Annotated in this window: 51 protein-coding genes (1 of these 51 cut by a window edge); 31 read left to right on the forward strand and 20 right to left on the reverse strand. The window is 73.2% G+C overall.

The features are described 5' to 3' along the window. Window positions 1–266: 266 nt before the first annotated feature. Window positions 267–689, reverse strand: coding sequence for a hypothetical protein (locus IF23_RS35065; RefSeq protein ID WP_245655043.1), 423 nt, complete (start codon window positions 687–689; stop codon window positions 267–269). A 186-nt stretch (window positions 690–875) separates the two neighbouring features. Continuing rightward, window positions 876–1,742, reverse strand: a complete 867-nt coding sequence (locus IF23_RS0120570; protein ID WP_030285740.1) for an isocitrate lyase/PEP mutase family protein — start codon at window positions 1,740–1,742, stop codon at window positions 876–878. Window positions 1,743–2,162: 420 nt separating this feature from the next. On the opposite strand from IF23_RS0120570, the gene serC reads away from it, so the two are divergent. Together serC and IF23_RS0120580 are read left to right on the forward strand one after the other, a co-directional pair. Continuing rightward, on the forward strand, window positions 2,163–3,281 hold the full coding sequence (gene serC / locus IF23_RS0120575; protein ID WP_030285742.1) for a phosphoserine transaminase: 1,119 nt from the start codon (window positions 2,163–2,165) through the stop codon (window positions 3,279–3,281). Window positions 3,282–3,444: 163 nt separating this feature from the next. Then, entirely contained in the window at window positions 3,445–3,918 is a 474-nt protein-coding gene (locus IF23_RS0120580) for a PPOX class F420-dependent oxidoreductase (protein WP_078654125.1), read from the forward strand. Window positions 3,919–4,224: 306 nt separating this feature from the next. Here IF23_RS0120580 and IF23_RS0120585 read toward each other — a convergent pair whose 3' ends face one another. Further along, window positions 4,225–4,977, reverse strand: a complete 753-nt coding sequence (locus IF23_RS0120585; RefSeq protein WP_030285746.1) for a DUF4232 domain-containing protein — start codon at window positions 4,975–4,977, stop codon at window positions 4,225–4,227. 310 nt (window positions 4,978–5,287) lie between these two features. Here IF23_RS0120585 and IF23_RS0120590 point away from each other — a divergent pair, with 310 nt between their 5' ends. After that, window positions 5,288–6,028 carry a VOC family protein gene (locus IF23_RS0120590; RefSeq protein WP_030285749.1) on the forward strand — a complete coding sequence of 247 codons (741 nt, stop codon included), beginning with the start codon at window positions 5,288–5,290 and terminating at the stop codon, window positions 6,026–6,028. A gap of 54 nt (window positions 6,029–6,082) precedes the next feature. Here the strand turns inward: IF23_RS0120590 and IF23_RS0120595 are convergent, their stop codons facing one another. Next, window positions 6,083–7,078, reverse strand: a complete 996-nt coding sequence (locus IF23_RS0120595) for a TolB-like translocation protein (RefSeq protein ID WP_030285751.1) — start codon at window positions 7,076–7,078, stop codon at window positions 6,083–6,085. 197 nt (window positions 7,079–7,275) lie between these two features. Between IF23_RS0120595 and IF23_RS0120600 the strand changes: the two genes are divergently transcribed. Then, window positions 7,276–7,983 (forward strand): GDSL-type esterase/lipase family protein, encoded by a 708-nt coding sequence (locus IF23_RS0120600; RefSeq protein ID WP_030285753.1) that lies wholly within the window; start codon window positions 7,276–7,278, stop codon window positions 7,981–7,983. 58 nt (window positions 7,984–8,041) lie between these two features. Further along, window positions 8,042–9,040, forward strand: coding sequence for an aldo/keto reductase (locus IF23_RS0120605; protein ID WP_030285755.1), 999 nt, complete (start codon window positions 8,042–8,044; stop codon window positions 9,038–9,040). A 187-nt stretch (window positions 9,041–9,227) separates the two neighbouring features. Here IF23_RS0120605 and thpR read toward each other — a convergent pair whose 3' ends face one another. The 3 genes from thpR to IF23_RS0120625 form a co-directional block, all read right to left on the reverse strand. After that, window positions 9,228–9,812: an RNA 2',3'-cyclic phosphodiesterase gene (thpR, locus tag IF23_RS0120615; protein WP_030285757.1), complete on the reverse strand. Its 585-nt coding sequence runs from the start codon at window positions 9,810–9,812 to the stop codon at window positions 9,228–9,230. 86 nt (window positions 9,813–9,898) lie between these two features. Next, on the reverse strand, window positions 9,899–11,335 hold the full coding sequence (locus IF23_RS0120620) for an MFS transporter (RefSeq protein ID WP_037678900.1): 1,437 nt from the start codon (window positions 11,333–11,335) through the stop codon (window positions 9,899–9,901). Window positions 11,336–11,364: 29 nt separating this feature from the next. Next, a complete protein-coding gene (locus IF23_RS0120625) occupies window positions 11,365–11,802 on the reverse strand; it encodes a MarR family winged helix-turn-helix transcriptional regulator (RefSeq protein WP_030285761.1) in 438 nt (145 codons plus the stop codon). A gap of 130 nt (window positions 11,803–11,932) precedes the next feature. Here IF23_RS0120625 and IF23_RS0120630 point away from each other — a divergent pair, with 130 nt between their 5' ends. Beyond that, the gene (locus IF23_RS0120630; RefSeq protein WP_078654126.1) at window positions 11,933–12,160 is read left to right on the forward strand and encodes a ribbon-helix-helix protein, CopG family; all 228 of its coding nucleotides are present in this window, start codon (window positions 11,933–11,935) and stop codon (window positions 12,158–12,160) included. Window positions 12,161–12,298: 138 nt separating this feature from the next. Further along, window positions 12,299–13,666 (forward strand): MFS transporter, encoded by a 1,368-nt coding sequence (locus IF23_RS0120635; protein WP_030285764.1) that lies wholly within the window; start codon window positions 12,299–12,301, stop codon window positions 13,664–13,666. Between the two features lie 35 nt (window positions 13,667–13,701). On the opposite strand, the gene IF23_RS0120640 is transcribed toward IF23_RS0120635, so the two are convergent. Then, a complete protein-coding gene (locus tag IF23_RS0120640) occupies window positions 13,702–15,168 on the reverse strand; it encodes an NCS2 family permease (protein ID WP_030285766.1) in 1,467 nt (488 codons plus the stop codon). A 271-nt stretch (window positions 15,169–15,439) separates the two neighbouring features. Here IF23_RS0120640 and IF23_RS0120645 point away from each other — a divergent pair, with 271 nt between their 5' ends. Together IF23_RS0120645 and IF23_RS0120650 are read left to right on the forward strand one after the other, a co-directional pair. Continuing rightward, complete coding sequence (locus IF23_RS0120645; RefSeq protein ID WP_030285768.1) at window positions 15,440–15,715, forward strand: DUF2530 domain-containing protein; 276 nt, start codon at window positions 15,440–15,442, stop codon at window positions 15,713–15,715. 58 nt (window positions 15,716–15,773) lie between these two features. Next, entirely contained in the window at window positions 15,774–18,221 is a 2,448-nt protein-coding gene (locus IF23_RS0120650) for an HAD-IC family P-type ATPase (RefSeq protein ID WP_030285770.1), read from the forward strand. Window positions 18,222–18,286: 65 nt separating this feature from the next. Here IF23_RS0120650 and IF23_RS35070 read toward each other — a convergent pair whose 3' ends face one another. Further along, window positions 18,287–18,613: a calcium-binding protein gene (locus IF23_RS35070; RefSeq protein WP_107126977.1), complete on the reverse strand. Its 327-nt coding sequence runs from the start codon at window positions 18,611–18,613 to the stop codon at window positions 18,287–18,289. Further along, complete coding sequence (locus IF23_RS31465) at window positions 18,558–19,109, reverse strand: hypothetical protein (RefSeq protein ID WP_107126978.1); 552 nt, start codon at window positions 19,107–19,109, stop codon at window positions 18,558–18,560. The genes IF23_RS35070 and IF23_RS31465 overlap by 56 nt, the downstream gene beginning before the upstream one ends. Window positions 19,110–19,338: 229 nt before the next feature. Between IF23_RS31465 and IF23_RS34500 the strand changes: the two genes are divergently transcribed. Beyond that, entirely contained in the window at window positions 19,339–19,515 is a 177-nt protein-coding gene (locus IF23_RS34500; RefSeq protein ID WP_169750017.1) for a hypothetical protein, read from the forward strand. An 80-nt stretch (window positions 19,516–19,595) separates the two neighbouring features. On the opposite strand, the gene IF23_RS0120665 is transcribed toward IF23_RS34500, so the two are convergent. Continuing rightward, window positions 19,596–22,877: a sacsin N-terminal ATP-binding-like domain-containing protein gene (locus tag IF23_RS0120665; RefSeq protein ID WP_030285771.1), complete on the reverse strand. Its 3,282-nt coding sequence runs from the start codon at window positions 22,875–22,877 to the stop codon at window positions 19,596–19,598. A gap of 155 nt (window positions 22,878–23,032) precedes the next feature. Further along, window positions 23,033–23,956: a DUF3027 domain-containing protein gene (locus IF23_RS0120670; protein ID WP_030285773.1), complete on the reverse strand. Its 924-nt coding sequence runs from the start codon at window positions 23,954–23,956 to the stop codon at window positions 23,033–23,035. A gap of 389 nt (window positions 23,957–24,345) precedes the next feature. On the opposite strand from IF23_RS0120670, the gene IF23_RS0120675 reads away from it, so the two are divergent. The 4 genes from IF23_RS0120675 to IF23_RS0120690 all read left to right on the forward strand — a co-directional run bounded on the left by IF23_RS0120675 (window position 24,346) and on the right by IF23_RS0120690 (window position 28,038). Beyond that, window positions 24,346–25,755 carry an MFS transporter gene (locus IF23_RS0120675; protein WP_030285775.1) on the forward strand — a complete coding sequence of 470 codons (1,410 nt, stop codon included), beginning with the start codon at window positions 24,346–24,348 and terminating at the stop codon, window positions 25,753–25,755. A 139-nt stretch (window positions 25,756–25,894) separates the two neighbouring features. Then, window positions 25,895–26,398, forward strand: coding sequence for a hypothetical protein (locus IF23_RS0120680; RefSeq protein WP_030285777.1), 504 nt, complete (start codon window positions 25,895–25,897; stop codon window positions 26,396–26,398). Between the two features lie 37 nt (window positions 26,399–26,435). Next, window positions 26,436–27,140 carry a futalosine hydrolase gene (locus IF23_RS0120685; protein ID WP_037678908.1) on the forward strand — a complete coding sequence of 235 codons (705 nt, stop codon included), beginning with the start codon at window positions 26,436–26,438 and terminating at the stop codon, window positions 27,138–27,140. Between the two features lie 46 nt (window positions 27,141–27,186). Beyond that, entirely contained in the window at window positions 27,187–28,038 is an 852-nt protein-coding gene (locus tag IF23_RS0120690; RefSeq protein WP_030285780.1) for a 1,4-dihydroxy-6-naphtoate synthase, read from the forward strand. A gap of 54 nt (window positions 28,039–28,092) precedes the next feature. On the opposite strand, the gene IF23_RS35435 is transcribed toward IF23_RS0120690, so the two are convergent. Continuing rightward, a complete protein-coding gene (locus IF23_RS35435; RefSeq protein WP_030285782.1) occupies window positions 28,093–28,476 on the reverse strand; it encodes a cold-shock protein in 384 nt (127 codons plus the stop codon). Between the two features lie 222 nt (window positions 28,477–28,698). Here IF23_RS35435 and IF23_RS0120700 point away from each other — a divergent pair, with 222 nt between their 5' ends. Continuing rightward, window positions 28,699–28,950 carry a hypothetical protein gene (locus tag IF23_RS0120700; RefSeq protein ID WP_037678930.1) on the forward strand — a complete coding sequence of 84 codons (252 nt, stop codon included), beginning with the start codon at window positions 28,699–28,701 and terminating at the stop codon, window positions 28,948–28,950. Here IF23_RS0120700 and IF23_RS0120705 read toward each other — a convergent pair. Further along, window positions 28,920–29,570 carry an HAD family hydrolase gene (locus tag IF23_RS0120705; protein ID WP_030285785.1) on the reverse strand — a complete coding sequence of 217 codons (651 nt, stop codon included), beginning with the start codon at window positions 29,568–29,570 and terminating at the stop codon, window positions 28,920–28,922. The two genes, IF23_RS0120700 and IF23_RS0120705, sit on opposite strands and share 31 nt — an antisense overlap. A gap of 250 nt (window positions 29,571–29,820) precedes the next feature. On the opposite strand from IF23_RS0120705, the gene IF23_RS0120710 reads away from it, so the two are divergent. The 4 genes from IF23_RS0120710 to IF23_RS0120725 are packed head-to-tail and all read left to right on the forward strand — an operon-like array spanning window position 29,821 to window position 33,644. Further along, the gene (locus IF23_RS0120710; protein WP_030285788.1) at window positions 29,821–30,822 is read left to right on the forward strand and encodes a FecCD family ABC transporter permease; all 1,002 of its coding nucleotides are present in this window, start codon (window positions 29,821–29,823) and stop codon (window positions 30,820–30,822) included. After that, on the forward strand, window positions 30,819–31,982 hold the full coding sequence (locus IF23_RS0120715; RefSeq protein WP_051739744.1) for a FecCD family ABC transporter permease: 1,164 nt from the start codon (window positions 30,819–30,821) through the stop codon (window positions 31,980–31,982). Before IF23_RS0120710 ends, IF23_RS0120715 begins: the two co-directional genes overlap by 4 nt. Continuing rightward, on the forward strand, window positions 31,979–32,824 hold the full coding sequence (locus IF23_RS0120720) for an ABC transporter ATP-binding protein (protein ID WP_051739745.1): 846 nt from the start codon (window positions 31,979–31,981) through the stop codon (window positions 32,822–32,824). Before IF23_RS0120715 ends, IF23_RS0120720 begins: the two co-directional genes overlap by 4 nt. Window positions 32,825–32,873: 49 nt before the next feature. Further along, a complete protein-coding gene (locus tag IF23_RS0120725) occupies window positions 32,874–33,644 on the forward strand; it encodes an HAD hydrolase family protein (RefSeq protein WP_037678912.1) in 771 nt (256 codons plus the stop codon). Between the two features lie 118 nt (window positions 33,645–33,762). Here IF23_RS0120725 and IF23_RS0120730 read toward each other — a convergent pair whose 3' ends face one another. Beyond that, window positions 33,763–34,506, reverse strand: coding sequence for a hypothetical protein (locus IF23_RS0120730; protein WP_030285796.1), 744 nt, complete (start codon window positions 34,504–34,506; stop codon window positions 33,763–33,765). A gap of 117 nt (window positions 34,507–34,623) precedes the next feature. Then, entirely contained in the window at window positions 34,624–35,433 is an 810-nt protein-coding gene (locus IF23_RS0120735) for a hypothetical protein (RefSeq protein ID WP_030285798.1), read from the reverse strand. 345 nt (window positions 35,434–35,778) lie between these two features. On the opposite strand from IF23_RS0120735, the gene IF23_RS0120740 reads away from it, so the two are divergent. Beyond that, window positions 35,779–36,858: an ABC transporter substrate-binding protein gene (locus tag IF23_RS0120740; RefSeq protein WP_051739746.1), complete on the forward strand. Its 1,080-nt coding sequence runs from the start codon at window positions 35,779–35,781 to the stop codon at window positions 36,856–36,858. A gap of 244 nt (window positions 36,859–37,102) precedes the next feature. Here the strand turns inward: IF23_RS0120740 and IF23_RS32190 are convergent, their stop codons facing one another. After that, a complete protein-coding gene (locus IF23_RS32190; protein ID WP_157848046.1) occupies window positions 37,103–37,816 on the reverse strand; it encodes a hypothetical protein in 714 nt (237 codons plus the stop codon). A 376-nt stretch (window positions 37,817–38,192) separates the two neighbouring features. On the opposite strand from IF23_RS32190, the gene IF23_RS31475 reads away from it, so the two are divergent. The 5 genes from IF23_RS31475 (at window position 38,193) to IF23_RS0120775 (ending at window position 47,592) form a co-directional block, all read left to right on the forward strand. Further along, complete coding sequence (locus IF23_RS31475; RefSeq protein WP_030285804.1) at window positions 38,193–38,621, forward strand: hypothetical protein; 429 nt, start codon at window positions 38,193–38,195, stop codon at window positions 38,619–38,621. A gap of 498 nt (window positions 38,622–39,119) precedes the next feature. Continuing rightward, a complete protein-coding gene (locus IF23_RS0120760) occupies window positions 39,120–41,681 on the forward strand; it encodes a helicase-associated domain-containing protein (RefSeq protein WP_030285806.1) in 2,562 nt (853 codons plus the stop codon). Between the two features lie 102 nt (window positions 41,682–41,783). Then, window positions 41,784–43,439: a hypothetical protein gene (locus IF23_RS34110; RefSeq protein WP_157848047.1), complete on the forward strand. Its 1,656-nt coding sequence runs from the start codon at window positions 41,784–41,786 to the stop codon at window positions 43,437–43,439. Beyond that, window positions 43,436–45,823 (forward strand): ATP-binding protein, encoded by a 2,388-nt coding sequence (locus IF23_RS32885; protein WP_078654127.1) that lies wholly within the window; start codon window positions 43,436–43,438, stop codon window positions 45,821–45,823. The genes IF23_RS34110 and IF23_RS32885 overlap by 4 nt, the downstream gene beginning before the upstream one ends. Window positions 45,824–45,939: 116 nt before the next feature. Next, window positions 45,940–47,592 (forward strand): DNA repair helicase XPB, encoded by a 1,653-nt coding sequence (locus tag IF23_RS0120775; RefSeq protein WP_030285810.1) that lies wholly within the window; start codon window positions 45,940–45,942, stop codon window positions 47,590–47,592. A 10-nt stretch (window positions 47,593–47,602) separates the two neighbouring features. Here IF23_RS0120775 and IF23_RS0120780 read toward each other — a convergent pair whose 3' ends face one another. Next, window positions 47,603–48,937, reverse strand: coding sequence for a glycosyltransferase 87 family protein (locus tag IF23_RS0120780; protein WP_245655044.1), 1,335 nt, complete (start codon window positions 48,935–48,937; stop codon window positions 47,603–47,605). A gap of 182 nt (window positions 48,938–49,119) precedes the next feature. Next, complete coding sequence (locus IF23_RS0120785; protein ID WP_051739750.1) at window positions 49,120–49,356, reverse strand: hypothetical protein; 237 nt, start codon at window positions 49,354–49,356, stop codon at window positions 49,120–49,122. Between the two features lie 508 nt (window positions 49,357–49,864). Between IF23_RS0120785 and IF23_RS0120790 the strand changes: the two genes are divergently transcribed. Continuing rightward, window positions 49,865–51,991 carry a HelD family protein gene (locus IF23_RS0120790; RefSeq protein ID WP_030285816.1) on the forward strand — a complete coding sequence of 709 codons (2,127 nt, stop codon included), beginning with the start codon at window positions 49,865–49,867 and terminating at the stop codon, window positions 51,989–51,991. A gap of 58 nt (window positions 51,992–52,049) precedes the next feature. On the opposite strand, the gene IF23_RS0120795 is transcribed toward IF23_RS0120790, so the two are convergent. After that, window positions 52,050–52,757, reverse strand: coding sequence for a copper homeostasis protein CutC (locus IF23_RS0120795; RefSeq protein WP_030285818.1), 708 nt, complete (start codon window positions 52,755–52,757; stop codon window positions 52,050–52,052). 403 nt (window positions 52,758–53,160) lie between these two features. On the opposite strand from IF23_RS0120795, the gene IF23_RS0120800 reads away from it, so the two are divergent. From IF23_RS0120800 to IF23_RS32205, 5 genes are all read left to right on the forward strand, one after another. Continuing rightward, window positions 53,161–53,622: a hypothetical protein gene (locus tag IF23_RS0120800; RefSeq protein WP_030285820.1), complete on the forward strand. Its 462-nt coding sequence runs from the start codon at window positions 53,161–53,163 to the stop codon at window positions 53,620–53,622. Further along, a complete protein-coding gene (locus IF23_RS0120805; protein ID WP_030285822.1) occupies window positions 53,619–54,632 on the forward strand; it encodes a hypothetical protein in 1,014 nt (337 codons plus the stop codon). Before IF23_RS0120800 ends, IF23_RS0120805 begins: the two co-directional genes overlap by 4 nt. A 96-nt stretch (window positions 54,633–54,728) precedes the next feature. After that, window positions 54,729–55,604 (forward strand): transporter substrate-binding domain-containing protein, encoded by an 876-nt coding sequence (locus IF23_RS0120810; RefSeq protein ID WP_030285824.1) that lies wholly within the window; start codon window positions 54,729–54,731, stop codon window positions 55,602–55,604. 56 nt (window positions 55,605–55,660) lie between these two features. Then, entirely contained in the window at window positions 55,661–56,329 is a 669-nt protein-coding gene (locus IF23_RS0120815; RefSeq protein ID WP_030285826.1) for an HD domain-containing protein, read from the forward strand. Window positions 56,330–56,513: 184 nt separating this feature from the next. Next, window positions 56,514–57,037 carry the 5' portion of an eCIS core domain-containing protein gene (locus tag IF23_RS32205; RefSeq protein WP_051739751.1) on the forward strand. The gene runs 1,063 nt beyond the window's last position, so the window shows 524 of its 1,587 coding nt (coding positions 1–524); the start codon lies at window positions 56,514–56,516; its stop codon lies off the right edge, out of view.

Here is a 57,037-nt window from a genome sequence, read left to right on the forward strand (position 1 = left end):
GGTGGGGGCCGGTGGGTGGGCCGGAGCGGCGGGAGAAGGCGCGGAAGAGCAGGACGGCGGCGACGACGATCACCACCCAGATCAGGAAGTGGGCCAGCAGCATCCACGGCCACAGCCACCCGCCGCCGTTCCCGTACCAGAACATCATCACGGTTCACTTCCCCACGTCAGCGGCTGCTCGAAGCGGGCGCCCGCAGGTGTCCTCCCCTCCATGGTCCCTCCCGGGGGCGGGGGCGGAAAGCGGCGGCGGACGGGCCGGTTCCGGGTCACCGCCGGGGCTTCGCCGTCCGCCGCCCCACCCGGTCGTCGTGGTCCGCGTCCCCCTCCGGATCGTCCCCTCCGGTGGCCGCGCCCGTCCGCTGCCGCGGTCCGGCCCCGTCCTCCTCGCCGTCCGCCGCCGACCGGGGATCGTCGTGCGGCACCGTCTTCTGTGTGACGCCCCGCCCGCTCTCCACCCGCTGGTCGATCGCGCCGCCGCCCCCGTCGTGGTCGCTGCCCGCGGTGCCCTTGCTCAGGGGGGCGAGGACGTTGAGGGTGCGGTCGACCTCCAGCCAGGAGTCGGCGTGGGAGTTGTCGATCGTGAGGAGGGCGAGGCCACGGTGGGTCTCCACGCCACCGGCGGGGGCGTCGGCGGCTGCCGGGGCGGTCGCCCACGGCGCCCCGCAGCAGGCGCCGACCGCGACGGCCACGACCGCCGCCGTCCTCGCCCCCGCCCTCCGGAACGGCCCTGCCCCCGGCGGCTTCCGCCGCGTGCGGGGCGTCGCTCTCGCCCCTCCACGGGGCGTTGCTCTCGTCACGTCCGTGCTCCGTCCGTCCACTGCCGTCCCCTTCCTCCGTCGGCCACCCGCGGGCCCGGGCCCGCCGCCCCGGGGCCGTCAAACACGTACGGCCGTCCGTCGCGGAGCGTGATGGCGGCTGATGTTCTTCTCCAGCAATTCCGTGGAACCCCGTACGCCGATCGCGCCGGAACCGGCGAATTCCGGCAGCCGCCCGTCGGCATTCTGGATGGATTCGAGGGCGGCATCGATGGCGGTGTGCGCGGCGAAAAGGCAGGGCGTGCTGTAGATGGCGACCTGGCAGTCGAGATCGGCGAGTTCGGAGAGGGAGAGGCGCGGGGATTTTCCCCCGGCGATCTGATTGAAGAGCAGCGGTTTGTCGCCGATGACCCGCCGGATACGGCGGAGCCAGTCGACGCTGCGGACGCCGTCGACGAGGACCACGTCCGCGTCGGTCTCGGCGAGCGCCGCGGCACGGCGCAGGATGTCGGACTCCTCCGTCGCGTCGGTGCGGGCGACAACCAGCATGTCCTGCCTGCTCTCCAGCACCAGGTTCAGCTTCTCCAGATACGTGTCGAGCGGGAGGACCAGCTTGCCGTCGGCGTGCCCGCAGCGGCGCGGGCGCATCTGGTCCTCCAGGATGACGCCGGAGGCGCCGCCGCGTTCCAGGCGCTGCACCACATGGCAGGCGACCTCGGGGTCCACGTATCCGTCGTCGATGTCGACCAGCAGATGGTGGGCCGGAAAGGCCAGCCGCAGCCTTTCGACGAAGGCGACCATGTCGGGCCAGGCGATGAACCCGATGTCGGGCAGCCCGTAATGCGAGGCGGCGAATCCGAATCCGGAGACGAAGAAACCGTTGTACCGGGTCGCCGCGATGGACGCCGAGTACATGTCGTAGACGCCGATGAGCGGGGTCGTTCCGGGGGATCGGATTTCCTCGCGCAGCGCGCTTCCGTACGTCATGCGGTCCTCATTTCGGGGGGACGGGAATATCACCCCTCCCCGGCGCCCGGTGTTCCGCGGGCATGCCGAAGGGAGGCGTCATATCGAAAGGAAGGGGAGCCCTCGCTCCGTGCGGGGCCGTACAGAACTTTGCAAACTTTGCCCGTTGATTGCCTTGCGACACGCACATCGCCCCGCCGTTCCGCCCTCCTGGACGAAGCGTTTTCTCCCAGGTCAACACGGGCACACACCGTCACCCCCGCCGACCTCCGGCGCCATGTCCGGCGCTCCGCCGAAACCGGGGAGCGGTGGGAATCCTTGTTCTCCCTTTACCTCTCCATTACCGACGGCCGCCGTCGCGCCCACCCACAAGCGGGACGGCCCATCTCACCGGGTGGACGGGGCGTCGGGCCCGCATCGGGGACGGATTAGGCTGCCCGCGTGGCTGATATCCAGATTCCCGCTGACATCAAGCCCGCCGACGGACGCTTCGGCGCGGGCCCCTCCAAGGTGCGGACGGAGGCGCTGACCGCGCTGGCCGCCACCGGTTCCTCCCTGCTCGGTACCTCCCACCGCCAGGCGCCGGTCAAGAACCTGGTCGGTTCGGTGCGCGACGGCGTACGCGACCTCTTCCAGCTCCCCGAGGGCTACGAGGTCGTCCTCGGCAACGGCGGCTCCACCGCCTTCTGGGACATCGCGACCCACGGCCTGATCGAGAACAAGTCGCAGCACCTCACCTTCGGCGAGTTCTCCTCGAAGTTCGCCAAGGCGGCCAAGTTGGCGCCGTGGCTCGCGGAGCCCACCGTCGTCGCCTCCGACCCCGGCACCCACCCCGAGCCGCGGGCCGAGGCCGGTACCGACGTCTACGCGCTGACCCACAACGAGACCTCCACCGGTGTCGCCGCCCCGATCAAGCGGGTCGCGGGCGCCGACGAGGGCGCGCTGGTGCTGGTCGACGCCACCTCCGGCGCGGGCGGTCTGCCCGTCGACATCGCCGAGAGCGACGTCTACTACTTCGCCCCGCAGAAGTCGTTCGCCTCCGACGGCGGTCTGTGGATCGCGGCCTTCTCCCCCGCCGCGCTGGAGCGCGCCCGCGCCGTGCACGCCTCGGGCCGCCACATCCCGGAGTTCTTCTCGCTGCCCACGGCGATCGACAACTCCCTGAAGAACCAGACGTACAACACCCCGGCGCTGGCCACCCTCTTCCTCCTCAACGAGCAGCTGGAGTGGATCAACGGCCAGGGCGGTCTGGAGTGGTCCACGGGCCGCACCGCCGCCTCCTCCGCGGCGCTCTACGGCTGGGCCGAGAAGTCGTCGTACGCCACCCCGTTCGTCACCGACCCGGCGAAGCGTTCGCAGGTCATCGGCACCATCGACTTCGACGAGTCGATCGACGCCGCCGCGGTCGCCAAGGCGCTGCGCGCCAACGGCATCGTCGACACCGAGCCGTACCGCAAGCTCGGCCGCAACCAGCTGCGTATCGCGATGTTCCCGGCCGTCGACCCGGCGGACGTCGAGGCGCTGACGGTCTGCATCGACCACGTCATCGGCAAGCTCTGACCCTCCCGGGGCGCGGCCGGACGGCGGCGCCCCGGAGCGGCCGGACCCCGCGGCCCCCGGATCCCACCCGGATCCGGGGGCCGCGCCGTGTCCGTACCGCCGTCCGCCCGAACGGCCCCGTCCCCACGGGCCGAACGCCGCCGCCTGTGCCTCCATGGGAGGTATGAGCACTCCACCCACCGACCCCGACCTCGCCTCCTTCGTCCGCCAGGGCGCGGTGCTGCTCACCACCTTCAAACGGGACGGCACCGGCGTCGGCACCCCGGTGAACCTCTCCGTCGACGGGGACCACGCCTACTTCCGTACGTACGGCAAGGCGGCGAAGGTCAAGCGGATGCGGAACTTCCCCGAGGTGGAGATCTGCTGCTCCACCTGGCGCGGCCGCCCCACCGGCCCCACCTATCGGGCGCGGGTGCGCCCGCTCGACCCGGCGACCCGCGAGTACCGCCGCGCCGGACGCAGCCTGACCCGCAAGTACCCGCTGCTGCACGGCCTGTTCGTCCCCCTCGCCCACCGCATCGTCCGCGACGCCACGCTCCACTACGAACTCCGGCTGACCGGCCTGAAGGAGCCCGAGGTCAAGGACTCGGACGTCGCGGCGGAGCGGCGCTGGGACAACGAGGGCGGGGCGCTGTAGCGGAAGGCCCGTCCGCGTAAGGAATCGCGTACGGAACCGCGTACGGAATCGCGTACGGAATCTCCTACGGAACCGCGGACGGCTCCGCACGCACCGGATGCCGGTACCGACGGGGGGCGGTACCGGCATCCGGCGGAGAGGGCCCCGGTCACCACCCGCCGCCGGAACCGGGAAGGGGAAGTCCGGTGCCGGGGCGGGTGGCCCGGGGCCGTAGATCGGCTCAAGGGGGCAGGCACTCCCTTGAGCCGAGTCCGTGGGCCGGGCCCGAAGGCCCGGGGGCGGGGCCCGGCCGGGGCCCCGCGGGGGTCAGCTGCCGCTGCCCGATTCGAGGGCGGAGACCAGGAACTCGTTGCCGCAGACCCGCAGACCGTCGGCGGCGCGGGCGGTCATCTTGACCTTCGAGCCGGGCGCGTACACCTGGACCAGCGAGGCGTCCTTCCAGCAACCGCCGTCCTTGAGGCCCTCGTTGATGGTGTGCAGCACGGTGTGCGCGGAGCCGCCCGGGGCGAGGGTCACGGAGCTGCCCGCGCCGCCCTCGCGGTCGGCGGGGTGGCCGATGGACGCGCCGTCCTTGGCGAGCAGTGCGATGCCCGGGTAGCCGCGCAGGGTGCAGCTCTTCTTACCGGTGTTGGTGAACGACAGCGGGTAGCGGATGTTCCCGGCGCCCGCGTCGCTCTGCCCCAGCTCCAGCCGCAGGACATCGGCCTCACAGCGGTCGCTCGCGTTGTCCTGCGAGGCGGCCGCCGCCGCGGTCCCCCGGGCCTTCGCCGCACCGGAACCGCCGGTCGAGCCGCCGGAGGAACCGCCGGTCGTACCCGAGCCGCCGGTCGAGCCGCCGGTGGTGGCCGAGGCGCCGGACTTCGCGTCGTCGGCGCCCTGACCGTCCGCGGCGGACGCCTGGCCGCCCGAGGAGTCGGACGCCTGGGAGGAGGAGGACTTACCGGCCGCGTCGGCGCCGCCGTCCGAGTTGTCGCACGCGGTCAGGCCGAAGGCGGCGACCGCGGCGAGCGCGAGAGCGGCGGTGGTACGGACCGGACGGAGAAGAGTGCGGTGCGACATCGTGGTGGGTCCTTTGCTACCTGGGGGGGGAGCGGCCTGCCCGGAGCACCGGGCCGTGGGGTTCGACTCCTCCAAGGTGCTCCTCCGCGCTGGCGTCCCGCTAACGCGCCACTAACACCCCGCACCGGCCCCGCCGATGAGGTTCCGTACCCCCGGACCTGCCCTTTCGCCCCCACCGTCCGCCTTCACCCCCTCCGTCCCACCCGCCCCTCAACCACCGCACCCGGACGGCGGATCGGGCTCCGTGGACACCCGCGCCCGCCCCGGAAAACCCCGGACAGACGATCGACGCGTCCGTACGATCGCCCGCATGGCACTGCGACCGGTGAACGTGAATCTCAAGGCACGCGACAACGAGGCGCTCGGCCGGTTCTGGGCGGACGCCCTCGGCTGGGGCCTCGAAAGCGAAGGCCCCGGGGTGTCCAACGTGTACCCCGAGGAGTTCACCTGGCCTTCCCCCGAGGCGCTCTGCATCGACGTCGTCAAGGTCCCGGACCCCGAGACGGTCCGGTACCGCGTCCACATCGAGCTGGCCACCACCTCGGCCGACCACCGGGCGGAGCTGATCGCCCACCTGAAGGAACTCGGCGCCACCCCCGCGGGCACCGACCGGGACGGCGCCCCCTGGACGGCCCTCGCCGACCCCGAGGGCAACGTCTTCCGCGTCCTGGAGCCCCACGACCGCTACCGCGGCACCGGCCCGGTCGCCGCCCTGGTCGTCGACTGCGCGGACCCGCGCGCCATGGCCCGCTTCTGGGACGAGGCTTTGGACTGGACCCTCCACGAGGTGACCGACGACCGCGCCCGCCTGCGCTCCGCCCACGGCGTCGGCCCCTACCTGGAGTTCGCCCGCACCCCCGAGGACGGCTCCGCCCCGAGCCGCGCCCACCTCGACGTCTTGCCCTACCGCGGCGACCACGAGGAGACGGAGGCGACCCGTCTGCGGACCCTCGGCGCCACCATCGCCGACATCGGCCAGGGCGACACCCCTTGGAAGGTCCTCGCCGACATCGAGGGCAACCAGTTCTGCATCCTGGGGGCGCCGCGCTGAGGGGTCTTCAGGAACGGGGGCCCGGCAGCCACCTCGCCGTCCCCGGGGCTCCCGTCACCCCTTCCGCCGGAAGACCCGCCGCAGCCCCGTCACCACGACCGTCGCCAGGACGAACACCAGGCCCACCTTGATCAGGCCGGGGCTGAGCGTCGACCCGTCGTCGGTGCTGCCGGAGCCATCCTTGCCGCTGCCGTCCGCCTCCTGGCCCGCCGCCGACTCCGGGAGCTGCTTCCCGCTCAGGCCGACCGGTTCGACGGGGCTGTTCTCGCCCTCCGAGCCGAACATCAGGGTGCGGCCGTCGGGGGTGAAGCAGACCGATTCGCCCTGCTGCTGGACGGGGACGCCGACGCTGCCGAGATCCTTGGGGCGGTTGTCCTGCCAGGCGTACATCCGGGCGCCGAAGTAGCTGCGGAGGATCAGCCGGGTGCCGTCGGGCGAGAACGAACCGTCGGTGACCCACAGGTCGATCGGGGCGACCTTGCGGAAGATGTTCGTACCGGACGTCGTCAGGTGCTCGGGGGCGGCATAGAGCGCACCGCCGCCGCCCTGTTTCTTGCTGGCGATGTAGACCCGGCCGGTCTTCGGATGGACCATCAGCGCCTCGGCGTCGCGCGGCCCGTCGTCGTACCGCACATCGAACTGTGTGGCGGTGACGGTCTGGTCGCGCAGCTGCTTCGGCTCCGGGAAGCGGTAGATCCAGACGTGGTCCCACGTGCCGCCGAGGTTGTCGCCGATGTCGCCGAGGTAGATGTTGCCGTCCGGGCCCAGCGATATCGCCTCGACGTCGCGGGGGTCGCCGATGCCGCGCAGGGTGACGGTGGCGACGGTGCGGCCGGTGCGGGAGTCGACGGCGTAGACGTACGGGCCGTCGTCGCTGTCGTTGTGGGTCCAGTAGACGCCGGGGTGCGTGCGGCTGGCGATCAGGCCGCTGGACTCGGTGATCCGGTGGTCGCTGATCCGGAAGCCGTCCGGCTCGGCGGCGGCCGCGGGTGCGACGGCCGTACTCATCAAAAGCCCCGCGGCACCGGCCGCGCACAGAAGCGAACGCATGGGCTCAGGGTGCCATCCCGCGGTCGGGCGGGGGACGGGAGCGCGGGGGCGGGCGCGGGTACCGGGTGCGGGGCGGCGCCCCGGGTCCCGCCGCCCGCGCCCCGCGGGACCGTCCCGCCGCGCCCGCGCGCCCCGCCCGCCGCCGCGTGGCCGGGGTCACGTACCGCCCGGTAACGGTCGTCGGACATCATGTGCGGATGAGGATCATGCCCGTCGGTGACTCGATGACCATCGGCAGCTGCGGTGACTTCACCTGGCGTTACCGCCTGTGGCAGCACCTGCGCGCCACCCACGACGGGCCGTTCCGGCTGGTCGGTCCGCGCGCGGCGCTGCACGACACCGCCGCCGACGCCGCCACCTCACAGCGCTACGGCGACCCGGCCTTCCCGCCGGACGCCCGCCGCCACCTCGCCGGATGGGGCGAGGGCTGGCTGCACATGGCACCGCTGATCGGCGACGCGGTCCGCGCCCACCGCGCCGACACCCTGCTGGTCTCCCTCGGCCTGATAGACCTCGGCTTCTACACCGACGCGGCCCAGACCGCCGCGAACGTCCGGGAGTTCCTGACCGCCGCCCGCCGCGCCGCCCCGCGCGTCCGGGCCGTGCTGCTGCCCGTCCTCGCCAACTCCCGGGCCGCCGACGACCCGGAGTTCGCCGCCGAGTGCGCCCGCTTCAACGCCCTCCTCGCCGAGACCGCCGCCACGCTCACCACCCCCGCCTCCCCCTTCCTCCTCGCCCCGGCTCCCGCCCCCTGGGACCTCGCCCACCACACCTACGACGGCACCCACCCCTCCCCCGCCGGTGAGCACGCCCTCGCCGCGGCGTTCGCGGGGACGCTGCACTCGGCGTGGGGCGTCGGCGGTCCGTACGCGCAGGCACCGGCCCCGGAGTACGCGGCGGGCTGAGCCGCCACGGCCGCGCCCCTCCTTGCTTCGAGCCCGCTCGAAGGCGTTGGCTGCCTCCATGGAGTACACGCAGCTCGGACGCACCGGACTCAAGGTCAGCCGTCTCGTCCTCGGCACGATGAACTTCGGCCCGCAGACCGACGAGGCCGCAAGCCACGCCCTGATGGACGCCGCCCTCGACGCCGGGGTCAACTTCTTCGACACCGCCAACGTCTACGGCTGGGGCGAGAACAAGGGCCGTACGGAGGAGATCATCGGCTCGTGGTTCGCCAAGGGCGGCGGGCGCCGGGACAAGGTGGTGCTGGCCACCAAGGTCTACGCGAACATGGCCCCCGACGGCGCGCCCGCCTGGCCCAACCACGACAAGCTCTCCGCGGTGAACATCCGCCGCGCGGTCGACGCCTCGCTGCGCCGCCTGGGCACCGACCACATCGATCTGTACCAGTTCCACCACGTCGACCGGTCGACGCCGTGGGACGAGATCTGGCAGGCGATCGACGTCCTCGTCCAGCAGGGCAAGATCCTCTACGCCGGGTCCTCCAACCACGCCGGCTGGCACCTCGCCCAGGCCAACGAGGCGGCCCGGCGCCGCGGCTCGCTGGGGCTGGTCAGCGAGCAGTGCCTCTACAACCTCGCGGAGCGGCGCGCCGAGATGGAGGTGATCCCGGCGGCGGAGAGCTACGGCCTCGGCGTCATCGCCTGGTCGCCGCTGCACGGCGGGCTGCTCGGCGGCGCGCTGCGCAAGGAGCGGGAGGGCGGCGCGGCCCGCACCACCTCCGGACGGGCCGCCGACGCCCTCGCCGACCCGGTGGTACGCGCCCAGCTTCAGCGGTACGAGGACCTGCTCGCCGAGCACGGTCTGGAGCCCGGCGAGGTGGCGCTGGCCTGGCTGCTGACCCGCCCGGGGCTCACCGGCCCGATCGTCGGCCCGCGCACCCCGGAGCACCTCGCCTCGGCGCTCCGCGCCGTCGCCCTGGAGCTGCCGGAGGGGCTGCTGACCGCCCTGGACGAGATCTTCCCGGGTCCGGGCGCCTCGCCGGAGGCGTTCGCCTGGTGAGTGCGGTGCGCCGCCGCGGCGGTCCGGCCCTCCGGGGGCGGGCCGCCGTCGCCGTTCCTGGGCGCGGCTCAGCGCAGGGCGGCCGCCACGATGACGACGACGAGCAGCAGCGCGAGCAGACCGGACATGATCCGGTTCCGGGTTTTGGGATCCACCCTGTGAGCGTACCGGGCGCGATCCGAACGTTTCAGCGACCGGGGTGGCCGAGCGGCCACGCCGCCACCGTCTCGTAGTGCGGCCGGGCGCCCGCGACGCCCGGGGCGGGCGGATGGCTGCGGACGAGGGCGAGCGAGGCGGCGGTCCAGGGGCTGCCGTCGAAGGGTTCCAGCGCGGCGGCGAACGGGGCGAGGCCGACCCGCGGGTCGCGGTTGCGGGCGAGGGTGAGGTGCGGGGTGAAGCCGCGGCGCCCGTCGGCGTCGGGCCCGGTGAGCCCCGCGCGGCGCCCGGCCGCCGCGGCGGTGGCGGCCAGCTTCCCCATCGCCGCCAGCTCCCCGTCCGCGCCCGCCCACAGCACCCGGTCGGCGAACCGTCCGCCACCGGCGATCCGCAGCCCGTACGGGGCGTGCCGCCGGGCGCCGCGGGCCAGGCGTTCGCGCAGCTCGGGCAGGGTGTCGTCGGGGACCTCGCCGTAGAAGGCGAGGGTGAAGTGCCAGCCGTCGGGCCCGGCCCAGCGCAGCCGTCCGGCGTCCGGCAGCGTGCGGAGCGCCTCGACCTGCCGGGCCAGTTCGGCGACGGCGGCGGCGGGCGGCAACGCCGCGGCGAAGAGTCTCACCCGGCCAGTGTCGCGCGGGCCCGCGGGTCGCGGATACGGCTCGGCCCCCGCCTCGGGAGGCGGGGGCCGGGGAACGGGCGGCCGGGTCAGGCGACCGGCAGCGGCTTGTCCGGGGAGGCGGCCGGTTCCGCGCCGTCCTCCGGGAGGGCGACGCGGGGCACGAAGGCGACGTGCCGGTGGCCGCGGCGGAGATCTATCTTCAGCCGCAGTCCGCCCGTACGGGCCAGGATCAGCCCGATGAGGACGGCGGCGAGCAGCGAGACCAGACCGCCGGAGAGGAAGCCGATCCGGGGGCCGAAGGTGTCGGTGATCCAGCCGACGAGCGGGGCACCGAGCGGCGTACCGCCGACGAAGACCATCATGAACAGCGCCATCACCCGGCCACGCATCAGCGGGTCGGTGGCCAGCTGGACGCTGGAGTTGGCGGTGACGTTGATCGTCAGGCCGACCACGCCGATCGGCGCGAGCAGCACGGCGAAGATCCAGAACGACGGGGCGAGCGCGGCGGCCATCTCCAGCGCGCCGAAGAGGACCGCGGCGCCGACCAGCAGCCGCAGCCGGGACGACGAGCGCCGCGCGGCGAGCAGCGCACCGGCCAGCGAACCGGCCGCCATCAGCGAGTTGAACAGCGCGTAGGTGCCCGGACCCTGGTGGTAGACGTGGTAGGTGAAGGCGGTCAGCCAGATCGGGAAGTTGAAGCCGAAGGTGCCGATGAAGCCGACGAGGACGATCGTCCAGATCAGCTCGGGCCGCCCGGAGACATAGCGCAGCCCCTCCCGCAGCTGGCCCTTGCTGCGCGGCACCCGCTCGACCTTGTGCAGCTCGGAGGTGCGCATCAGCAGCAGCCCGATGATCGGCGCGGCGAACGACAGACCGTTGAGCAAGAACGCCCACCCGCTGCCGAACGCGCTGATCAGCGCACCGGCGACGGCCGGTCCGACGAGGCGGGCGGACTGGAAGTTGGCGGAGTTGAGGCTGACGGCGTTCCGCAGGTCCTCCTTGCCGACCATCTCGACGACGAACGCCTGCCGCGAGGGGTTGTCGACGACGGTGACGAGCCCGAGGAGGAACGCGGTCAGATAGACGTGCCAGACCTGGACGGTGCCGGTGAGGGTCAGTGCGGCCAGCGCGAGACCCGTACCGCCCATCGCGGTCTGGGTGACCAGCAGCAGCTTCCGCTTGGAGAAACGGTCGGTGAGCACACCGCCGTACAGACCGAACAGGAGCATCGGCAGGAACTGCAGGGCGGTGGTGATGCCGACCGCCGCGGAGGAGCCGGTGAGGCTGAGCACCAGCCAGTCCTGGGCGATGCGCTGCATCCAGGTGCCGGTGTTGGAGACCACCTGGCCGGTGGCGAAGAGGCGGTAGTTGCGTACGCGCAGCGAGCTGAACATGCCCGTGCGCGGGGCGGCGGGTGCACTCGGGGGCGCCCCGCGCCCGGTGGCCTCGGGCGTGGTGCCGGGGGCCGTCTCGTGCGGGGTGTGCGGTGCGGGGACGGAGTCTGGTCCGGATCCCGTACTCAACGTCGGTTCGCCTCCTCGGCTCGGTGTCGCTACAGCTGGGCGAGCTTCTCCAGGACCGGCGCGGCGGCGCGCAGCTTCGCCCACTCGTCGTCGTCCAGCCCGGTGGCCAGCTCGGCGAGCCAGGCATCGCGTTTGTGGCGGCTCTCGGCGAGCATCGCCTCGGCCTGCTCGGTCTGGGTGACGACCTTCTGCCGCCGGTCGTCGGGGTGCGGCTCCAGCCGGACGAGCCCCTTCGCCTCCAGCATGGCCACGATGCGCGTCATCGACGGCGGCTGCACATGCTCCTTGCGGGCCAGCTCCCCGGGGGTCGCGTGGCCGCAGCGGGCGAGGGTGCCGAGCACCGACATCTCGGTAGGGCTCAGCGACTCGTCGACCCTCTGGTGCTTGAGGCGGCGGGAGAGGCGCATCACGGCGCCCCGCAGGGCGCTCACGGCGGCAGCGTCGTCGCCGCGGGACAGGTCCGGCATGTTTGTTAGCGTAACTCATTACCCTTTCTAAGGAAAGCCGCGCGAGACGGACGTATCCATATCACCCATACGAGTGAGTACCCGCGGGAAAACGACGCACCTGACGGGTGTCTGCGGGGACGGTGTCCTCATGGGATCGCGAGTGCTCAGCCTGCGGCTGGACGACGAACTGCTGGAGCGCATCCGGCAGCACGCGGCGAAACGCGGCATGAGCGTCCAGGACTACGTCGTCCGGACGCTCGTCCGTGAGGATTTCGACGAACGCTTCCAGTCCTCGGTCGATGCGACGGAACGTCTCGGCGGCTGGGGCGCCACGGCGGCGGAGGCGGCCGACGGATCCCCCGCGGCGCGCGGCTGACCCCGCCCGGCGGGCCGCCCCGGCGCCCTCGGCGCACCCCCGCCCCGCTCCCCCGGAAGCCGTTTGCCCCCGCGGCGGCGGACCGCTAGCTTCGGCCGGTCGCGCGCGGGGTGCGGCCGGAAGGCGAGGAGCGCGGGCGTGACGGTGTCCAGGGAGCCGCTCGGGCGGCGGTTCAACCGGCTGTGGGCGGCGTACACCGTCAGCGCCTTCGGCACCCGGCTCGCGTTCAACGCGCTGCCGCTGACCGCCCTTCTGCTGCTGCACGCCGGGCCCTCGCAGGTGGCGGCGTTGTCGGCGGCGGGCGCCGCGGTCGGGGCGCTCGCCGCGGTACCGCTCGGGCCCTGGGTGGAGCGGCGCCGCAAACGGCCGGTGATGATCGCGACGGACCTGGTGCGGTGCGCGGCGATGCTGAGCGTCCCCGCCGCCTACGCGCTGGGCCTCCTCGGCTTCGGCCAGCTCCTGGTGGTCTCCGTCGCGGTCGGCGCCGCCGACATCGCCTTCGCGGCGGCGAGCGGCGCGTTCCTGAAGTCGCTGCTGCCGCCCGAGCACCTGCTGCGCGCCAACGGGCGGCTGGAGGCCACCACCTGGACCACCACCATGCTCGGCCCGCCGCTCGGCGGCGCCGCGGTCGGGGTGCTGGGCCCGATGCTGACGGTGACGGTGGACGCGGTCAGCTATCTGCTGTCGGCGCTGGGCTTGCGGGCGGTCGGGAACGGCGAGGTCCGGCCGGGCGACGTCCCGGGACCGCGTACGGAGGGGACATCCGGCGGGGACGCGGGGCGGCGGCAGGCGGACGAGGCGGCGGAGAGGGCGGCGGGCGGCCCGGCACCGGACGCCGCCGTCGGGGCCCCGGCCCGCGCCCGGGCCCGCGTCGCCGATCTGCTCACCGGCTGGCGGTTCCTGCTGGCCGATCCGGCGCTGCGGCCGCTCTTCCTCAACTCCATGCTGGTCAACGGACTGATCATGACGACCGAGCCGCTGCTGACCGTGCTCCTCGTCGACCGGCTGGGCTTCGCGCCCTGGGCGTACGGGCTGGCCTTCGCGCTGCCCTGTGCGGGCGGGCTGCTCGGCTCCCGGCTGGCCCGGCCGCTGGTGGCGCGGTACGGGCGCCGGAAGGTGCTGCTCACCACGGGGGTGCTGCGGGTGTGCTGGCTGCCGTGGCTGGCGCTGACCGGGCCCGGGGTGGGCGGCTTCGCGCTGGTCGTCGCCGTCGAGCTGGCGATGATCTGCTGCATCGGGGTCTACACCCCGGTGCTCGTCACCTACCGGCTCGAACGGATTCCGGCGGACCGGGTGGCGCGGGTGCTGGCCGCGTGGTCGGTGACGTCCCGGGCGTCCATCGCGGCGCTGACCGCGCTGGGCGGTCTGCTCGCCGCCGTCGCCGGGCCGCGGGCCGCGCTGCTCGCCGCCGGGCTGCTGATCCTCACCACCCCGCTGCTGCTGATCGGCGCCGCCCGCACGGTGCGCGACCCGGCCCCGGAAACGCCGGAGGTGCCGGCCCGCTGACGCGGCGGCCGGCACCTCCCCGGGGGCGCGGGGCGTTACTTCCCGAGCAGCTGCTCGATCGGGTTGAGCAGGAAGTACACCAGGAAGCAGAGGCCCACGGCGTTGAGCAGCCAGGGGATCTCCCGGAAGCGGCCGGTGGCGGTACGCAGCAGGATGAAGGCGAGCACGCCGATGCCGATGCCGTTGGTGATGCTGTAGGTGAACGGCATCGAGATCATGGTGAGGAACGCCGGGATGGCGACGGTGAAGTCGCCCCAGTCGATGTCCCGGACGTTGGACGCCATGATCAGGAAGCCGACGACGATCAGCGCGGGCGTCGCCGCCTGGGCGGGCACCACGGTCGCCAGCGGGGTGAAGACCAGTGCGAGCAGGAAGAGCCCGCCGGTGACGATGTTCGCCAGGCCCGTGCGGGCGCCCTCGCCGACACCGGCGGTGGACTCGACGAAGCAGGTGTTGGCGGAGGCGGAGCCGAGACCGCCCGCCGCGACGGCGATGCCGTCGACCATCAGGATGCGGCCCATGCCGGGCAGATTGCCCCTCTCGTCGGTCAGTCCCGCCTCCTCGCCGACGCCGATGATGGTGCCCATCGCGTCGAAGAAGCCGGAGAGCAGCACGGTGAAGACGAAGAGGCAGCCGGTCAGCAGGCCGACCTCCTTGAAGCCGCCGAAGAGGCTGATGTGGCCGATGAGCCCGAAGTCCGGCGCGCCGACGATCTTGTCGGGGACGTTCGGGACGGCGAGCCCCCAGGCGGCGTCCGGGATGGTGGCGACGGCGTTGATGACGATCGCGACGACGGCCATCACGACCATGCCGATCAGGATCGCGCCCTTGGTCTTACGGACCACCAGCATGAACATCAGCACCAGGCCCAGCACGAAGACCAGCACCGGCCAGCCCTTGAGCTGACCGCCCTGGCCCAGACCCATCGGCACGGTGGTGTGCGCGGCGTCCGGGTTGCGGCTGACGAAGCCCGCATCGACCAGGCCGATCAGCGAGATGAACATGCCGATGCCGATGGCGATGGCGCGCCGCAGCCCCGGCGGGATGGCGTCCATGACGCGCTGCCGCAGCCCGGAGGCGACGAGGATCATCAGCACCAGACCGGCGAGGACGACCATGCCCATCGCGTCCGGCCAGCTCATCTTGGGGGCGAGCTGGAGGGAGACGACGGCGTTGATGCCCAGACCCGCGGCGATGGCGATCGGGACGTTGCCGACGACGCCCATCAGGACGGTGCTGAGACCGGCCATCAGCGCGGTGGCGGTGACCAGCTGCCCGTTGTCGAGGTGGTGGCCGTATTTGTCCACGCCCGCGCCGAGGATGATCGGGTTCAACACGATGATGTAGGCCATCGCGAAGAAGGTCGCCAGGCCGCCGCGGAGTTCGCGGCCCACCGTCGAGCCCCGCTGGGAGATCTTGAAGAAGCGGTCGAGCCCGTTCTTGGGCGGGTGGCCTGGGCTCCGAAGAGCATTTTCGACCGGTGTGGTGGCCGAGGACGACATGGGCGGGACCTCAGTGGTACGGGCCTGGGGAAGGCGCGGGGCAGCGGCCCGGGTGATCCCGGGACGGGGGCACGGACAGTAACTTTCCCGATCAGTTTGGAGCAATCAACGATTCAAACCAGTCAGACCCGGAAGAGTTCAGTATGAATAAACAATTCGTTGATCGCTATCTTCGCGCGTAGACCCCTGCGCCACCCGGCCGCCCCCGGCCCGCCGGAACCGGCCACGGCCGGGCGCGGGCCCGCCGGACGGCCCCCGTAAGCTGGGGCCCATGTGGAAGAAGTCCGAACTGCGCGCGGCTCCGGCGCCCCTGGAGGGGCCGGTCGTCGGCACGATCACCGGCGGCACCATCATCTGGTTCGTCCTCTTCCTCGGCCAGTTGCCCTTCTATCCGCTCTTCGCCCGGAACGGCCACGCCTGGTGGGTGTGGACCTGCCTGGCCGGTGGCGCCCTCGGCTGCCTGGGCATCTGGTACGTCCGCAAGCGGGACGCCGCCATCAAGCGCGCCGCCGAGGCGGCCACCGAGGCCACCCCCGACGCCGCCTGATCCACCGCAGCCCGCCCCCCGGCGGGTGCACCGCGCCCCGCCCCCGTACCGTCGAACCATGACGCAGTGGGCGAAACCCGGCGGTGGTCCGGAATCGGACAGCAGCAGCTCCGGAGGGCCGGACGGGACAGGCGCCGGTGCGGCGCCGGGGAGTGACGGCGGGCCACCCGCGCATCCGGGGCTGAGCGCCGCCGAGGTCGCCGAGCGGGTCGCCCGCGGCGAGGTCAACGACGTACCGGTGCGCTCCTCGCGCTCGGTGGCGGACATCGTGCGGGCCAACGTCTTCACCCGCTTCAACGCCATCATCGGCGTCCTCTTCGTGATCATCCTGATCGTCGGGCCGATCCAGGACGGGTTGTTCGGCTTCGTCATCATCGCCAACACCGGCATCGGCATCTTCCAGGAGCTGCGCGCCAAGCGGACGCTCGACAACCTCGCGGTCGTCGGGGAGGCGAAGCCGACCGTCCGGCGCGACGGGCGGGCGGGCCCGCTCTCCACCTCCGCGGTGGTCCTCGACGACGTCATCGAGCTGGGGCCCGGGGACAAGGTCGTCGTGGACGGCACCGTCCTGGAGGCGGACGGCATGGAGGTCGACGAATCGCTGCTGACCGGCGAGGCGGACCCGGTGCTGAAGCGGCCCGGCGACCCGATGATGTCCGGCAGCTTCGTGGTGGCGGGCGGCGGCGCGTTCCGGGCGACCCGGGTGGGCCGGGAGGCGTACGCGGCGCAGCTCGCCGAGGAGGCCAGCCGCTTCACGCTGGTCCACTCCGAACTCCGCTCGGGGATCAGCAAGATCCTCACCTATGTGACCTGGATGATGATCCCGACCGCGCTCGGGCTGATCCTCAGCCACCTCTTCACCCTGCACATGGCGGGCGACGACGCGGTGCGCCGGATGGTCGCCGGGATCGTGCCGATGGTGCCCGAGGGGCTGGTGCTGCTGACGTCGGTGGCGTTCGCGATCGGGGTGATCCGGCTGGGGCGCAAGCAGTGCCTGGTGCAGGAGCTGCCCGCGATCGAGGGGCTGGCCCGGGTCGACGTCGTCTGTCTGGACAAGACCGGGACGCTCACCGAGGGCGGTATGGACGTCAGCGCGCTACGGCCGCTGAACGGCGCCGACGAGGGGCGGCTGCGGCAGATCCTCGGCGCGCTCGGCGGCGCCGACCCGCGGCCGAACGCCTCCCTGCTCGCGCTGATCGAGGCGTTCCCCGCACAGGACGGCTGGCGGTGCAGCGCCGCGCTGCCGTTCTCGTCCGCCCGCAAGTACAGCGGCGCGGTCCTCGACGACCCCGCGGGCGGCCGTACGACCTGGCTGCTGGGCGCGCCCGATGTGCTGCTGCCGCCCGGCGATCCGGCGCTCGCCGAGACCGAGGAGCTGAACGCCGAGGGGCTGCGGGTGCTGCTGCTGGCCCGCACCGCGCGGGAGCTGGACGATCCGGCGCTCGCCCGGGACGTGGAGGCGGCGGCGCTGGTGGCGCTGGAGCAGCGGGTGCGGCCGGACGCCGGGGCGACGCTGGCGTACTTCGCCGAGCAGGACGTGACCGCCAAGGTCATCTCCGGCGACAACGCGGTGTCGGTGGGCGCGGTCGCCGGGCGGCTGGGGCTGGCCGGGGCGGCGGCGCCGGTGGACGCGCGGGAGCTGCCGGACGCGCCGGAGACGATGGCCACGGCGGTCGAGGAGGGCACGGTCTTCGGCCGGGTCACCCCGCGGCAGAAGCGGGACATGGTCGCCGCCCTCCAGTCGCGCGGCCACCATGTCGCGATGACCGGCGACGGCGTCAACGACGTCCTGGCGCTGAAGGACGCGGACATCGGCGTCGCGATGGGCTCCGGTTCGGAGGCGACGCGGGCGGTGGCGCAGATCGTGCTGCTCGACAACAGCTTCGCCACGCTGCCGTCGGTGGTCGCCGAGGGCCGCCGGGTGATCGGCAACATCACCCGGGTCGCCACCCTCTTCCTGACGAAGACGGTCTACTCGGTGCTGCTGGCGCTCCTGGTGGCCTGCTGGCAGATCCCGTACCCGTACCTGCCACGCCATCTGACGCTGCTGTCGACGCTGACCATCGGCGTCCCGGCGTTCTTCCTGGCGCTGGCGCCGAACAAGGAGCGGGCGCGGCCGCACTTCGTCCGCCGGGTGATGCGGTACGCGGTGCCGTCCGGGCTGATCACCGGCGTCGCCGCGTTCGTGACGTATCTGCTGGCGCGCCACCACTACACCGGGCCGGACGCGCTGCCCGCCGAGACCAGCGCGGCGACGCTGACACTCTTCCTCACCGCGATGTGGGTGCTGGCGATCATCGCCCGCCCCTACACCTGGTGGCGGATCGCGCTGGTCACGGCGATGGGCGGGGCCTTCCTGATCGTGCTGGTGGTGCCGTGGCTCCAGCACTTCTTCGCACTGCGGCTGGTGGGCACGGCCCTGCCGTGGACGGCGGTGGGCATCGCGGTGGTCGCCGGGCTCACGCTGGAGCTGGTCTGGCGGCGGCTGGGGCGGACGATGCCGTGAGGGCGGGGCGGGCGGTGCCTTCCGGGCGCCGCCCGACCCGCTCCCCCGCCGTCCGGTCCGTCGGCTCAGTCCTGCTGTTCCACGTCGTCGCCGGGACCGCCAAAGAGCCGGTCGTTGCCCGGACCGCCGTACAGCTGGTCGTTGCCGCTGTTGCCGTACAGGACGTCGTCGCCCGCGCCGCCGTGGAGGATGTCGTCGCCGGGACCGCCGTAGAGGGTGTCGTCGCCGTCGTCGCCCGAGAGGTTCTGGTCGCCGGGACCGCCCTTGAGGACGTCGTCGCCGGGACCGCCCTCGGCGAAGCCGGAGTCGCCGTTCACCTCGATGGTGTCGCGGCCCTCACCGCCGAGGACGGTGGCCGCCTCCCCCCACCGTGATCCGGTCGTCGCCCGCACCGCCGAGGACCGAACTGCCGTCGGCGGGCCCGGAGGTGGTCAGGGTGTCGTCGCCGTCACCGAGCAGGACGCGGTTGAAGTGGTACGTGTCGCCCACGGTGTTGGCCAGCCCGACACGGTCGTCGCGGTCGCCGAGGTCCATCGTCAGCGCGGCGTACGGGTCCTGGCTCTCGACGGTGGCGACGGTGCAGCGGACCTTGGTGGGGTCGGCGGCGTCCGGGTGGGCGCAGCCGTGACCCGCGGTGACGGGCACCCGGTCGTCGATCACATAGGCGAGGCGGGTGTGGTCGTCCCCGTCGTACGTCTCGGTGACGGTGGCGTCGTTGCCCTGGCCCGGGGCGGCGGTGTAGGTGAGTTCCCGGCCGTTGTCGGCGACGGCGGCGGTGGCCCGCGGCGCGGCGGCGACGGCGCTCGGGGCGGTGGCCCCGGCGGCGAGGACGAGGGCGAGGGCGGCCGCGGCGCGGAGCGCCGGGCGGCCGGTGGTGGAGGAGAGCATGGCGGACACCTTCGTGAGGCGGTGGCGGGCCCACCGCGGGTAAGTCCGCAGGTCTATCCGGCGGGGTTGGCGGAAGCGTGAACTCCCTTGCGCCGTATGTCCGTTCTGCGTCACAGCCGTGCTACGGCGCCCGGGCGCGGGAACGGCCGCCCGGGCGCCGTATCAAGCGGGTCACAGTGGCCGCGGGCGGCTGGCGTCCCCGCCGCCGCGCCGCCTAGGGTCCCTGCCCATGGCTTTCTCCACGGGGGACCTCACCCACGAGGTACTGGCACGCTCGCACCACTACCACCACACCTACCACTCGTCCGGCGGCAGCTCCGGGCCGATCCAGTGGTGGGGCTGGCTCCTCCTCGCGATCGGCGCGGGCGCGCTGATCTGGGGAGTGGTCAAGAAGTTCACCGGATGACGCGCTGACGCCCGGTACGCGACGTGGGGCGGCCCCGGCTCCGGCCGGGTGCCGCCCCACGTCGCGTCCGTCGGCGCCGGTCAGTCGAACCAGCGGGCCCGCGCCAACTCCTCGCCCCGGTCCGGGTCCTCCAGCAGGGCGGCGACCTCGAAGCGGCGGGGCCACTGACCGGCGGCCCAGGCCAGTCCGGCGGCCACGCCCTCCAGCGTCGCCGCGTGCAGCGCCCCGTCCGGCGTCAGCCGCCAGTCCAGCTCGCTCTCGCCGTCGCCGTCGCCGACCAGCAGCTCCTCGTGCTCGGTGTACGCCTCGGGGGTGGCAGGCCCCAGCAGCGCCCGGACCTCGTCGGGCACCGCGTGGCGGACGCCCTCGGAGCGCACCTCGGCCGCCACCGCCTCGCTCAGCCGGGACACCTGGAGGAGTTCGGCGAGCGCCGCGGCGCGGTCCGGGGCGACGGGCAGCAGCGCCTGCCCGGCGACCAGCGGCATCAGGTCCGGCGCGTCGGCGACCAGCGCATCGGCCGCGTCGACCACCCGCACCTCGCCGCCGGGCCCGCCGTCGGCGTCCGGGACGACCGCGCGCAGCGCGTCCGGCAGCGTCACCGCCTCCGGATCGAGCAGCGCCAACGCACCGTGGATCGCGTGGAGTTGGGCGGCCGTGACGGGCAGCTCCGGGGCGGCGAGGCGGCCCAGCAGTTCGGCGGCGCCGCCCGGCTCGTCCAGCAGCGCGGCGAGCGAGGTCCGCACCCCGAGCGCCCGCAGCACCTGCGGATCGACGTCCCCGGCATCGGCCGCCTCGTACAACCCGGCGAGCAGCGGATCGCCGCCCGCGGAGCGGAGTCCGGCCGGGTGCCGCCCGTCGAGGACCGGGTGGCCGCGGAGCCACCAGGCGGTGTACGGGCGGACGGATTCCGTGGTGCCGTCCGGCAGCAGGACCCGTACGGGGGCGGTCAGCGCGTCGCGCAGCGGCGGTTGGGAGAGCAGGGCGAGCGCCTGCGGCCAGGCGTCGTCGTCGACGAGGTCGAGATCGCGGACGGCGATCAGTTCGGTGACGACCGGCGGGACGGGGGCGTCGGGCAGGGCGTCGAGGATGTCCTCGCACCAGACGTCGACGGCGTCGAGCAGCCCGGCGTCGTCCGGTTCGGCGAAGTCGCCCTCGCGCGGCTCCAGTTCGTCCGGGTCGAGGACCACATCGGTGGCACGGACCAGCGCGAAGGCGGCCAGCACCCCGACGGCGGTCAGCGGCTGCTCGCCCCAGCGGTCCACCAACTCCGCGTCGCAGGCGGCGAGTTCACCCGCACGGAGGACCTGCTCGAAGGCGCTGCCGGGGTAGACCAGCTCACCGGCGGGGGCCAGTTCGCCGTCCTCGTCGGGGAGGGCGAGCGCGGCCAGCCACGGTTCGTCGCCGGGCGCGAGGTGGGCGTCGCGGACCAGCCCGAGGACGGTCTCGGCGATCTCGTCGGCGCCGGGCGGCGCGCCCGGTCCGTCCGGGTCGGCGAGCAGGTCCCAGGCGTCCTCGTCGGCGTCGAGGGAGCCCGCGACCGCCGCCCTGACCTGCGGCGTCGTCAGGACCGCGCGGGGCGAGGCGGGCACCGCGCCGAGCTTCTCCAGCAGCGGGTGGACCGCGTCGGGGTGCGCGACCTTCAGACCGAGGCGGGTCAGCGTGGCGTAGCGGGTGGCCGCGCCGTCGGCGGTGTCCGCCGCGTCCTGACCGGGCACCGGCAGCAGCACCTGCCGCGGGCCGAGCGTGGTGCGGACGGCGCCGGGGTGGCCGTCCGGGGCGGCCAGCGGGACGGGCAGCCCGGAGAGCCGGTCCGGGTCGGTGCCGGACAGCGCGTCGTACAGCCGCCACCACCAGGACGGATCGCGTTCGACGCCCGCCAGCCGGTCGATCATCTCGCCGAGCGGGACCCGGTTGATACCCAACGCCCGCAGCTCCGGGCGGCGTTCGAGTCCGGCGGGGAGCAGGGTGGGGAAGAGTTCGGCGAGGACGGCGACGGTGGCGGCGCCGCCGCCCTCCAGGACCTCCGCGTCTACGGGTCGCAGACCGTCGCGGGCCGCGCCGCCGGGCTCGTCCCAGGCGTCCTCGGGTGCGGCGGGCGGCGCGGTGGCCGGGGCGGCGGCGGGCAGGAACTGCGTCCGGGGCAGCAGCTCCAGGATCTTTCCGCGGAGTTCCCCGTCGATACCGCCCTTGCCGAGCGGGCCGGGCACCAGGTCCAGGGCGGCGGTGGTGAGCGGACGCCAGGCGCCGAGCAGGGCGGCGTAGGCGGTGGCGGCGCGCGTCACCAGGAAGTCGGCGAGCGGGCCGGGCGCGACATGGCGGCGGGTCGGCTCCAGCGGGAACGACGCGATGAGCAGCGCCGGGAGGCCCATCGGCTCGTCCGTCGGCGTCGGCGCGTGCACCACGGGCGCGGTGCCGGGCGCCGCCGGGTTGCCGTCGGCGTCCACGGGCACCGCCCAGGTCACCGACCAGACCGGACGCAGCCGTTCCTCGACCGGGCGGTCGGCGAGGAGCGCGGGCTCCAGCGGGCCGCCGTCGGTGACGACGCGCCAGCGGGTGTCGCCGCGCTCACTGTCCTCGATCCGGACCAGCTCGCCGTCGCTCGCGCGGTGCAACTCCCGTACGCCGTCCGGGGTTTCGACGACGATCTCGGCGAGTCCGGGGAGGGTCAGCAGCAGCGCGGCGTCGATTCCGGCGAGCAGCCGCTCGGCGAGGGCGAGTGCGGCGCCGTCGCGCAGCGGCAGCACCACGGCGGTGTCGTACCCGTCGGGGGCGGTGCCCTCGGCGGGCAGCGGCAGGCGCAGCAGCGGGACATGGCCGTCGCGGCGGCGCAGTTCGCCGCCGAGCCCGGGGCTGTGCGCGGCGATCTCGCGGGTCAGCTCGCGCGCCTCGGCCAGCGACCAGCGGACGCCGCCGGTGCGGCCGATCAGCGCCGGCTCGTCCGAGACCGACAGCACGGCGGCGAAGCCGACGCCGAACCGGCCGACCGCGCCGCTCTCCACGCTCGCCTCGCGCTTCGCGGAGGCGCGGAGGGTGGCGAGCGATTCGACGCCGGTGGCGTCCAGCGGGGCGCCGGTGTTGGACGCGACGAGGACGGCGGGGGCGTCGCCGTCCGCCGGGTGCAGGGTCAGCCGCAGACGGCCGGGGACACCGGCGCGGGCGGCGGCGTCGGCGGCGTTCTGCGCCAGCTCCACGGCGAGGCGGTCGCGGTAGCCGCCGAGGGCGAGGTCCTCCTCGGCGTTGGCGTCCTCACGGAAGCGGGCGGGGGAGGCGGCCCATGCCTCCAGTACTCCGCGCCGCAGCCGTGAGGTGCCGAAGGGGTCTGCGCCCTCGGGCTCCCCGCGGACCAATGGCGTACCGGTCACTTGCGTCTCCGCTCTACGGGTCGTTGGTCTGACCGTAGCGTGGGGGGTGGGGTGGGTGGGGGCGAGGGCTTGGGCCGCGGTGCGTGGTGGGTGCGGTGGCGGGGGCGGCCCGTGTCCTCGGGAGGGGGGAGAGAAGAAAAGAAGAAAAAACGGGGCTAGCTGTGGCCCAGTTCTTCCGTGGGGGTGGTGTCTTCCACGGAGCCGCCGGTGGGTTCGGGGCGGAGGGTGAGGGGGTCGATGATGGTTTCGTCGACGACCGGGGTGGCGGGGCGGGGCGGGGCGGGCATGACGGCGGCTTCGGAGTGGCCGCCGCAGCCGTACGAGAGGGAGACGACGCGGCCGTCGGCGGGGGAGAACTCGTTGGCGCAGACGCCGAACGCCTGGCGCAGGGAGCCGGCGAGCGGGGTGAGGAAGCCGCAGGAGACGCAGGTGGCGGGGGCCGCCTGGGCCATCGCGGTACGGGCGCCGAAGGCTTCGTCCCAGCGGTCGGCCGCCTCGTGCAGGCCGTAGCGGGAGAGCACGCGGGCGCGGCGCATCCCCAGTTCGTCGGCGAGGGAGGCGAGGTCGCCGCGGGCGGGGACGGGCTGGACGGCGGGTGAGCCGGGGACGACGTCGGCGTCCTCGGTGTCGGCGATCTGCGCGATCTCCGCGGTCTCGGCGGGCAGGTCCGCGGCGAGGGCGGAGTTGGGCGGCGGGGTGTCCTCGCCGGTGTAGCCGGGCTCCAGGCGGAGGTCCTCGGCGTCGGTGGGCAGCAGGTCGCCGGGGCCCATGTCGCCGGGGCGCAGCCGCTCGCTCCACGGCACCCACTCGGGGGCGAGGACGGCGTCCGGGCCGGGCAGCAGCACCGACTCGTCCAGCGTGACGATCTTGGCGCGGGAGGCGCGGGCGACGGTGACGGCCCAGCGCCAGCCGCGGTAGCCGGGCTCCTTGCAGGCGAAGAGGTGGGTGACGACGCGGTCGCCGTCGGCGACGGCCTCCAGGTGCTCGCCGACCATGCCCGGCAGCGCGGTCTCCTCGGCCGCCGCACGGGCGAGGTCGACCGCCTCGGCGCACAAGCGGTCCGGGGTACGGCTTCGCATCGCAGCACTCACAAGAATCGATTCTCTCTTCCACGCCGTCTCACGGGTGCGCCAGCCGGAGCTGTCCTGTCCTTGTCCGGACGACCGGCGGGGCGGGGCGGGCGGAGCGGACCTGGGGACCGCGTCGACGTCCGCGCCCGATCGCTTGGGTCGAGCGCACCTCTCACGACCCATTCTGAGGGATCGCGCAAAGGCGCGCGGCCATGGACGACCGCCGGTGGCGCGCTACACACGCTACCCCTTCGTTCGCGGACGACCCCTCGGCGGGAGCGGCAAATGTGATCACCGGGGTCCGCCGGTGGCGGCGGGAGGGGCGCGGACCGCCGTCGCCTCGCGCAACAAGCCCGGGAAACCACCAGATAACTGACCAATTCGGGCAGTATGGCCGGGTGGCTGCCGCACGGGCGTCGAAGGGGCCGAGGGGCCCGCGGTTCTCGCGCGCGTCGACCCGGAGCGGGGCGGGGCGCGACCGGGTCCGCCGGGCGGGGCGCTCCGCCGGGCGGGCGCTGCACCGTCCGGTCACCGGCGCGGCCCGCGGCGTACGGCGCGCCACCCATGCGCACGGCGCGGGCGAGACGGGGCTGGGCAAGCTCATCGAACTGCACGCGGTGAACTCCGCGGGCGACATGCTGATCACCGTCGCACTGGCCTCGACGGTGTTCTTCTCCGTCCCGACCGACCAGGCGCGGGGCCGGGTGGCGCTGTACCTCGCGGTGACGATGGCGCCGTTCGCGCTGCTCGCGCCGGTGGTCGGGCCACTGCTCGACCGGGTGCCGCACGGGCGGCGGGCCGCGATGGCCGCCGCGATGCTGGCCCGGGCGCTGCTGGCGCTGACGATGTCGGGCGCGGTCGCCACCGGGGGCCTGGAGCTGTATCCGGCGGCGCTGGGCGTGCTGGTCGCGTCGAAGGCGTACGGGGTGGTGCGCAGCGCGGTGGTGCCGCGGTTGCTGCCGCCGCGCATCTCGCTGGTCAAGGCCAATTCGCGGGTGACGCTCGCCGGGCTGCTGACGACCGCGGTGGCCGCGCCGCTGGGCGCCGGGCTGCATCTGATCGGGCCGATGTGGCCGCTCTTCGGCGCTTTTCTGGTGTTCTGCGGCGGCACCTTCCTCTCGTTCACGCTGCCGCACACGGTCGACTCGGCGAAGGGCGAGGCCCGCGCGCGGCTGGCGTCCGGCGGGGCGGGGCGGCGGCCGGGGCTGCGGACCGTCGGCCCGTCGGTGCTGCACGGCCTCCAGGCCAACGCCACGCTCCGCGCCCTGTCCGGGCTGCTCACGTTCTTCCTCGCGTTCCTGCTGCGTGAGCACCCGCTGGACGGGCTGGGCGCCGCGACGTCGCTGGGGCTGGTCGCGGTCGCGGCGGGCGGCGGCAACGCGCTGGGCACCGCGGTCGGCGCCTGGCTGAAGGCGCGCGGCCCGGAGCGGATCGTCGCCGGGGTGCTGGGCGTCGCGCTGGCCGCGGCGGTGGCGGCGGCGGTCGGGTACGAGCCGCTGTCGCTGGTGGTGGTGCCGGTGGCGGCGGCGTGTGCGGGGCTCTGCCAGGCGCTGGGGAAGCTGTCGCTGGACGCGATGATCCAGCGGGACGTCCCGGAGACCGTCCGCACCTCCGCGTTCGCCCGGTCGGAGACGGTGTTGCAGCTGTCGTGGGTGGTCGGCGGCGCGATCGGCATCGCGCTGCCGCTCTCCGGCGAGGTGGGCATGGTCGTCGCGGCGGCGCTGGTGACGCTGGGCGCGCTGGTGTCCGTACGGGGTCTGCTGGGCGCGGCCCGGCGTGGCGGGCGGGCCCGGGCGCGGGTGCGGTGAGGGCGGTCGCCGCCGGGTGCGGGCGGTCTCCGGCGGCGGGTCCGGGCGCCGGGCGCGGGTGCTGCGCACGGGGGCGGCGCGGGGCGGCACGCCGTACCCGGGCGTGGTCCGCGCCGGGGCGCCAGATAGCCTGCCCGTCATGACCGCTGCGATGATCTCCTGGGGCAAGGGCCGCCGTGCCGCTGCCGCCATCGGTGCCGTGTCCCTGGGCCTCGTCACCCTCTCCGCCTGTGAGAAGCCGACCGACCTGGCGACCGTGACCGTCGGCTCCACGACCGTCACCGCCGAGGCCACGCCCGGCTGCGACGGCGACGGCAAGCTGCTGAGCAAGAAGCAGGTCGAGACCTGCATCTCCAAGAACGGTGGCAAGACCATCACCGTCCAGCCCGGTGAGCGGGTCCGCGTCGGGGTGACGCCGGACGTCGCCAAGTCCGGCTGGATCGTCATCGGCGGTGGCCCCGTGATGCGGGAGGCCAGCACCCAGACGTACCGCTCCTTCGACGCGGACACCCTCTTCATGCAGCAGAACCCGCAGACCGGCCAGACCACCTACAGCCGGTCGGTCACGCTCCAGGTCGCGGAGCTGGGCAAGGGCGAGGGCCCCAAGACCATGTGGCACTTCAACCTGAAGCAGAAGGACTGAGCCCGCTGATCCGGGCGAGCGCGGGGCGGGCCGGCTGATGCGGGTACTCGTCGTCACGGCGGTGGCCGCCGAACGCGACGCGGTGTGCGCCGCGGGCGGTCCGTACACCCCGCGCGCCCTGCCCGGCGGCCTCGCGCTGCACCGCGACGGCGCGGCGTCGGGCCCCGCCGTCGACGTGCTCGCCGCCGGTGTCGGTCCGGCCGCCGCCGCTGCCGGTACGGCCACCGCGCTGACCGCCGCCGCGCTGGACGGCGCGCCGTACGCCCTGGTGATCTCCGCCGGGATCGGCGGCGGCTTCGCGCCCGCCGCCCCGCTCGGCTCGGTGGTCGTCGCGGACACGCTCACCGCCGCCGACCTGGGCGCCGAGACGCCCGAGGGCTTTCTGCCGGTGACGGAGCTGGGCTTCGGCACGGTCACCCACCGCCCGGACCCGGCGCTGGTCCGGGCCGTCGCCACCGCCTGCGGGGCGCGCAGCGGCCCGGTGCTGACGGTGTCGACGGTGACGGGCTCCGCGGCGCGCGCGGCGGAGCTGACGGCGCGCCACCCCGGTGCGCTGGCGGAGGCCATGGAGGGCTTCGGCGTCGCCGAGGCGGCCGTGGCGCACGGCGCGGGCGTGCTGGAGATCCGTACGGTCTCCAACGCGGTCGGGCCCCGCGACCGGGCGGCTTGGCGCATCGGCCCGGCGCTCACCGCGCTGACCGGCGCGTTCGCGGCGTTGCCCGCCGCACTGCGCGCCCTGTGACACCCCGGCCCGGCCACCGCGCCGGGCCCTTTCGCGAGGAGGACCCGTGACCCGGCCGCTGGACATCGCCTATTCGCCGTGCCCCAACGACACCTTCGTCTTCGACGCCTGGGCGCACGGCCGCGTCCCCGGCGCGCCGGAGCTGTCGGTGACCTTCGCGGACATCGACGTCACCAACGGCATGGCCGAGCGCGGTGAGTTCGATGTGCTGAAGGTGTCGTACGCGGTGCTGCCGTGGGTCCTTCAGGAGTACGCGCTGCTGCCGTGCGGCGGGGCGCTGGGCCGCGGCTGCGGGCCGCTGGTGCTGACCCGCGAGGGCGGCGACGCGGCGGGGCTCGCCGGGAAGACGGTGGCGGTGCCCAGCGAGCGCTCCACGGCGTATCTGCTGTTCCGGCTCTGGGCGGCGGCCGAGGTGCCGGGCGGGGTCGGGGAGATCGTGGTGCTGCCGTTCCACGAGATCATGCCGGCGGTCCGCGACGGCAAGGTCGATGCGGGGCTGGTCATCCACGAGGCCCGCTTCACCTACGGGAACTACGGCCTGACCTGCCTGGCCGACATGGGCGAGCACTGGGAGCGCACCACCGGGCTGCCGATCCCGCTGGGCGCGATCATCGCGAAGCGGTCGCTGGGCGAGGAGACGCTGCGGCGGCTGGCGGACGCGGCGCGGACGTCGGTGCGGATGGCGTGGGACGACCCGGAGGCGTCGCGTCCGTACGTCCTCGGGCACGCCCAGGAGATGGATCCGGCAGTCGCCGACCAGCACATCGGGCTCTATGTGAACGAGTTCACCGCCGACCTCGGCGAGCACGGCTATGCGGCGGTGCGGGGGCTGCTGACCCGCGCGGCGGCCGAGGGGCTGGTGCCGCCCCTCGGCCCGGACGCGCTGACATTCGTCTGATCCGCGCGCTCCGGCCGGGCGCGGCCCCTTCGGGCGCGTGCCCGGCGGGGCGGGTCAGACGTCGAGCTGGTCGGCGACGGCGCGGAGCATTCCGGCGATCTTGCCGCCGTGCGCCTTGTCGGGGTAGCGGCCGCGCTCCAACTGCTGGGTGACGTTCTCCAGCAACGTGGTGAGGTCCTGCACGATCGAGGCGAGTTCGTCGGGCTTACGGCGCTGGGCCGCGGCCACCGAGGGCGCCGGGTCGAGGAGCGTCACGGACAGTGCCTGGTCGCCGCGCTGGCCTGCGACGACGCCGAATTCGACGCGCTGGCCCGGCTTGAGTGCGTCCACGCCGTCGGGCAGCACCGACGAGTGCACGAAGACGTCACCGCCGTCATCGCGGGAGAGAAAGCCGAAGCCCTTCTCGCTGTTGAACCACTTGACCTTGCCGGTAGGCACGTCTGTCCTCGTCCTCGTACTCGTGGGAAAATGCGGGCTGAACTGCTCGGAAAATGCCGAAAGTGCGGAAATTACGGAAACGCTGCCGGGAAAAAACGGGTCTGGATAGCAGTGCAGCGGGTCACCCGGACCCGCCGTCACCAAGGCTAATGCTCCCGCGCGCGGTGACAAGACGTACCGGGCGGTTCCTCGATGTCCGTGGCCCGGACTTACCCTGGTCAGGTGTCTGACGAAACGCCCCGCGACGGGGATCTGCTGGTCCGAATCGGCGCGATCGTGTTCCTCATTGGCGCGCTGGCCACACTGGCCACGATGACCCCACTGTTCATCGGCGCCGAGCCACTGCCGTCGGTCTTCTACTGGGTGTGCATGCTGATGGGCGTGGGCTTCCTGATCTCCGGTGCGGGCGTGGTCCGCTCCGTCCTGGGCCAGCGTCGGCAGGCTCAGGCGGAGGCGGCGTCCTCCGCGACGTAACGGGCCAGCCAGCCGGGGAACGCGGTGAGGTCGTCGAGGACGACATCGGCGCCCGCCGCGCGCAGCTCCGCCGCGCCGCACGGCCCGGAGGCCACCGCGACCGACAGCGCGCCCGCCGCCCGCGCGCCGCGTACGTCGCCGGTGTGGTCGCCGACGTAGACCGTGGCGCCGTGCGCGCGCAGCGCCTCGCCCTTGGCCTCCGCCCACAGGGAGCCGACGAGGATGTCGACGTCCAGGCCCAGGTGGTCGAGGTGGAGCTTGGCGCTGGGCTCGTACTTCGCGGTGACGACGAGTGTGCGGCCACCGGCGGCGTGCACCGCCCGCAGCGCGTCACGGGCGCCGGGCATCGCGGGCGAGGACGCGACCGCGTACTGCGGGTACAGCTGCCGGTACAGCTCGCTCGCCTCGACGACCCGCTCCTCCGGGAACCACTCCCGTATCTCCTGCTCCAGCGGCGGGCCCAGCCGGGTGACCGCGAGGTCGGCGTCGACGGGCACGCCGGTGCGGGCGGTCAGCTCCAGGTAGGTGGCCCGGATGCCGGGGCGGGAGTCGATCAGCGTCATGTCGAGATCGAAGCCGACGGTCAGGGCGGGGGCGGTCGGGTCGGTCGGGGCAGCCATGTCACCCATTGTGCCGGGCACCACCGACAGCGCCGCGAGGCCGCCCGGCCCGGCCCGGTACGAACCCGGGTCGTACCCTTAGCCTTGCCTTACCTAAGAGCGTGCCCCGTGGGGCCCGGTGGTCCGCCGCCCGGGATCCGGGGCACGTGCTGCGCCCGGATATCTCGAAATGGACCCGATGTCAGCCGACCAGGCAAGCCCCCGGAGCGCCGCCCCGCGCCCCGGCGCATCCGGCCCGGGAGGGCGCGCGATGAGCCGGATGCGCGGGCGGCGGCTCGTTCTGACGCTGGCGGCGGTGGCGGCGCTGCTGCTGGCCGTCCTCCTGTCGCTCGCCGTCGGCAGCCGCGCGTTCGCCCCGTCCGAGGTGATCGGCGCGCTGGTGCACGGCGGGGACGGTGACGCCGCGCAGGTGGTGCGCTATCTGCGGCTGCCGCGCACGCTGATCGGCCTGATGGTCGGGGCGGCGCTGGCGATGGCCGGGACGGTGCTCCAGGGCATCACCCGCAACCCGATCGCCGACCCCGGCATCCTCGGCATCAGCCAGGGCTCGTCGGTCGGTGTGGTGCTGGCGATCTCACTGTTCGGGGTGCACACCCTCACCGGCTACGTCTGGTTCGCCTTCGTCGGCGCCGCCATCGCCTCCGTCGTCGTCTACGCCATCGCCACCCGGGGGCGGGGCGGGGCGACGCCGGTGAAGCTGGCGCTGGCCGGGGCGGCGATCAACGCGCTGCTGGTGTCGGTGACGATGGCGGTGTTGACCACGCAGGCGGCGGCGCTGGACGAGTTCCGGTTCTGGCAGGTCGGTTCGCTGACCGGCCGGGACAGCGACGTCGCCGCCCAGATCTGGCCGTTCCTGCTGGTCGGCGCGGTGCTGGTGCTGTCGGTGGCGCGCGGTCTGGACGCCCTGGCGCTGGGTGAGGACGTCGCCCGGGGGCTGGGCCAGAAGGTCGCCGTCGTCCGGATCGTCGGCGGGCTCGGGGCGACGGTGCTGACCGGCGCGGGCGTCGCGGCGGCCGGTCCGATCGCGTTCGTCGGGCTCGCGGTGCCGCATCTGGCACGCGCCGTCGTCGGCAACGACCACCGCTGGGTGCTGCCGATGGCGGCGCTGCTCGGCCCGGTGATCGTGCTGGTCTCGGACACCGTCGGGCGGGTCGTCTTCCCGCCGTCGGAGGTGCCCGCGGGCGTGATGACGGCGCTGATCGGCGTGCCGTTCCTGGTGACCCTCGTCCGTCGGAAGGCGGTGGCCGCATGACCGCCCCCGGAACCCGTGAGGCGGTCGCCGCCCCGGCGCCGCGCCCGGCCACCGGGCACCGGCCCGCCGGTTACGCCGTCGTCGGCACCCGCCGGGTCTCGTTCCTGCTGCACCGCCGGGCGGCGGTCGTCGCCGTCCTCCTCGCCGTGCTGCTGGCCGCGGTGTGCCTGGCGTATCTCTGTGTCGGCGAAGACTTCGTCGCACCCTCCGACGTGCTGGACGTCGTCCTCGGGCGACCGTCGTCGCAGGAACTGGTGGTCGGCACGCTGCGGCTGCCGCGGATGGCCGTGGGGCTGCTGGTCGGCGCGGCGTTCGGGGTGGCGGGCGGGCTGATCCAGACGGTCGCCCGCAACCCGCTGGCCAGCCCGGACATCATCGGCGTCACCCAGGGCGCGGGCGCGCTGACGGTCGGCGCGATGACGCTCGGGGTCACCTCGTACGCGGTGCTGCCGTATCTGTCGGTCGTCGGCGGGCTGCTGGCGGCGGGGCTGGTGTACGTCTTCGCATGGCGCGGCGGGCTGCACGCGACCCGCTTCGTCCTCATCGGTATCGGCTTCGCGGTGGCGCTGCGCTCGGTGATCCAGCTGTTCCTGACGAAGGGCGACTACCTGGTCGCGCAGCAGGCGCAGGTGTGGATGACCGGGTCGCTGAACGGCCGCGGCTGGGCGGAGGCGGCGCCGCTGGGCTGGGCGCTGCTCGCGCTGCTGCCCGCGGTGCTGTGGGCGGCGCGGGCGCAGCGGACGGTGTCGATGGACGACGACACCGCGACGGCGCTGGGCGTCCGGCTGGGCCGCACCCGGCTGGGGCTGGTGGCGCTGGGCGTGGTGCTGGCGTCGATGGCGACGGGGGCGGCGGGCCCGGTGGACTTCGTGGCGCTGCTGGCGCCGCAGATCGCCCGGCGGCTGACCCGTACCGCGCAGATCCCGCTGCTGTGCTCGGCGCTGCTGGGCGCGGCGATCGTGGTGGGCGGCGATCTGCTGGCCCGCAAGCTGTTCGCGCCGACGGAGCTGCCGGTCGGCGTACTGACCGCCGCCGTCGGCGCGCCGTATCTGATCTGGCTGATCATCCGGGGCCACCGCACCCGCACCCGGACGGCGGGCCGTGGCCGCGCCGCCGGCCCCCGTAGTCGTGCCAGCCGTGCCGCAGGAGGAGAAGCGTGACCGAGACCGGCGCAACCACCGCCCCCACGACCGGTGAGCCCGCCCCGAGCCGGCTGACGGCGCGGGAGCTGACGCTGGCGTACGAGGACCGCACGGTCGTCGACGGGCTGGACCTGGACGTGCCGCAGGGCGCGGTGACCGTCGTCGTCGGGCCGAACGCCTGCGGCAAGTCGACGCTGCTGCGCGCCCTGGGGCGGCTGCTGCGCCCGCGGAACGGGGCGGTGTTCCTGGACGGCGCGGACCTGGCGCGGATCCCGACGAAGCAGATCGCCCGGTCGCTGGGGCTGCTGCCGCAGACCCCCGTGGCGCCGGAGGCGATCACCGTCGCGGACCTCGTCGCCCGGGGCCGTCAGCCGCATCAGCACTGGTGGCAGCAGTGGTCGGCACAGGACGAGCGGGCGGTGACGGAGGCGATGGAGCGCACCGATGTCGCGGAGCTGGCCGAGCGCGCCGTGGACGAACTCTCCGGCGGCCAGCGGCAGCGGGTGTGGATCGCGATGGCGCTGGCCCAGGAGACCGATCTGCTCCTCCTGGACGAGCCGACGACGTATCTGGACATCGCCCACCAGGTGGAGGTCCTCGACCTGGTACGCCAGCTCAACCACGAGCGGGGCCGCACGGTCGTCGCCGTCCTCCACGACCTGAACCAGGCGGCCCGCTACGCCGACCATCTGGTCGCGATGCGCGCGGGCCGGATCCTCGCCGAGGGCCCGCCCGCCGAGGTGGTCACCGCGGAGCTGGTGCACGAGGTCTTCGGCCTGGAGGCGGTCGTCATACCGGACCCGGTGACCGGCTCCCCGCTGGTGGTACCGGGGCGGCCGTGGGCGGGCGCGGGGGCCTAGGATGCGGGGTTCGGTCCGGCATGCGGCAGCGCCTCGGTACCATCCCGCCATGATCACTCCTGGCGCTCGCACCACGGTCTTCGACATCGACGGCACCCTCTGTTTCGACGGGCGGACGATCGACAGCCGCATCCTGAGCGCCATCGAGGACTGCGAGAGCGCCGGCCACCAGCTGGTCTTCGCTTCCGCCCGCCCGGTCCGCGACCTCCTGCCCGTTCTTGACGGGGCCTTCCCGGGCGCCACACTGATCGGTGGGAACGGCAGCCTCGTCTCCGTCGGCGGCCAGGTGCGGGCGCGGGCCGCGTTCGGCCCCGGTGAGCTCGGCAAGCTGATGATCGAGGCCGACCGGTTCCAGGCGGGCTACCTCGCCGACGGCCCCTGGGACTACGCCTACACCGGACCGGCCGACCACCCGATCCTCAGCCGCGTCGACCAGGGTCGCCTCGCCCGCCGGGTCGCTCTTGCCGACCTCCCCGCCGTCGTGAAGTTCCTCGTGGTCGAAGCCACCGACATGGACGCCCTCGCCGAGGCGGGCCGCGCGCTCGGGATGAGCGTCAACCACCACCTCGACGAAGCGATCATCGACTTCGCCCCGGGCACCACGAACAAGTGGGAGGCCCTGACCTCGCTGGGGATCGAGCAGTACAACGCCTTCGGCAACGACATCAACGACCTCGACCTGCTCCGCAACGCGCGGCACGGCGTGCGGGTCGGCACCCACCCGGGCCTGGACGACCTCGCATGTGCCACCGTCCCCGCCGACCCGGACGCCATCGCAGCCGAGATCGCCATGCTCGCCTCGGTGACATCTGCGGTCTGACGGCCTGTGCCGTATCAGTGATCACCGAGTCGTCTCACTGATCAACTGATCACCGACCGGGCAGGTACCCCCCGACCACCTGATCAACCTGCCGAAGAGACGCGGCCCGGCGCGCTCCCTAGCGCGCGAAGTCCTGGATCCGGCTGTCCACCGCCTCGATCAGCGGAAGGATGACGTCGCCGGTGCCGCCGGTGTGGATGTCCAGGAAGAACACCACGCCCTCCTGCGGGTCGTTCGAGATCATCCCCTGCGGGTCCGCGATGCCCGCGCGGTGGGCCGCCTCCAGTTGGTGCTTGATCCGCCGCATCCGGCCCACGTCGGCCATCCCGTGGAGCGCGTTCCGGAAGGCCCGTTCGCCACCGGGCTTGCTGAGCTGGAAGAAGGTGCCGCTGACCCGCCGCGAGCGGATGACCGTCACCCGCTTGGGTCGGCTCTTCCCGTCCTGGGGGTCGTAGGTCGCGGCGTACGAGGTCCACGGCGGCACGGGCACGCCCTGCGCCGACGCCTTCTCCATCTCCGCGAGGACGCCCGCCGCGGTCCGCTCGTTGGCGTACATCTTGTAGACGTGATTCCCGCTGATGTAGAGGATCGCCTCGCGGGAACTCTTCCGGTCGCCCTCGCTCAGCGTCACCTCCGGTCCGCCGCCCGACGGGGTGACCGTGGCGCGCTGCACGACGGGGCGGCGCTCCCCGATCACCTGGGACACGGCCGCGTTGCCGGCGCTGCGTTGGAGCGCGCTCACCGCGCCGAACGACAGGTGCTCGGCGCCCGTCGGCCGGGGCGCCGACGACGGCTCCCTCCGGTCCGACGGCTTCGCCGGGCGGACCGTTTCGGGCTGCTGCTTCTTGTCCTTTGCACGCATGGCTCCGGCTTACCCGAAGCGGTCCGCACCGGCCACAGGATCCGAGGCAGACCCCCTGCCCTTTCGGGCCGCGCCGCGGGCCCCTCCGGGGCGGATCCCGGGCGGGAGCCCCGTTCCTCAGACCTCCGCGGAGACCGTGACGAGGACCGGGCCCGACGCCCCCGTCACCGCCCGGATCGCGTCGGCGCACACCTCCGTCGTCCAGGCGGCCACGTCCGTGGACCACTCGGGGGCGGCGCAGCGGAGGGCGAGCGCCGGGCGCAGCCCCTCGGCCTGGACCTGCCCGGCGAGGGGGCGGGCGAGCCCCGGGGTCGTGGCGCGGGCGGGCTTGAGGATCTCCACCGCCATGCGCCCGTGGGTGCGTTCCCGCGCCGCCGCGACGATCTCGGCGGACCGCGCGGCGAGGCGCGCCGACGGCGGTGCGGCGACGGTGACCGTCAGCAAGGCGGCGCCGGACGGGTCGGCGAGGGCGTACCAGTCGGCCGTCTCGGCGAGGGCGACGCGGGCGTCCCCGGCGCGGTGCAGCGGGACGAGGGCGTGGGTGCCGGTGAGGCGGACGGTGCCGATGCGGCGCAGCGCGTCCGCGAGGACCGTGACGACGGGCAGCACCGGGAGGCGGCGGGCGCGCCGCTTCCGGCCCGGGGTGCGTGCGGGCTGCGGCAGCGAGGCGTGCAGCCAGGCGAGTTGGCGGACCGTGCCGTCCTGCGTCCAGTCGCCGTCCGCGTCGTGGTGGTCCCAGAGGTTGTCGGCGGGCGGGTCCGTCAGGGCGGTGGAGCTCCAGGCGAAGGCGGCCGCCCGCTTCACGGCGAGGCCGAAGACGTCCTCGTCGAGGTCGCAGTCGGCGCTCACCCGGTCGATCCAGGGATGCCGCGTCAGCACCCCGTGGAGCCCCACGACGAAGGGGGCGTCGGGGCCGTTGTCGCTCATGCTCGTCCTCGCTCCTGAAACTTTCCGTCGGCCGAACGGGCCGCCGCGCGGGGGCTGTCCGTACGGAAGCCGTCCGCCCGGGCCCGCCGTCCCTGCCGGGACCTCCCCGAGGAGATCAGAAGCCGCCGGTGGACGCGACGGCTCCGTACGGACCGCCGTCCGGCGGGGAGGGTTTCCACGGGGCGCCCCGGTGGCCGACCGTCCCCTACGGGGACCCGGCCCTTACGGGTTCCGGCGTGCGGGCCCGCCCCGTACGGGTATCGGGCCCGTACGGGCGCCCCCTGCGGGTACCTCTACGGGTACGCACCACCGCCCGTCCTCCTCCCCGAGCCGAAAGGGCACTTCATGACCCGCCGTATCGCCCGTCGTGCCGCCACCCGCCACCCGAGCCGCCGGGTGCGGCCGCGTTCCGTCCGCTCCGGGGTCGCCGTGGCCGGGACGGTCGCCGCCGCCCTGGCCCTCGCCGCCTGCGGGAGCGGCGGGTCCGACGCCGGTGACCGCGGGGCCCTGAAGGCGGCCGACTGTCCGAAGCAGCCGGTGACGCACTGGGCACAGCCGTCCCCGGGCGGCGGGCCGCACAAGGTCGCGACGGCGATGGGCGAGGTGACGGTCCCGGCCACGCCGGAGCGGGTGGTGGTCCTGGACACCGCGGAGCTGGACTCCGCCCTCACCCTCGGCGTCAAACCGGTCGGCGCCACCCGCTCCGACGTCGACTCCGGGTTCCTCGACTATCTGCCGAAGGACGACACCGCGGGCATCAAGGACGTCGGGAAGATCGGCGCCCCGAACCTGGAGGCCGTCGCCGCCCTCAAGCCGGATCTGATCCTCACCAACAAGGTCCGCGACGGCCGCAGCTACCGGCAACTCACCCGTATCGCCCCGACGGTGATGACCGAGACGACCGGCTACCCCTGGAAGCAGAACTTCGCCACCCACGCGGCGGCGCTGGGCCGGATCCCGCAGGCCAGGAAGGTCGTCGCCGGGTACGAGGCGCATGTCCGGCAGGTCACCGCGGCGCTCGGCGGGCGGGCGAAGGCGGAGGCCCTGCGGACCAACGTCGTCCGCTTCGTCGAGGGCGCCGACACCCGGGTCTACGGCTGCCAGAGCTACATCGGCACCGTCCTCGACGACCTCGGCACCGGCCCGACGGACGTCGTCGACGGCGCCAAGGACGGCCTGATGACGGAGTTGAGCGCCGAGCAGATGAACCGCGCCGACGCCGACGCGGTCTTCTACGCGAGCTACGGCTCCCCCGACAAGTCGAAGGAGGCGCAGGTCACCAGCGGTCCGCTGTGGAAGAACCTGCGCGCGGTCAAGAACGGCCGCTCCTTCCGCGTGGACGACCAACTCTGGATCCAGGGCATCGGCTACACCGCCGCCGACAAGATCCTCGACGAGGTACGGGAGCGGTTGGCGAAGAGGTGAGGGCGGGCCGGGCGGCGCTCCCCGGGCGCGTTCCCGGGCCGGGGTGGCTCGGTTCCCTCCCGTACGGGAGAAGTCCTAGGGGGCCGGAGGGGCATGCCGTGGGGCGGACCCCGTAAGGGAGATGCCGTAAGGGAGCCCCCGTACGGGCTGATGCCCCCTAGGGGGCGGCCCCGTGAGGGGCGGTCAGGCCGGAACGGGTCTGGTCAGGCCGGTACGGGTCGGTCGTCCCGGAGGGCTCGGGGTGTTACCGGGCCCAGCGCCGCATCCGCCACACCAGGAACACCGCCGAGGCGACGGCGGCGACGCGGACCAGCAGCGGCAGACCGTCGAGGAGGACGGCGCCCATCTTCCCGGAGGCGATCGGGTCGCCCCACCGGCCCGTGGCGCGGCCCCACATCCACACCGCGGCGCCGCCCGCCAGCAGCCCGGGCACGCCGAGCGCGGCGAACTTCGCCTCGTTGTGGGTGAGACGGCGGGAGAGGAACGTCACCGCCCAGCCCGCGGCCAGCGCGAACCAGCTCCCGAGGACCGCACCGGCCAGCAGCAGCACCACGGCGAGCGTCACCACGGGGCTGAGCCGGATCCGGGCGGCCGGGGCCTTCTCGGCGGCCGGTTCCGGAGCGGGTGGTTCCGCCGCGGGCGCCGCCTTCTTCCGGCCGAGGGTGCGGCGCAGCAGCCCCGGCAGCGGACGCCCCGCCTCCGGCGCACCGTCCGCCGCCTTCTCCCCCGCCTCCTCCCCCGCCTGCGCCTTCTCCTTGTCGTCGTCCTCGCCGGGCCGCTTCCAGATCTCCGGGATCTCGATGCCGCCGACGAAGCCGGGCACCGTCTCGCCCGCACCGGACGCCTCCGGCTGCGCCAGCCACCAGTCCACGTCGCCGTCGCCGTCACCCAGTTCGTCGGCACCGGCCAGATGCGGCGGAGCGGCGCCCCCGGGCGCCAGCGTGAACCGGTTCCCCACCCCCTCCCCCGCTCCTTCCTCGGCGCCCTTCTTCCGGAACAGCCCGGACCACTGCCCGGCCCGCGCCCCGTCCCGCGGCCCCGGAACCTTCCCCGCCGCCCTGGACTCCCCCGCAGCCCCCGGCTTCCCCAGCGAGAGACGCCGGTGCGGCCGGTCCGTCCCCGCGGCGCCCGGCTCACCCGTGAGCCCGGCCGCCCCGCCGAACCGTTTACGGGCGGCGGCGCCCTCCGCGTCGGCACCGTCGTCGGCGCGGGACGGCCCGGATACGCCGTCACCGGGCGCCACGGGACCGCCGTCGGCATCGCGCGAGTCGCGGGAGGGGGCGGACGGACGGGAGACGTCGGCCACCTCCGGCCCGTCGGCGGAGCCGGGCCCGTTGGACGGGCCGGACGCGTCGGACGGGCTGGACCTGTCGGACGAGTGGGACGGTGCGGCCGGGGCCGACGGCGCAGCCGGAGCCACCGGTGCGGTGGGCACGACCGGGGCTACCGGTGCGGCCGGAGCCACGGGTGCGGCCGGTGCGGCCGGTGCGGCCGGAGGCATCGGCGTCTCCGGGCCCGGCGCCCCGGCGGACGCCGCGGGCGCCGCGGGCTCCGTCGATCCGCCTCCCGGCCTCGTCCGTCCGCTCGTCCCGGCGGCCGTCTCCGCCGCCGACACCACCGCCTCCGGACTGCCCAACCGGGACAGCACCCGCTTGACCTGGGAGGCCGACGGCGACTTCTGCGCCGCGATCCGGGCCGTGACCTCGGTCCGCAGATCGGCCACCAGCCGCATCCGCGCCGACGAGGGCAGGCCCCGCTGCTGAGCCAGGTCGCCGACCCGGCTCAGATAGTCAAAAACGAGCTGATCGTTCTCGATACCCACGAAATCCCCTGCGGCGTCCGCTGGTTGCTTCCCCGACCGTACCGTCTCCCCTCCACAACGGTCCGAGGACGGCCCCTCCACCCCTGACCGGACGCCAGAACCCTTACGGGCCAAGGCCCTGACGCCCCCTACGGGCTGCCCTCCGAGCGGATGCCCTTGGGCGGTCGGCCCCCTGAGCCAGCGGCAGCCCCCGGCTCGGCCGACGGCCCCGGCGCCGACCTCACGCGAACCGCCCCCGGCGACGGCCTCACGGCAGCCGCCCGCGAAACGCCCGGCACCGGCCCGCCGCCGTACCGGCTCCCCGGAGCCGCCACCCGTCCCCTACGGGCTCCCCCCATCCCGGAGTCCGGGGCGCGCGGTGGGTGCGTACGGGCCCTGGTGCGCGCCGTCACAGCGGGATCCCGTTACGGGGGCCACCGGCCCGGCTAACGTAGGGCGGATGACGGATACGCCCCGCACCCTGGCCGAGGAGCTACGGACCCGCACCGACGGCGGGCTCGTCGACCTGCTGCGGGCCCGCCCGGACCTGCTCAATCCGGTGCCGGGCGACGTCACCCAGCTCGCCACCCGGGCCGGGACCCGGGCCTCGGTGGTGCGGGCCGTCGAGCGGCTGGACCGGTTCGCGCTGCAGACCGCCGAGGCGCTGGCGGTGGCGCCCGACCCCTGCCCGTACGCCACGCTCGCCTCCCTGATGACCGGCGCCCCGGCGCCCGCCCCGGACGCACCGCCCGGGGACGCCGCGCCGCACGCGCCCTCCCTGGACGCGGCGGTGCTGACCGCGCTGCCCGGGGCGGTGGCGGCGCTGCGGGCGCAGGCCCTGGTGTGGGGGCCCGACGACCGGCTGCGGCTGGTGCGGACCGCCCGGGAGCTGCTGGCGCCGAGCCCCGCGCACCCGTCGCCGACCGGCCTCGGGCCGACCGTCGCGGAGGCCGCGGCCGGGATGTCGCCGGGGCGGCTCCAGGAGGTCATCGCCACCGCCGGGCTGCCGCCGACGCACGACCCGGTGACCGCCGTCGCCGCGCTGACCTCGCTGTTCACCGACGGCGAGCGGATGGCGGCGCTGCTGGACGAGGCGCCCGCCGAGTCCGTCGCCGTCCTCGACCGGCTGCTGTGGGGCCCGCCGTACGGCAGCGTCACCGAGCAGCCCGCACCGCATCTGCGCTGGCTGCTGGAGCGCGGCCTGCTGCTGCCCGCCGGGGCCCGGAACGTCGTGCTCCCCCGGGAGGCGGCGCTCCATCTGCGGGCGGGGCGCGCGCACCGTAGCCCCGCGCCGGTGCCGCCCGCCCTCGCGCCGGTCACCGCGCGCGATCCACAGGCTGTGGACGCAGCCGCCGCCGGGCAGGCGTTCACGGCGCTGGCGACCGTCGAGGAGCTGCTGAAGGAGTGGGATCTGGGCGGTCCGGCGGTGCTGCGCGCCGGGGGCCTGAGCGTCCGCGACCTCAAGCGCACCGCGACCGCCCTGGACACCACCGAGCAGACCGCCGCCTTCTGGCTGGAGCTGGCCCACGGGGCGGGCCTGATCGCCTCCGACGGTGAGGCCGACGAGCGGTTCGCGCCGACGCCCGCCGCCGAGGAGTGGCGGCAGCTGCCCGACGACCGGCGCTGGGCGGAGCTGGTGGCGGTCTGGCTGGACGCCACCCGCACCGCGGGCGTGGTCGGTACCGCCGACGCCAAGGGCCGGGCGGCCGCCGCCCTCGGCCCGCACCTGGACCGCTCCCCCGCGCCCGAGGTCCGCCGCCGCGCCCTCGCCCTCCTCGCCGAGCTGCCGCCGGGCTCCGCCGTCCCCGAGGTGGCCGTCCTCGACCGCCTCCACTGGGAGCGCCCGCTGCGCGCCGCCGCCCCGGAGTCCGCCCCCGCCGCCCCCGGTGGCGCCACCCCGCCGCCCGGGGAGGACCTCCGTACCCGCCTCGCCCGGTGGACGCTGGCCGAGGCCGAACTGCTGGGCGTCACCGGGCGCGGCGCCCTCTCCGCCCACGGCCGGGCGCTCCTCGGGGACGCCGGTGGCCCCGCGGAGGCGGCGCCCCGTACCGCGCCGTCGGCCGCCGCGACCCGGGAGGCCGCGGCCCGCGCCGCCGCGCTCCTCGCGCCGCTGCTGCCCGAACCGCTCGACCACGTCCTGCTCCAGGCCGACCTCACCGCCGTCGCGCCCGGGCCGCTGCTCCGTCCGCTCGCCGACACCCTGGGGGTCCTCGCGGAGGTCGAGTCCAAGGGCGGCGCGACGGTCTACCGCTTCACGCCCGCCTCGGTGCGCCGCGCCCTGGACACCGGCCGCACAGCCGCCGAGCTGCAGGAATTCCTCACCGCCCACTCCCGGACGCCGGTCCCGCAACCGCTCGCCTACCTGATCGACGACGTGGCCCGTCGGCACGGACGGCTGCGGATCGGCGCGGCCTCCGCGTACGTCCGCTGCGACGACGACGCGCTGCTCGCCGAGATCCTCGCCGACCGCCGCGCCGCCCCGCTCCGGCTGCGCCGCCTCGCCCCCACGGTCCTCGCCGCGCAGACCGCCCCGGATCTCCTCCTGGAGGGCCTACGGGCGATGGGCTACGCGCCCGCCGCCGAGTCCCCCGAGGGCGATGTCGTGATCGCCCGGCCGGACGCGTACCGCACGGGGCCGCGCACCGCGCCCGTCCCGGTGCCCGAGGGGCCGCCGGTCCCCGACGCGCCCCTCCTGGAGGCGGCGGTCCGCGCCATCCGGGCCGGTGATCTGGCCGCCACCGCCGCCCGCAAGCCCGTCACGACCGCCACCCCGGCCCCCGGCGCGCCGCCCCGGACCACCTCCGCCGAGACCCTCGCCACGATGCAGGCGGCGGTCCTCACCAACGCCGCGGTCTGGATCGGCTACGTCAACGCCGACGGCGCCGCCAGCCAGCGCGTCATCGCCCCCGTACGCGTCGAGGGCGGCTTCGTCACCGCCTACGACCACACCGCCGACGAGGTCCGCACCTACCCCCTGCACCGCATCACCGGCGTCGCCGACCTGGCGGACGACACGGTCTGAGGCTCGGACCCCATTAACAGAAGACAACCCCTTGTGGGAACTTTTTGAAGAAAATCCCGTCAACTTAATTAGAGCATGCGACGCTTTCCTCAGGAGGGGAAAATGGGGAAAGCATCGCGAAGGAAGAAGCAGACACGGCAAGCGCGGACGGACCACACTGCGGCCACCTCGCCCGAAGCCAGAGGAAGCAGTGATCCACAAACTCTGGGGGAGGAAGCGCTCTGTCGGTTGGTGCGCGCAAGCTCACCAGGGGATATCAGCCTGGCCGGCGCCTATGCACTCGGTTACGGATTGCTAGGGTACGCCGCGCAGCAGGAAGAGGCCCCGAAATGGATCCAGGAAATTGACCCACTGGACACACTTTTCCTGGGAGCCGCCTTCCCTCTCAAATTTCACGATGAATACGAATTTTCCAACGCGCGTGATGCCTGGCTGCGTCTTCTGCGCCACACCGTGCACGGCAAGGGTGTTCTACGCCTTGTTCGGGAAGCCGTCTCACTGAGCGAAGAGCTGGCGCTCCCAGTTGATGAAGGGGAAGTAATGCTGGCACTCGCCGGCCGACTCGAAGCAGCTGGGCTCGATCAACGCCGGCTGCCTCGGCGACTGCTCCCCGGTTCCGCGCTTCAAGAGTCCCGCGCAGTCCATGGCCCTTCTCCAGATCTGCAACTTCCCGTCCCACCAGAAGACGCAAAGGAACGCATCCAGAAATTCTGGAAGCAGACCAAAGCGGAGTCGTGGGCCGATGACACACCTCGGTCGATCCTCCGAGAAGGGTTGCGCCGGTTCCAGGAATCCGACCTACCAGTTGATGAAGAACCCGGCATGCTGCTGCCGGCACTGTACGCAGCACTCATGGCGAAGCCTGGCGAATCGCTGGAATGTATGGTCCACCATGCCGTGGTCTGGGCAACCTCCCTAGACGAGGCATCCCCACTGACTCAGGTGCTCGACATCCTTCTTGTCGCACCCACGTTGGAGCTGACGGCATCTGACACCCTTGGCTATTTGTTCGCCGTTCCCGCATTCGTGGAATCGATCCCCTCCGAAGCTTTGCTGTGGACCAGCTCACCTGGCCTCGCATTGCCGCGCCTGGCCTTCGAAATGAATACCGAAGAGGTACTCACAAGGAATGCAGAGATCACTCCTGACATGCTCGACTGGGCTGGCATGCATGCCAGAATGCGCCTGACCACTGCCGCCCGAGAGAGCGCTCTCGAAGCGGAAGAGGAAGCCGAAACAGAAGAAGAAATCACCACCTCAGAGAAGTCGGACGAATCATGGGCCGAGCGGCGCGCGATTGTGCGCGCAGCGGCACGAAAAAAGACCCGGAAGAAAAAAGACGGAACAGGATCCACAAATCTTCCAAGCAGCCACTCCGTCGAGCGCATATGGAACGCAGATGGAAGTTCCGTGATTCATATTCCAGCCGACAGTCCGCACGGCCAGGAGATTCAGGAAGCACTGAGAGAGCAAAGAGAGTTCTTCATCGAAAAGTTTGGCCGCGAGCCAAATCCCGATGATCCCGTATTCTTCGACCCCGAAGCCGACGAGCCAACTCCACTCACAAAGGCACACTTCGACGAAGTGATGTTGAAAATGGCAGGTCACGCCGCAGAACTGGGAATCGATCCGGCCCTCATCCATGCTTCGCGCGAGGTTGGATATATGGTCACGGAGGAAAACAAAAGCGCATTCACCATGGCTGAGGTTATCGCCTTCACTAAGGCAGTGAAACGGAACCGACAGAATAATCAATGACCTTCAACGTAGAGAACCACGCCAGCGGGAATATCGCCTTCAGCTACGTCTTTCAGGGCCAGAACATCTCCCTGACACTCCCCGACCGCCAGGATCCGGCACTCGCCGGCCTGCCCCGGCAGTCGGCCGTATTCAAAGGGCGCCATGTCGAAATGGAACAAGCCCTCGCTCTCCTCCAACCGCCAGCACCAAAGAACTCGGCATGCACCGTCGCAGTGACAGGACTTGCCGGTACCGGAAAGACCGAACTTCTGCTCCAGGTGGCGCATCAGGCACTGAAGAACGAGGGATGGTTCCCCGGCGGCGTCCTTTTCGCCGATCTCCACGGATACGATAACAAGCGCAAGGTCTCGGTGAAGAGAGCACTCGGGACCCTTTTACGAGCGCTTGGCATCCCCCAGCAGCATATCCCTCCAGGCATCGATGACAGGGCGAATGTATATCGCTCCGCACTCAGCGCTCTGTCCGCAGCAGGGAAAAGAGTCCTGGTCGTCCTCGACGACATACCCCCTACCGAAAAGCTCCGGTATCTCCTGCCGGGAGATATGAGCACCGCCACCCTGGTTTCCTCTCGACACTCCCTCACGGAGCTGGAAGCGCTGACGCTGATATTGCGGGAGCTACCCATTGCGGAAGGAGCGGATCTGCTGGAGGAAGCACTTCGCACGGCCCTCCCTGAGGACTCACGTGTAGCCGCCGAGACCGACGCAGCTCATCGGATCGTAGCTCTGTGCGGCGGGCTGCCATTGGCTCTACGCATTCTGGCATCTGCTCTCACAGATACGCCGAAGCGTCCCTTGTCGCACCTGTGTCGGGAACTTGAAGAAAATCATTCCAGACTCCCACTGTTGAGCCGTGAAAAGCGTACCGTGACGGCAGCCTTCGAGCTGTCCTATCGAAGGCTTTCTAAGGAACAGGCCAGACTCTTCCGGCTTATTTCCATGCACCCCGGCCCCGACTTTTCCACCGAATCTGCAGCGAAGGCGTACGGCGGGGAAATCGAGGAGACCGGGCGGCTCCTGGAGGATCTCAACCGCCGGAACTTGGTCGAGCCACGAGAGCCATACGGACGCTGGCAGCAGCACAGCCTGGTACGTCTCTACTCCTGGGATCTGCTCATTTCGAGCGACGACTCGTGGGGCGAGGGAATCGCGCGGTTGCTCGCTTACTACTATGAGATGGCCAGCCTGGCCTGTGGAAGACTTCGGAGGCCGATTGAACCGGACTCCGCCGAGAAATCGCGCTTCCCTGATCGCAGCATGGCATTGGAGTGGCTGGAGAGCGAACGCTCCTCTCTGATAGCGGCCGCCCTGTGGGCTCACTCGGCCGGAGACGATCTGATGTGTGTGGCCCTTGCGGTGCCTCTCGCATATTTCCTGAGGGAAATGCATTACCTGGAAGATGCCAGGAGGGTCCTGACGGCGGCCATCCAGTCGAGTCGAAAACGGAAGGACTACCACCGCGAGGCCGGCCTGCTCAGCTCTCTCGGAGTGGTACTTCGGGACATGCGCAAGCTCGACAAGTCCGCCCGCAAGCACCGCAAATCCATAAAGATCTGCCAGAAGCTCGGGGACCGCCAAGCCCTGGCCGGCGCGCTGAACAACCTCGGGCTCTCTCTGCACGAACAGCGCAAGTTCAAGCAAGCACTGGCGGCGCACACCGAAGCCGCTCGGCTCTTCAAACGTGCCGGTGACCGGAACGGAGCAGCGCAAGCGTTGAGCAACGCAGGCGAAACCCTCATTGTATTGGACCGTATGGAAGAATCCCTCCGCACTCTCCGCAAGGCTGCGAAAATCTTCCAGAATCAGGGTGACCTGCACAGTCATTCACAGGTCCTGGGGATTCTCGCCAAGGTGACCCGTATTGTCGGAATGCCCGAACAAGCCATAGAGCTGCACAAACAGTCGCTCGAAATGCCCGACGGCCTGCTCACGCCCCACGAGCGAGCGATCGAGCTTTCCAACTTCGGAGGCACACTAGTCGCTGCGGGACAGCTCGACACGGCTCTGACCGCCCAGCAGGAAGCGCTGGACGTCTTCCGGAGCTTGGGCGACCGTCGCAGTGAGGCCATGACCTTGGGCAACATGGCGCGTGTCCGTCAGCAGCAAGAGCTGTGGAACAAGGCGATGTCTCTGCACACCCATGCCATGGAATTGTTCCTCGAGAGCAAAGACGATCACGGCTTGGCCTTCGAGCTCAGCGGCCTGGCGGTGACTCTCCTCCGGCAGGGCCACAACGCCGAAGCATTGGAAAACCTGATGCTCGCTGCCGAGCTCTACCAACAGACGGGCGACGCCCAGAGCGCCGCTGTCGCGTTGTCCCATGCCGACCAGGTGCGGAAGCAGAACGGGGTCGCCATCCCCGCCACCACAGCCTGGGCCTGATCACTCCTGGATGCGGCACACTGGACGTTTGGCCACCCGCCCGGCCTCGGGCCGTGGTCGGTGACCGGGCGGCTACGGGGTCGGCCGGGTGGCACTCACGTAGGAAGGCGAGGCGCGTGAACGGACCTCTCATCGTCCAGAGCGACAAGACGCTGCTGCTGGAGGTGGACCACGAGTCGGCGGACGCCTGCCGACGGGCCATCGCGCCGTTCGCGGAGCTGGAGCGGGCGCCCGAGCACATCCACACGTACCGGGTGACACCGCTCGGACTGTGGAACGCGCGGGCCGCCGGGCACGACGCCGAGCAGGTCGTGGACGCGCTGGTGCAGTTCTCCCGCTATCCGGTGCCGCACGCGCTGCTCGTCGACATCGCCGAGACCATGTCGCGGTACGGGCGGCTGACGCTGGTCAAGCACCCCGCGCACGGGCTCGTGCTGACCACCACCGACCGGCCGGTGCTGGAGGAGGTGCTGCGGTCGAAGAAGGTCCAGCCGCTGGTCGGCGCGCGGCTCGACCCCGACAACGTCGTGGTGCACCCCTCCGAGCGCGGGCAGATCAAGCAGACGCTGCTGAAGCTCGGCTGGCCCGCCGAGGACCTCGCCGGATATGTCGACGGCGAGGCGCACCCGATCGCGCTCGCCGAGGACGGCTGGGCGCTGCGGCCGTACCAGCAGCAGGCCGTGGAGGGCTTCTGGCACGGCGGCTCCGGTGTCGTCGTACTGCCGTGTGGTGCGGGAAAGACGCTGGTCGGGGCCGGTGCGATGGCGCAGGCGAAGGCCACCACGCTGATCCTGGTCACCAACACCGTCTCGGCCCGGCAGTGGAAGCACGAGCTGGTGAAGCGGACCACGCTCACCGAGGAGGAGATCGGCGAGTACAGCGGGACGAAGAAGGAGATCCGGCCCGTCACCATCGCCACGTACCAGGTGCTGACGACGAAGCGGAAGGGCGTCTATCCGCATCTGGAGCTGTTCGACTCCCGGGACTGGGGCCTGATCGTCTACGACGAGGTCCATCTGCTGCCCGCGCCGGTCTTCAAGTTCACCGCCGACCTCCAGGCCCGCCGCCGCCTCGGACTGACCGCGACGCTGGTGCGCGAGGACGGCCGGGAGTCGGACGTCTTCTCGCTGATCGGCCCGAAGCGGTTCGACGCGCCGTGGAAGGAGATCGAGGCGCAGGGGTACATCGCGCCCGCGGACTGCGTCGAGGTGCGGGTCAGCCTCTCCGACTCGGAGCGGCTGGCGTACGCGACGGCGGAGACCGAGGAGAAGTACCGCTTCTGCGCGACGACCGGCAGCAAGCAGCGGGTCACCGAGGCGCTGGTCCGGCGGCACCAGGGCGAACAGACGCTGGTCATCGGGCAGTACATCGACCAGCTGGACGAGTTGGGCGCGCATCTGGACGCCCCGGTGATCAAGGGCGAGACGACCAACGCGCAGCGCGAGAAGCTCTTCGACGCCTTCCGGGAGGGCGAGATCTCGGTGCTCGTCGTCTCCAAGGTGGCGAACTTCTCGATCGACCTGCCGGAGGCGACCGTCGCGATCCAGGTCTCCGGAACCTTCGGCTCCCGTCAGGAGGAGGCGCAGCGGCTGGGCCGGGTGCTGCGGCCGAAGGCGGACGGGCACGAGGCGCGCTTCTACTCCGTCGTCGCCCGCGACACCGTCGACCAGGACTTCGCCGCCCACCGGCAGCGCTTCCTCGCCGAGCAGGGCTACGCGTACCGGATCGTGGACGCGACCGAGCTGCTCTCCGCGGAGGAGGACGCCTGAGCCCTCGGGCTCAGCCCGCGCCCTGCACCGGCTCCCGGGCGCCGTCCGGTACGGCCGACGCCGGGGCCGGTATTCGGACCGCGCGGGCGCCGGTCCGGGGGCGCGGCACGGCGGTGCCGGAGGGCGTGCCCGGCGCCCCGGGCGCGGTGCGGGTGTGCCACACCACCGCGGCCAGCAGGGCCAGGCCGAGCAGCGGGTAGGGCGAGGTCAGGGGCTGTTCCCACCAGCTGAAGTGGAGATCGCGGTCACCGGCGTGCGGGACGATCCACAGGGTGCGGGCGGTGAACGCGACGGTGACGGCGGCGAGCAGCGCGCGGCGCCACGGGATGCGGTAGGTGTGCGCGGCGAGCGCGATGAGCAGCGGGACGCACCAGACCCAGTGGTGGGACCAGCTGATCGGCGAGACCAGCAGCGCGGTGACGGCGGTGCAGAGCACGCCCCAGAGGTCCGAGCCGCGGCGCCGGTGGACGCGGTAGGCGGCCCAGAGTCCGCCGACCGCGGTGAGCAGCGCGGCGACCGCCCAGACGGCGCCGGGCTCGGGGGTGTGCAGCACACGGGCGAGCAGGCCCTGGAGCGCTTGGTTGTCGACGATCCAGACCTTGCCGACCCGGTCGGTCTCGAACATCCGCCGGGTCCAGAAGTCGATGCTGGCGTCCGGCAGCACCAGGAAGCCGAGGACGACCGATCCGACGAATCCGGCCAGCGCGGTGCAGGCGGCCTTCACCCGGCCGGTGACCAGCAGATAGACCGCGAAGATCGCCGGGGTGAGCTTCACCCCGGCGGCGATGCCGACGGCGAGCCCCTTGAGGCGGGCGCCGTCCGGGCGGCTCAGGTCCCACAGGACGAGGCAGGTCAGCGCGAGGTTGACCTGGCCGAAGATCAGGGTCTGGAACACCGGCTCCAGCCAGATCCCGAGCGCTGTGGCGCCCAGCACGGCGGGCGCGGTGTAGGCGGAGCGCCGTACCCCGGCGGCTTTGCAGGAGAGCTGGATCAGCGCGGCGAGCAGGGCGGCGTTGGCGGTGAAGCAGGCGACCTTGAGGGTGGCGAGGGAGATCCACGTGGTGGGGATGAAGAGCAGGGCGGCGAAGGGCGGGTAGGTGGCCGGGAGGTTCCACTTGGTGGTGGTGAAGCCGTAGAGGTCGCTGCCGGAGGCGGCGGCCTGACCCTCGGCGCGGTAGACCTCGATGTCGGGCATGGCCAGCGGGTGGACGGTGTAGAGCACGCCCAGTCCGATGAGGGAGGCCGCGAGCAGTGCCCCGGCGATGACCGCGCGGTGCGGGTGCGCGACGCTCTGCGCCCAGGTGCGCCTCCATGTCCACGTCCGCGTCCCGTCGGCGGCAGACACTCGTTCCCCTCCCCGTCGTCCTGCGCGCTCTTCAGCGGCGACGCTAACCGATCAGGGCCGACGGCCCGTAACCGTTTCCGGTCAACCAGATGTCCGGTGTGGAACGCGCCCGGACGCGCGGTGGCGAAGGCGGGCGGCGGCCCGCTGCCGGATGTCGGTGGTCCCGTCGGGGACGCGGCCGGTCAGGGACGTATCCCGGCGGCGTCGCGGGTGCGGGAGGTGCGGCGGTCGGCTCCCTCCTCTCCGTACTCGCCGAGGAGGACGACGCTGAGGGCGGCCGAGGCGAAGACCTTCACGGCGCGCAGGGCGCTGCCGACCGGGTGGCGGCCGCTGTGGGCGGGGCCGAGGGCGGTGGCGCCCTTCATCGGGTGCAGGGATGCCGGGTGTCCGGCTGCGGGGCTGATCGTTGCGCTGCTCATGCCTCCATCATGGTTTTCACGCGAATGCCGCACATCGGCCCATGGACCCATTCCCGGACCGATGGGCCTCTGACTGCGGTATCACCCGCACCCCCTACCGGAGATGTACGTACCCCCTACGGAAGGGGGACGGCCCGGCGGCGGCCGCAGGTCGGCGGGTCATACCGCCACATCTCCCCGCCGACCTGCGCGGACGGGCCGGGCGGTGCGGTGGGCGGAGCGGCCCGGCGGACGGCCGCAGCCGCGCCCCGTCCGGTCCGCGGAAATTGCGTTGGCGCCCCGCCCGCCCCCTGACTAGAATCGCGCGTCTCCCTGCCTCCCGCCGGTCTTCCGTCGAGGAGCGCCGCCGACCGGACGGAAACCGGCCGGTCCTTCGCACCACGCCGATGACCGCCCCACGTCCCCGCGGGCGTGGCGCCATCCGGCGTCCGTTCCGTACGACGGCCCGCCGTGCCCGCCCGCCGTGGCGCACGCCCGCCGCAGTGAGAGTCCACCGGAGGCAACGCCCGTGCCCGCGCACGCCCAGCACCCCGTACCCGAACCGCACGCCCCGGCCGCCGGTGAGGGCGCCGATCCGCTCGGCAGCGAGCGGGACCATCTCGCCGCCTCCCGGGCCGCGCTGCGCGCGATGCGCGCCGACGCCGAGGCGCTGAACATCGCCGACGTCACCGCGAACTGGGTCAACGCCGAGGTCCTCCAGGGCGAGATCGACGCCCGGATCAAGGCGCTCGCCGATCTCGCCCACACCCCGCTCTTCTTCGGCCGCCTGGACTATCTGCACGCGCCGGGCCTCGACCCGTCCGAGGGCGGCGCGGGCGGTCACGACGGCGAGAACTTCTACATCGGGCGGCGCCACGTCCACGACGCGCACGGCGACCCGATGGTGATCGACTGGCGTGCGCCGGTCTCCCAGGCGTTCTACCGGGCGTCCAAGAAGGACCCGTTGGACCTCCGGATGCGCCGCAGGTTCGGCTACACCGGCGGCGAGCTGACCGCGTACGAGGACGAGCACCTGAGCGATCCGGCGGAGGCGGAGCGGACGAGTCAGCTGCTCCAGGCGGAGATCGAGCGGCCACGCGTCGGCCCGATGCGGGACATCGTCGCGACGATCCAGCCGGAGCAGGACGAGATCGTCCGTGCCGGGATCAGCGGTTCGGTGTGCGTCCAGGGGGCGCCGGGCACCGGGAAGACGGCGGTGGGTCTGCACCGGGTCGCGTATCTGCTGTACGCGCACCGGGAGCGGCTGGCCCGTTCGGGCACCCTCGTCATCGGGCCGAACGACTCGTTCCTCCACTACATCGAGCAGGTTCTGCCGGCCCTGGGTGAGCTGGAGGTCAAACAGGCCACCGTGGACTCCCTGGTGGGCCATGTGGAGGTGCGCGCCAAGGACGACGCGGTGGCCGCGTCGGTCAAGGGCGACGCGCGGATGGCCGAGGTGCTGCGGCGGGCGGTGCGCGCGCACATCACACCGCCCGAGGAGGCGTGCGTGGTGGTGCGCGGCTCACGGCGCTGGCGCATTCCGGCCTACGAACTCCAGGAGATCGTGGAGGAGTTGCGGGACCGGGACATCCGCTACGGCGCGGCGCGCGAGGCGCTGCCGCAGCGGATCGCGCATGCGGTGCTGGTGCGGATGGAGCAGGCGGGCGAGGCGCCGGACGACCGGGTGCAGGACGCGGTGGCGCGGAACGCCGCGGTGAAGGCGACGGTCAAGGCGGTCTGGCCGCCGGTGGATCCGGCGAAGCTGGTGCTGCGGCTGCTGGGCGATGCGGAGTTCCTGGCCGCGCACGCCGAGGGGCTGCTGACGCCCGAGGAGCAGAAGGCGATCCTGTGGGTGAAGCCGGCGCGGAGCGTGAAGAGCGCCAAGTGGTCGTCGGCGGACGCGGTGTTGATCGACGAGGCGATGGACCTGGTGGCGCGGACGCCGTCGCTGGGCCATGTGGTGCTGGACGAGGCGCAGGACCTGTCGCCGATGCAGTACCGCGCGGTGGGCCGCCGCTGTACGACGGGTTCGGTGACGGTCCTGGGGGACATCGCCCAGGGGACCACGCCGTGGGCGACCGACACCTGGGAGGAGGCCCTTCGCCACATGGGGAAGCCGGGTTCGGTGGTCGAGGAGCTGACGCAGGGGTTCCGGGTGCCGCGTGAGGTCATCGCGTACGCCTCCCGGCTGCTTCCGGCCATCGCGCCGGATCTGCGGGAGGCCACCTCGATCCGTGAGGCGGCGGGCGATTTCGAGATCCGTACGGTGCGCCCGGAGACGCTGGACGCCTCGGTGCTGGCGGCGTGCCACGATGCGCTGGCCAAGGAGGGTTCGATCGGTCTGATCGCGGCGGACGCCCGGGTGCCGGGGCTGCGTGCCGCCCTGGAGGAGGACGGGCTGCGCTGTCTCGCGCCGGGTGAGGAGACGTCCGCGGAGGCGCGGCTGACGCTGGTGCCGGCGACGCTGGCCAAGGGTCTGGAGTACGACTACGTGGTGCTGGACGAGCCCGCCGCGATCGTCGACGGCGAGCCGGACGAGCGCACCGGTCTGCGCCGTCTCTACGTCTGTCTGACCCGTCCGGTGTCGGGGCTGACGGTCGTCCACGCGACGGGGCTGCCGGAGCAGTTGACGGACGGCGGCGGCGCGGTCGCGTAGACCCGTCGGGACTGTGTGTCCCGGGGCGCGGGCAGGTGCGGCGCGCGCCCCGGGTCGGTCACCCCTCGGCGCCGTCCAGGGCGGTGCGCCAGCGGCGGACGGCCGCCGCGTCCACGGGGGCGGACCAGCCGTGCGGGCGGGCGGCGCCGCCGATGTGGAAGGCGTCGACCCCGGCCGCGCACAGGGTGGGGAGGTGCTCCAGGGTGAGGCCGCCGCCCACCAGGACCTGCGGGGCGTAGCCGGGCTCACCTGCGGTGGTGCGGGCGTGTTCGGCGAGGAGGGTGGGCAGTCCGTCGGCGACGCCGGTGGCGGCTCCGGCGGTGAGGAAGGTGTCCGGACCGCCGGTCAGCGTGGCGAGTGCGGTGCGGAGCGCGGTGCGGTCGGCGGCGTGGTCGAGGGCGCGGTGGAAGGTCCAGCGGCAGCCGTCGATCGCCTCGGTGAGCGCCCGTACGGTGGCGAGGTCGGGGTGGCCGTCCGGGGTGAGGAAGCCGAGGACGAATTCGTCGGCGCCCTCGGCGCGGAGCGCGGCGGCGTCCGCGCGGAGGGCGTCCACGTCGCCCGCGACGAAGCCGCCGCTGTGGCGGAGCATCACCCGGAGGGGGATGTCGACGGCGGCGCGGATCGCGGCGAAGACGGCGCGGGGCGGGGTGAGCCCGTCGGCGGCCATGTCGGTGACGAGTTCGAGGCGGTCGGCCCCGCCGGTCTGCGCCGCGACCGCGTCCTGCGGGTCGAGCGCGATCACCTCCAGCAGTGCGCGGTTACTCATGGGACCCCAATCGGTGGTGGGTGTGGCGGACGGGCGCCGTGTGGGTGGCGACGCCCGGGGAGCCGCCGCGATAGGTCTAGTCCAATCACGGCCCAGCGTAAACGGTGCCCGCCGCTCCACGGGTTTTTTACGGAACGGACACGGCCGGAAACGTTCCGTACCCACCCCGGTGCGGCGGGGCGCCGCCACCCGCCACCCTCGGGGAACGCCGTTCCGGACGACGGACCGCCCGCCCCGTCGGCACCTCTCCGGGCGGCGCGTTTTACGCCCGGAGAGATGCCCTTCCGCCCGCCTCGGGCCCGGTTGAGAAGATGGTGTGAAACCCGGCGGATATGGGTAACACGCCTTCCCTGTAAGGGCGTTGCGGCAGGTCGCGGACGCCCGCCGACGGGGGGAGAGTCACATGTCAGAACTGGCCACGGTGTCCGCCGAGATCGCTCCGTATCTCGCGCTGGCGGCGAGCAGCCTCGGTACGTCCGTGCTCACCGCGGCCCAGCAGCGGATCACGGATCGCGCGGTCGACGCCGGTGAGGGCTTCTTCCAGCGGTTGCTGGGGCACGGCGCCGACCGCATCGGGGGCGGTACGGAGCCCGTGCTCGACGCGGACCGCGCGGCCACCCTGGACGGCAGGCTGGCCCGGCTGGACGACACCGAGCGGCAGGCGCTGGCGGAGGCCCTCGCCGCCTGGCTGGCCGGTCCCGTCACCGCGCGGGACGCCGCCGGTTTCCTCTCCCACCTGGCCCCGCGCCTCTCCGGCACCACGATCAACTCCCCCACCACCTACGGGGACCACTCCGCCGCGATCGGTGTGGTGCACGGCACCGTCCATCTGGGCGGCGGCACGGACACCGGGGCCGCCTCATGAGCCGCGGGAAGCCGCCGCGCCGCTCCCACAGCGCGAGACGCCCGGGGAGCGCGGGCACCCCGAACCCGCCGGGCCAGGCGCGCCCCGGCGACAACAGCGCAGGTCAGCGCCGTACCGGAGCCGGGAAGCCGGGAGCTTCCGGGCCGCGGGCCGACGCCGGGAAGCCGGGGCGCGCCGAAGCCGCGACCGGTGCCGACACCGGCGCCGATGAGCCGCGCCCGGCCGGTGCCGGGAAGCCCTCCGGGAAGGGCCGCCGCCCCGCCGGAAGCGGGCCCGCCCCCGAGGTCCACCACCACGACGTCCGGCACAACAACCCCGTCACCACCGGCCCGCACTCCATCGCCGCCAACGACATCAAGAACGTGATCATCCGCTGGGTGATGCACCCCAGCGCCCGCTGGCTGCCGCTGCTGCTGGCCTGCGCCGCCCTGGTGATCGCCCAGACGACCGACCCGCGCGGCCCGGTGGGTCAGTACGCGCTGTGCCTCTCGTTCGCCGTCCTCGCCGTCGCCGCGGGGGCGGTGCGGGTGCTGATCCGCAGGACGCCGAGCGTGGCGGCGGTGGGTGCGCTGTCGCTGGTCTCGGTGCTGGCCACGGTCGGCGGCTGGCTCTCGTTCCAGTACGCCGCCGCCCACGCCGACATCGATGTGACGGGTCAGGTGCAGGTCGCGGGCGGCAAGCTGCCGCTGACCGGCCGGGACAACACCGTCACCTTCGCGCTGGGCCCCGCCGAGCTGCGCGAGCCCCGGGAGCGGCTGCGGCTGACCCTGACCGTGTCGGACTGGGACCCGAGCGCCCCGGCGTGCACGTACCGCACCTCGGCGACCGCGTATCTGATGAACGGCGGCGCCCCCGCGCAGCTGCCCGTCCGCTCCGGCCACCCCCTGGATTTCGTCCTGACCTCCGGCACCACCTCCGTACGGATCCAGGTGACGCTGGCGGACAAGGATCCCGGGCGGAACTGCCGGACGGACGTCCGGGCCGTCTCCGCCGTGCTGCACGACTCCTGACCCGGGCCGTACGCGGGGCCGCGACCGGCCACCGCGTACGCCCGCCCGGCCGCCGCCGCGTCCCACCCGCCACACCACGCACAACGGGGAGATTCCATGACTTCAGCCGCACCGCGGCGCCGCGCCTCCGTCGGCGCCGTGCTGCTCGTCCTGACCGCGCTGGCCGCGTCCGCCTGTGCGGACGACCGGCCGCCGACCCTCCTCGACCAGCGGTCGGTGTCGGTCGGGGTGAAGAACGACCAGCCGGGCACCGGCGAGGAGGCCGCCTACAAGTTCGCCGGGTTCGATGTCACCGTGGCCCGGCATCTGCTCGAAGAGGTCGGCGCCAAGGGGCACTTCAGCAGTGTGCCGTCCGAGAACCGCAGCCAGGTGATCGCCGACGGGGACCAGGATCTGGTCGCTGCGACGTTCTCGATCACCCCGACGCGGATGAAGGACACCGACTTCATCGGCCCCTACGCGACGACGTCCCAGGGCGTCATGATCCGGAACAAGGACGCCGGACGCATCAAGAAGCTGGAGGACCTCAAGGGCCGCGCCGTCTGCACCTGGAAGGGCGCCATCTCCTTCGACGAGCTGAACAGGGAGGCGTACCGCAGCATCAGCGTCTATCAGGTGGCCGACGCCTCGCGCTGCATCGACGACCTCCGGGCGGGCCGGGCCACGGCGGTCTCCACCGACCAGATGATCCTGTACGGCTTCACCCAGAAGTACCCCGAGCTGCACGTGGTGCCCGGGATCGTCGTCGGCTCCCCCAACGACTACGGCATCGCCATCGCGAAGAAGTACCGCGCGGACTGCCGCAAGCTCAGCGACAAGCTGCGCGACTACCTCAACGGCACCGACTGGGAGCGGGACTTCGCCCTCTCGCTGCCGTCCATCGCCAACCATGTGCAGAACTGGCAGACGGAGTTCAAGCCGTCCGCCGAGTCCGTGGGCCAGCTGTCCTGCCGGGACGCGCCCGCCGCCTGACCGGCCCGGGGGCCATGGACGGTCCGGCTGTCGGTCCGGCGGGCCACAATGGCGGTATGACTTCCGACTCCCTGACGGAGCCCGGCGGCCCGGCGGCGGAGCTGCACCGCCGCTGGGCGGCGACCGTGGCCCGCACCCGAGGCGCGGCGGGCCCCGATCCGGCCCCGTACGCGGAGAATCTGCTGGCCCGCTGGGCGGAGCCGCAGCGCCGCTACCACACGGTCGCGCATCTGGCGGCGGTCCTGGCGCGGGTCGACGAACTCGCCGCGTACGCCGCCGATCCCGGCACCGTGGAGCTGGCGGCGTGGTTCCACGACGCGGTCTACCGCCCGGACCGTTCGGAGAACGAGGAGCGCAGCGCGGCGCTCGCCGAACGCGCACTGCCGGAGCTGGGCCTCGACGCCGCCCGTACGGCGCAGGTCGCGCGCCTGGTCCGGCTCACCGTCAGCCATGATCCGGAGCCCGGCGACCGGGACGGCGAGGTGCTCTGCGACGCCGATCTGGCGGTGCTCGCCGGGACGCCGGACGCCTATGCGGCGTACGCGGCGGCGGTCCGTGAGGAGTACGGGTTCGTGCCGGACCCGGACTTCACCGCGGGCCGCGCGGCGGTGCTGCGGCAACTTCTCGGTCTGCCCCGGCTGTTCCGTACCCCGCTGGGCCGGGAGCGCTGGGAGGACGCCGCCCGGCACAACCTGGCGACGGAACTGGCGCTGCTGAACAGCTGACCTGCGGGTCCGGCGGGCGGCGGCCGGTGGGCGGCCGGTGCGTCCGCCTCCGCCGCCCGGCCGAGGTCCGGGCGGCGGCCCCGTCCTGCCCTCGGGGACGGTCGACGTTGCCCTTACGCCTCTGCCCCCGGCGCCGCGGGGCGGGTAGGCAGGGAGGGTCGCGTTTTCTGCGGGAAGAGGACCCATGCGAGCCCAGGACGAAGCCGGACGACCGGACGCCGCGAAGAGCCGCCGTGCACCGGCGCCGCGCCCCTCGACCGGGCCGGTCGCGGGCGCCGGAGCGCCGTCGCACCCCCTTCTCGCCCTCCAGAACAGCGCGGGCAACGCCGCCGTCGTCCAGCTGCTCCGGCAGGCGGGGCTCGCCGATACGGAGGAGCACCGGCACGGCGCCGGGTGCGGCCATGACCAGGGCGGCGACGGCCCCCAGGTGCAGCGCTCCCGCGTCCACGAGGTGCTGCGGACCTCCGGACGGCCGCTGGACGAGACGACCCGCGGGGACATGGAGGCGCGGCTCGGCGCCGACTTCTCCGACGTCCGGGTGCACGACGACGGTGCGGCCAAGGCGTCGGCGGCGGAGGTGGGCGCCCGCGCCTACACCTCCGGAAGCCATGTCGTACTCGGGGCGGGCGGCGGCGATCCGCACACCCTCGCGCACGAGTTGACCCATGTGATCCAGCAGCGGCAGGGCCCGGTCGCCGGGACGGACCA

Source organism: Streptomyces catenulae, from assembly GCF_000718015.1.
In the GTDB taxonomy this organism is placed as follows: Bacteria; Actinomycetota; Actinomycetes; order Streptomycetales; family Streptomycetaceae; genus Streptomyces; species Streptomyces catenulae.

Coding starts and splice junctions, on each gene's coding strand:
- IF23_RS0120570 (WP_030285740.1), bottom strand. CDS start 1,742: ATGACGTACGGAAGCGCGCTGCGCGAGGAAATCCGATCCCCCGGAACG.
- IF23_RS0120580 (WP_078654125.1), top strand. CDS start 3,445: ATGAGCACTCCACCCACCGACCCCGACCTCGCCTCCTTCGTCCGCCAG.
- IF23_RS0120585 (WP_030285746.1), bottom strand. CDS start 4,977: ATGTCGCACCGCACTCTTCTCCGTCCGGTCCGTACCACCGCCGCTCTC.
- IF23_RS0120590 (WP_030285749.1), top strand. CDS start 5,288: ATGGCACTGCGACCGGTGAACGTGAATCTCAAGGCACGCGACAACGAG.
- IF23_RS0120595 (WP_030285751.1), bottom strand. CDS start 7,078: ATGCGTTCGCTTCTGTGCGCGGCCGGTGCCGCGGGGCTTTTGATGAGT.
- IF23_RS0120600 (WP_030285753.1), top strand. CDS start 7,276: ATGAGGATCATGCCCGTCGGTGACTCGATGACCATCGGCAGCTGCGGT.
- IF23_RS0120605 (WP_030285755.1), top strand. CDS start 8,042: ATGGAGTACACGCAGCTCGGACGCACCGGACTCAAGGTCAGCCGTCTC.
- IF23_RS0120625 (WP_030285761.1), bottom strand. CDS start 11,802: ATGCCGGACCTGTCCCGCGGCGACGACGCTGCCGCCGTGAGCGCCCTG.
- IF23_RS0120630 (WP_078654126.1), top strand. CDS start 11,933: ATGGGATCGCGAGTGCTCAGCCTGCGGCTGGACGACGAACTGCTGGAG.
- IF23_RS0120640 (WP_030285766.1), bottom strand. CDS start 15,168: ATGTCGTCCTCGGCCACCACACCGGTCGAAAATGCTCTTCGGAGCCCA.
- IF23_RS0120645 (WP_030285768.1), top strand. CDS start 15,440: ATGTGGAAGAAGTCCGAACTGCGCGCGGCTCCGGCGCCCCTGGAGGGG.
- IF23_RS0120650 (WP_030285770.1), top strand. CDS start 15,774: ATGACGCAGTGGGCGAAACCCGGCGGTGGTCCGGAATCGGACAGCAGC.
- IF23_RS31465 (WP_107126978.1), bottom strand. CDS start 19,109: ATGCTCTCCTCCACCACCGGCCGCCCGGCGCTCCGCGCCGCGGCCGCC.
- IF23_RS34500 (WP_169750017.1), top strand. CDS start 19,339: ATGGCTTTCTCCACGGGGGACCTCACCCACGAGGTACTGGCACGCTCG.
- IF23_RS0120670 (WP_030285773.1), bottom strand. CDS start 23,956: ATGCGAAGCCGTACCCCGGACCGCTTGTGCGCCGAGGCGGTCGACCTC.
- IF23_RS0120680 (WP_030285777.1), top strand. CDS start 25,895: ATGACCGCTGCGATGATCTCCTGGGGCAAGGGCCGCCGTGCCGCTGCC.
- IF23_RS0120685 (WP_037678908.1), top strand. CDS start 26,436: ATGCGGGTACTCGTCGTCACGGCGGTGGCCGCCGAACGCGACGCGGTG.
- IF23_RS0120705 (WP_030285785.1), bottom strand. CDS start 29,570: ATGGCTGCCCCGACCGACCCGACCGCCCCCGCCCTGACCGTCGGCTTC.
- IF23_RS0120710 (WP_030285788.1), top strand. CDS start 29,821: ATGAGCCGGATGCGCGGGCGGCGGCTCGTTCTGACGCTGGCGGCGGTG.
- IF23_RS0120715 (WP_051739744.1), top strand. CDS start 30,819: ATGACCGCCCCCGGAACCCGTGAGGCGGTCGCCGCCCCGGCGCCGCGC.
- IF23_RS0120725 (WP_037678912.1), top strand. CDS start 32,874: ATGATCACTCCTGGCGCTCGCACCACGGTCTTCGACATCGACGGCACC.
- IF23_RS0120730 (WP_030285796.1), bottom strand. CDS start 34,506: ATGCGTGCAAAGGACAAGAAGCAGCAGCCCGAAACGGTCCGCCCGGCG.
- IF23_RS0120735 (WP_030285798.1), bottom strand. CDS start 35,433: ATGAGCGACAACGGCCCCGACGCCCCCTTCGTCGTGGGGCTCCACGGG.
- IF23_RS0120740 (WP_051739746.1), top strand. CDS start 35,779: ATGACCCGCCGTATCGCCCGTCGTGCCGCCACCCGCCACCCGAGCCGC.
- IF23_RS0120760 (WP_030285806.1), top strand. CDS start 39,120: ATGACGGATACGCCCCGCACCCTGGCCGAGGAGCTACGGACCCGCACC.
- IF23_RS34110 (WP_157848047.1), top strand. CDS start 41,784: ATGGGGAAAGCATCGCGAAGGAAGAAGCAGACACGGCAAGCGCGGACG.
- IF23_RS32885 (WP_078654127.1), top strand. CDS start 43,436: ATGACCTTCAACGTAGAGAACCACGCCAGCGGGAATATCGCCTTCAGC.
- IF23_RS0120785 (WP_051739750.1), bottom strand. CDS start 49,356: ATGAGCAGCGCAACGATCAGCCCCGCAGCCGGACACCCGGCATCCCTG.
- IF23_RS0120795 (WP_030285818.1), bottom strand. CDS start 52,757: ATGAGTAACCGCGCACTGCTGGAGGTGATCGCGCTCGACCCGCAGGAC.
- IF23_RS0120800 (WP_030285820.1), top strand. CDS start 53,161: ATGTCAGAACTGGCCACGGTGTCCGCCGAGATCGCTCCGTATCTCGCG.
- IF23_RS0120805 (WP_030285822.1), top strand. CDS start 53,619: ATGAGCCGCGGGAAGCCGCCGCGCCGCTCCCACAGCGCGAGACGCCCG.
- IF23_RS0120810 (WP_030285824.1), top strand. CDS start 54,729: ATGACTTCAGCCGCACCGCGGCGCCGCGCCTCCGTCGGCGCCGTGCTG.
- IF23_RS0120815 (WP_030285826.1), top strand. CDS start 55,661: ATGACTTCCGACTCCCTGACGGAGCCCGGCGGCCCGGCGGCGGAGCTG.